General features: G+C 68.4%; 51 protein-coding genes (1 of these 51 cut by a window edge). 20 read left to right on the forward strand and 31 right to left on the reverse strand.

Going from position 1 to position 56,608, the window contains the following annotated elements; genetic code table 11:
- A partial coding sequence (locus SY26_RS05535) for a winged helix-turn-helix domain-containing protein (protein ID WP_045999717.1) occupies positions 1-312 on the forward strand: 312 nt, incomplete at its 5' end.
- A 9-nt stretch (positions 313-321) separates the two neighbouring features.
- Here the strand turns inward: SY26_RS05535 and SY26_RS05540 are convergent.
- The 5 genes from SY26_RS05540 to SY26_RS05560 are packed head-to-tail and all read right to left on the reverse strand — an operon-like array spanning position 322 to position 7,726.
- The gene (locus SY26_RS05540) at positions 322-2,022 is read right to left on the reverse strand and encodes an ABC transporter ATP-binding protein (protein WP_045999718.1); all 1,701 of its coding nucleotides are present in this window, start codon (positions 2,020-2,022) and stop codon (positions 322-324) included.
- A gap of 8 nt (positions 2,023-2,030) precedes the next feature.
- Positions 2,031-2,798, reverse strand: coding sequence for an ABC transporter ATP-binding protein (locus SY26_RS05545; protein WP_045999719.1), 768 nt, complete (start codon positions 2,796-2,798; stop codon positions 2,031-2,033).
- Positions 2,795-4,750 (reverse strand): Fe(3+)-hydroxamate ABC transporter permease FhuB, encoded by a 1,956-nt coding sequence (fhuB, locus tag SY26_RS05550; RefSeq protein WP_045999720.1) that lies wholly within the window; start codon positions 4,748-4,750, stop codon positions 2,795-2,797. Before fhuB ends, SY26_RS05545 begins: the two co-directional genes overlap by 4 nt.
- A 4-nt stretch (positions 4,751-4,754) precedes the next feature.
- The gene (locus SY26_RS05555) at positions 4,755-5,642 is read right to left on the reverse strand and encodes an ABC transporter substrate-binding protein (protein WP_045999721.1); all 888 of its coding nucleotides are present in this window, start codon (positions 5,640-5,642) and stop codon (positions 4,755-4,757) included.
- The gene (locus SY26_RS05560) at positions 5,636-7,726 is read right to left on the reverse strand and encodes a TonB-dependent siderophore receptor (RefSeq protein ID WP_046000253.1); all 2,091 of its coding nucleotides are present in this window, start codon (positions 7,724-7,726) and stop codon (positions 5,636-5,638) included. Before SY26_RS05560 ends, SY26_RS05555 begins: the two co-directional genes overlap by 7 nt.
- A 124-nt stretch (positions 7,727-7,850) precedes the next feature.
- On the opposite strand from SY26_RS05560, the gene SY26_RS05565 reads away from it, so the two are divergent.
- From SY26_RS05565 to SY26_RS05590, 6 genes are all read left to right on the forward strand, one after another.
- Positions 7,851-8,834 carry a siderophore-interacting protein gene (locus SY26_RS05565; protein WP_045999722.1) on the forward strand — a complete coding sequence of 328 codons (984 nt, stop codon included), beginning with the start codon at positions 7,851-7,853 and terminating at the stop codon, positions 8,832-8,834.
- A 198-nt stretch (positions 8,835-9,032) separates the two neighbouring features.
- The gene (locus tag SY26_RS05570; RefSeq protein WP_045999723.1) at positions 9,033-10,094 is read left to right on the forward strand and encodes a sulfate/molybdate ABC transporter ATP-binding protein; all 1,062 of its coding nucleotides are present in this window, start codon (positions 9,033-9,035) and stop codon (positions 10,092-10,094) included.
- A complete protein-coding gene (locus SY26_RS05575) occupies positions 10,094-11,086 on the forward strand; it encodes a sulfate ABC transporter substrate-binding protein (protein WP_045999724.1) in 993 nt (330 codons plus the stop codon). Before SY26_RS05570 ends, SY26_RS05575 begins: the two co-directional genes overlap by 1 nt.
- Positions 11,083-11,931 (forward strand): sulfate ABC transporter permease subunit CysT, encoded by an 849-nt coding sequence (gene cysT, locus SY26_RS05580; protein WP_045999725.1) that lies wholly within the window; start codon positions 11,083-11,085, stop codon positions 11,929-11,931. Before SY26_RS05575 ends, cysT begins: the two co-directional genes overlap by 4 nt.
- Positions 11,928-12,734 (forward strand): sulfate ABC transporter permease subunit CysW, encoded by an 807-nt coding sequence (gene cysW, locus SY26_RS05585; protein WP_045999726.1) that lies wholly within the window; start codon positions 11,928-11,930, stop codon positions 12,732-12,734. The genes cysT and cysW overlap by 4 nt, the downstream gene beginning before the upstream one ends.
- 66 nt (positions 12,735-12,800) lie before the next feature.
- Positions 12,801-13,925, forward strand: a complete 1,125-nt coding sequence (locus SY26_RS05590; protein WP_045999727.1) for a zinc-binding dehydrogenase — start codon at positions 12,801-12,803, stop codon at positions 13,923-13,925.
- Here the strand turns inward: SY26_RS05590 and SY26_RS05595 are convergent.
- Genes SY26_RS05595 through coxB form a run of 3 tightly spaced genes read right to left on the reverse strand, consistent with a single transcriptional unit; the run spans position 13,922 to position 17,444 of the window.
- On the reverse strand, positions 13,922-14,230 hold the full coding sequence (locus SY26_RS05595) for a hypothetical protein (protein WP_045999728.1): 309 nt from the start codon (positions 14,228-14,230) through the stop codon (positions 13,922-13,924). The genes SY26_RS05590 and SY26_RS05595 overlap by 4 nt on opposite strands.
- Positions 14,227-16,740 carry a cytochrome c oxidase subunit I gene (locus tag SY26_RS22105; RefSeq protein ID WP_046000254.1) on the reverse strand — a complete coding sequence of 838 codons (2,514 nt, stop codon included), beginning with the start codon at positions 16,738-16,740 and terminating at the stop codon, positions 14,227-14,229. Before SY26_RS22105 ends, SY26_RS05595 begins: the two co-directional genes overlap by 4 nt.
- Before the next feature lie 47 nt (positions 16,741-16,787).
- Positions 16,788-17,444 carry a cytochrome c oxidase subunit II gene (gene coxB, locus SY26_RS05605; RefSeq protein WP_232303274.1) on the reverse strand — a complete coding sequence of 219 codons (657 nt, stop codon included), beginning with the start codon at positions 17,442-17,444 and terminating at the stop codon, positions 16,788-16,790.
- A 51-nt stretch (positions 17,445-17,495) separates the two neighbouring features.
- Here coxB and SY26_RS05610 point away from each other — a divergent pair, with 51 nt between their 5' ends.
- A complete protein-coding gene (locus tag SY26_RS05610) occupies positions 17,496-18,020 on the forward strand; it encodes a DUF2231 domain-containing protein (protein WP_046000256.1) in 525 nt (174 codons plus the stop codon).
- Positions 18,021-18,028: 8 nt separating this feature from the next.
- Here SY26_RS05610 and SY26_RS05615 read toward each other — a convergent pair whose 3' ends face one another.
- On the reverse strand, positions 18,029-18,541 hold the full coding sequence (locus SY26_RS05615) for a CopD family protein (RefSeq protein WP_198143092.1): 513 nt from the start codon (positions 18,539-18,541) through the stop codon (positions 18,029-18,031).
- Positions 18,538-19,266 carry a cytochrome c oxidase assembly protein gene (locus tag SY26_RS05620; protein WP_045999729.1) on the reverse strand — a complete coding sequence of 243 codons (729 nt, stop codon included), beginning with the start codon at positions 19,264-19,266 and terminating at the stop codon, positions 18,538-18,540. The genes SY26_RS05615 and SY26_RS05620 overlap by 4 nt, the downstream gene beginning before the upstream one ends.
- Positions 19,267-19,387: 121 nt before the next feature.
- On the opposite strand from SY26_RS05620, the gene SY26_RS05625 reads away from it, so the two are divergent.
- On the forward strand, positions 19,388-20,779 hold the full coding sequence (locus tag SY26_RS05625) for a ferric reductase-like transmembrane domain-containing protein (protein WP_052715147.1): 1,392 nt from the start codon (positions 19,388-19,390) through the stop codon (positions 20,777-20,779).
- 87 nt (positions 20,780-20,866) lie between these two features.
- Here the strand turns inward: SY26_RS05625 and SY26_RS05630 are convergent, their stop codons facing one another.
- The gene (locus SY26_RS05630) at positions 20,867-22,156 is read right to left on the reverse strand and encodes a sorbosone dehydrogenase family protein (RefSeq protein ID WP_046000259.1); all 1,290 of its coding nucleotides are present in this window, start codon (positions 22,154-22,156) and stop codon (positions 20,867-20,869) included.
- Positions 22,157-22,245: 89 nt separating this feature from the next.
- Positions 22,246-24,060, reverse strand: a complete 1,815-nt coding sequence (locus SY26_RS05635; protein ID WP_045999730.1) for a methyl-accepting chemotaxis protein — start codon at positions 24,058-24,060, stop codon at positions 22,246-22,248.
- Positions 24,061-24,192: 132 nt separating this feature from the next.
- Between SY26_RS05635 and SY26_RS05640 the strand changes: the two genes are divergently transcribed.
- Positions 24,193-25,152, forward strand: a complete 960-nt coding sequence (locus tag SY26_RS05640) for an acetamidase/formamidase family protein (protein WP_046000260.1) — start codon at positions 24,193-24,195, stop codon at positions 25,150-25,152.
- A complete protein-coding gene (locus tag SY26_RS05645; RefSeq protein WP_045999731.1) occupies positions 25,149-25,715 on the forward strand; it encodes a pyridoxamine 5'-phosphate oxidase family protein in 567 nt (188 codons plus the stop codon). The genes SY26_RS05640 and SY26_RS05645 overlap by 4 nt, the downstream gene beginning before the upstream one ends.
- On the opposite strand, the gene SY26_RS05650 is transcribed toward SY26_RS05645, so the two are convergent.
- The 12 genes from SY26_RS05650 to SY26_RS05705 all read right to left on the reverse strand — a co-directional run bounded on the left by SY26_RS05650 (position 25,712) and on the right by SY26_RS05705 (position 38,014).
- Complete coding sequence (locus SY26_RS05650) at positions 25,712-27,514, reverse strand: ABC transporter ATP-binding protein (RefSeq protein ID WP_045999732.1); 1,803 nt, start codon at positions 27,512-27,514, stop codon at positions 25,712-25,714. The genes SY26_RS05645 and SY26_RS05650 overlap by 4 nt on opposite strands.
- A 1-nt stretch (position 27,515) precedes the next feature.
- Positions 27,516-29,297, reverse strand: a complete 1,782-nt coding sequence (locus SY26_RS05655; protein ID WP_045999733.1) for a gamma-glutamyltransferase family protein — start codon at positions 29,295-29,297, stop codon at positions 27,516-27,518.
- 16 nt (positions 29,298-29,313) lie between these two features.
- The gene (locus SY26_RS05660) at positions 29,314-30,174 is read right to left on the reverse strand and encodes an ABC transporter permease (protein WP_045999734.1); all 861 of its coding nucleotides are present in this window, start codon (positions 30,172-30,174) and stop codon (positions 29,314-29,316) included.
- Positions 30,171-31,118: an ABC transporter permease gene (locus SY26_RS05665; protein WP_045999735.1), complete on the reverse strand. Its 948-nt coding sequence runs from the start codon at positions 31,116-31,118 to the stop codon at positions 30,171-30,173. The genes SY26_RS05660 and SY26_RS05665 overlap by 4 nt, the downstream gene beginning before the upstream one ends.
- 54 nt (positions 31,119-31,172) lie before the next feature.
- Entirely contained in the window at positions 31,173-32,681 is a 1,509-nt protein-coding gene (locus SY26_RS05670) for an ABC transporter substrate-binding protein (protein ID WP_045999736.1), read from the reverse strand.
- A gap of 22 nt (positions 32,682-32,703) precedes the next feature.
- Complete coding sequence (locus SY26_RS05675) at positions 32,704-33,405, reverse strand: FadR/GntR family transcriptional regulator (protein WP_198143093.1); 702 nt, start codon at positions 33,403-33,405, stop codon at positions 32,704-32,706.
- A gap of 1,060 nt (positions 33,406-34,465) precedes the next feature.
- Positions 34,466-35,110 (reverse strand): NrsF family protein, encoded by a 645-nt coding sequence (locus tag SY26_RS05680; protein WP_045999737.1) that lies wholly within the window; start codon positions 35,108-35,110, stop codon positions 34,466-34,468.
- On the reverse strand, positions 35,107-35,652 hold the full coding sequence (locus SY26_RS05685) for a sigma-70 family RNA polymerase sigma factor (protein ID WP_045999738.1): 546 nt from the start codon (positions 35,650-35,652) through the stop codon (positions 35,107-35,109). The genes SY26_RS05680 and SY26_RS05685 overlap by 4 nt, the downstream gene beginning before the upstream one ends.
- 77 nt (positions 35,653-35,729) lie before the next feature.
- Positions 35,730-36,134 carry a DoxX family protein gene (locus SY26_RS05690; RefSeq protein ID WP_045999739.1) on the reverse strand — a complete coding sequence of 135 codons (405 nt, stop codon included), beginning with the start codon at positions 36,132-36,134 and terminating at the stop codon, positions 35,730-35,732.
- Positions 36,131-36,877: a DNA-binding domain-containing protein gene (locus tag SY26_RS05695; RefSeq protein WP_046000261.1), complete on the reverse strand. Its 747-nt coding sequence runs from the start codon at positions 36,875-36,877 to the stop codon at positions 36,131-36,133. The genes SY26_RS05690 and SY26_RS05695 overlap by 4 nt, the downstream gene beginning before the upstream one ends.
- A complete protein-coding gene (locus SY26_RS05700) occupies positions 36,867-37,712 on the reverse strand; it encodes a DUF692 domain-containing protein (protein WP_045999740.1) in 846 nt (281 codons plus the stop codon). The genes SY26_RS05695 and SY26_RS05700 overlap by 11 nt, the downstream gene beginning before the upstream one ends.
- 56 nt (positions 37,713-37,768) lie before the next feature.
- Positions 37,769-38,014: a DUF2282 domain-containing protein gene (locus tag SY26_RS05705; RefSeq protein ID WP_369799420.1), complete on the reverse strand. Its 246-nt coding sequence runs from the start codon at positions 38,012-38,014 to the stop codon at positions 37,769-37,771.
- A gap of 58 nt (positions 38,015-38,072) precedes the next feature.
- Here SY26_RS05705 and SY26_RS21810 point away from each other — a divergent pair, with 58 nt between their 5' ends.
- The 5 genes from SY26_RS21810 (at position 38,073) to SY26_RS05730 (ending at position 43,634) form a co-directional block, all read left to right on the forward strand.
- A complete protein-coding gene (locus SY26_RS21810) occupies positions 38,073-38,255 on the forward strand; it encodes a hypothetical protein (RefSeq protein WP_045999741.1) in 183 nt (60 codons plus the stop codon).
- A 79-nt stretch (positions 38,256-38,334) separates the two neighbouring features.
- Positions 38,335-40,353 carry an HAD-IIB family hydrolase gene (locus SY26_RS05715; protein ID WP_045999742.1) on the forward strand — a complete coding sequence of 673 codons (2,019 nt, stop codon included), beginning with the start codon at positions 38,335-38,337 and terminating at the stop codon, positions 40,351-40,353.
- Positions 40,346-41,506 carry a glycosyltransferase gene (locus SY26_RS05720; RefSeq protein WP_045999743.1) on the forward strand — a complete coding sequence of 387 codons (1,161 nt, stop codon included), beginning with the start codon at positions 40,346-40,348 and terminating at the stop codon, positions 41,504-41,506. Before SY26_RS05715 ends, SY26_RS05720 begins: the two co-directional genes overlap by 8 nt.
- Complete coding sequence (locus SY26_RS05725) at positions 41,503-42,471, forward strand: glycosyltransferase family 2 protein (protein WP_045999744.1); 969 nt, start codon at positions 41,503-41,505, stop codon at positions 42,469-42,471. The genes SY26_RS05720 and SY26_RS05725 overlap by 4 nt, the downstream gene beginning before the upstream one ends.
- A 26-nt stretch (positions 42,472-42,497) precedes the next feature.
- On the forward strand, positions 42,498-43,634 hold the full coding sequence (locus SY26_RS05730; RefSeq protein ID WP_232303275.1) for a glycosyltransferase: 1,137 nt from the start codon (positions 42,498-42,500) through the stop codon (positions 43,632-43,634).
- On the opposite strand, the gene SY26_RS05735 is transcribed toward SY26_RS05730, so the two are convergent.
- The gene (locus SY26_RS05735; protein ID WP_052715149.1) at positions 43,616-46,024 is read right to left on the reverse strand and encodes an AI-2E family transporter; all 2,409 of its coding nucleotides are present in this window, start codon (positions 46,022-46,024) and stop codon (positions 43,616-43,618) included. The genes SY26_RS05730 and SY26_RS05735 overlap by 19 nt on opposite strands.
- A 206-nt stretch (positions 46,025-46,230) precedes the next feature.
- Here SY26_RS05735 and SY26_RS05740 point away from each other — a divergent pair, with 206 nt between their 5' ends.
- Entirely contained in the window at positions 46,231-46,821 is a 591-nt protein-coding gene (locus SY26_RS05740) for a phosphatase PAP2 family protein (protein WP_045999746.1), read from the forward strand.
- Between the two features lie 88 nt (positions 46,822-46,909).
- A complete protein-coding gene (locus tag SY26_RS05745; protein ID WP_084693712.1) occupies positions 46,910-47,575 on the forward strand; it encodes a ferritin-like domain-containing protein in 666 nt (221 codons plus the stop codon).
- Positions 47,576-47,614: 39 nt separating this feature from the next.
- Here the strand turns inward: SY26_RS05745 and SY26_RS05750 are convergent, their stop codons facing one another.
- The 5 genes from SY26_RS05750 to SY26_RS05770 form a co-directional block, all read right to left on the reverse strand.
- Entirely contained in the window at positions 47,615-48,661 is a 1,047-nt protein-coding gene (locus SY26_RS05750) for a PHB depolymerase family esterase (protein ID WP_084693713.1), read from the reverse strand.
- Positions 48,658-49,083, reverse strand: a complete 426-nt coding sequence (locus tag SY26_RS05755) for a CopG family transcriptional regulator (protein WP_045999747.1) — start codon at positions 49,081-49,083, stop codon at positions 48,658-48,660. Before SY26_RS05755 ends, SY26_RS05750 begins: the two co-directional genes overlap by 4 nt.
- A gap of 76 nt (positions 49,084-49,159) precedes the next feature.
- Complete coding sequence (locus SY26_RS05760) at positions 49,160-50,746, reverse strand: FAD-NAD(P)-binding protein (protein ID WP_052715212.1); 1,587 nt, start codon at positions 50,744-50,746, stop codon at positions 49,160-49,162.
- Between the two features lie 49 nt (positions 50,747-50,795).
- The gene (locus SY26_RS05765) at positions 50,796-51,869 is read right to left on the reverse strand and encodes a sensor histidine kinase (RefSeq protein WP_139598071.1); all 1,074 of its coding nucleotides are present in this window, start codon (positions 51,867-51,869) and stop codon (positions 50,796-50,798) included.
- A 755-nt stretch (positions 51,870-52,624) separates the two neighbouring features.
- A complete protein-coding gene (locus SY26_RS05770) occupies positions 52,625-53,302 on the reverse strand; it encodes a 4'-phosphopantetheinyl transferase (protein ID WP_232303276.1) in 678 nt (225 codons plus the stop codon).
- A gap of 130 nt (positions 53,303-53,432) precedes the next feature.
- On the opposite strand from SY26_RS05770, the gene SY26_RS05775 reads away from it, so the two are divergent.
- Positions 53,433-54,272 carry a glycosyltransferase family 2 protein gene (locus tag SY26_RS05775; protein WP_045999749.1) on the forward strand — a complete coding sequence of 280 codons (840 nt, stop codon included), beginning with the start codon at positions 53,433-53,435 and terminating at the stop codon, positions 54,270-54,272.
- 409 nt (positions 54,273-54,681) lie between these two features.
- On the forward strand, positions 54,682-55,362 hold the full coding sequence (locus tag SY26_RS05780) for a sugar transferase (protein WP_045999750.1): 681 nt from the start codon (positions 54,682-54,684) through the stop codon (positions 55,360-55,362).
- A gap of 57 nt (positions 55,363-55,419) precedes the next feature.
- Here the strand turns inward: SY26_RS05780 and SY26_RS05785 are convergent, their stop codons facing one another.
- A protein-coding gene (locus SY26_RS05785; RefSeq protein WP_198143096.1) for a glycosyltransferase family 4 protein crosses the window boundary here: on the reverse strand, positions 55,420-56,608 show its 3' portion. The gene runs 80 nt beyond the window's last position; the window shows 1,189 of its 1,269 coding nt (coding positions 81-1,269); its start codon lies beyond the right edge, outside the window; it ends in the stop codon at positions 55,420-55,422.

The raw sequence follows: 56,608 nt of genomic DNA on the forward strand, positions 1-56,608 counted from the left end.
CGCCCCGCCACGATGGGCGAGCGGCTGACCTTTGCGGACATCATCCTGGACTCCGCCGAACACCGGGTCTTCCGCGCCGGCCAGACGCTGCACCTGGGGCCCACCGAATTCCGGCTGCTGTCCACGATGATGGAAAAGCCCGGCCGCGTCTGGACGCGCGAACAGCTGCTGGACCGGGTCTGGGGCCGCGACATCTATGTCGACACGCGCACCATTGACGTGCATGTGGGCCGCCTRCGCAAGGCGCTGATGAAGAACGGCGGCGACGACCCGCTGCGCACCGTGCGCGGCGTGGGCTATGCCCTGGGCTGAGGCCCGGACCTAGGCCGCCAGCCCCGCATAGATGCCGCCCTGCGACAGCAGGTCGGCATGGCTGCCCATCTCGACCACGCGGCCCCGGTCCATGACCACGATGCGGTCGGCGTTCCGGATCGTGCCCAGCCTGTGGGCGATCACCAGCGTGGTGCGGCCCACCGACAGGGCATCCAGCGCCGACTGGATCTCGCGTTCGGTCTGGCTGTCCAGGGCGCTGGTCGCCTCGTCCAGGATCAGGATTGGCGGGTTCTTCAGGAAGGCCCGCGCGATGGCCACGCGCTGCTTCTGCCCGCCCGACAGCATCACCCCGCGTTCGCCCACGACCGTGTCCAGGCCCTGCGGCAGGCCTTCGATCATCTGCGCCAGTTGCGCCTTGGCGGCGGCCTGCGCGATCTCCATGTCCGAGGCGTCCAGGCGGCCATAGGCGATGTTCTCGCGCAGCGTGCCGCCGAACAGGAACACGTCCTGGCTGACCAGACCGATCTGGCGGCGCAGGCTGTGCAGGCGCATCGCGGGCAGGTCCATCCCGTCGACGACGATGCGCCCCTGGCTGGGTTCGTAGAACCGCGGCAGCAGCGCCAGCAGCGTGGTCTTGCCCGCACCCGAGGGGCCGACGAAGGCCACCGTCTCTCCGGCGCGGATGTCCAGGTCGATCCCCGACAGGATCGGGCGGTCGGGGTCATAGGCAAAGCCCACCCCCTCGAACCGGATGTCGCCGCGCAGGGCGGGGGCGTCGATCGCGTTGGGGGCGTCGGCGATCTCGGGGTCGGTGGCCAGCAGCTCCTGATAGCGGCGGAATCCGGCGATGCCGCGGGGATAGGTCTCGATCACCGCGGCGATCTTCTCCAGCGGGCGATAGAAGACGCCCACCAGCAGCAGGAAGCCCACGAAGCCGCCTGTGGTCAGTTCGCCCGACAGCACGAAGCCCGCGCCCATGACCATGACGATGACCTGCACCAGCCGCAGGCCCATGTACTGCAGCGCGCTGGACGCCGCCATCACACGGTATGCGTCCAGCTTGGCCTGGCGATAGCGGGCATTGTCGGCGGCGAAGAGATGGCTTTCATGCGCCTCGTTGCCGAAGGCCTGCACCACGCGGACGCCGCCCAGGGTCTCCTCCAGGCGCACGTTGAAATCGCCGACGCGGGAATAGATCGCACGCCAGGTCGCCGTCATCCGCCCGCCATAGACGATCACCAGGGCCAGCATGGCCGGCACGATCAGCGCCACGATGACCGCCAGCTGCGGGTTGATCCAGAACATCAGCAGGAACGCGCCGACAAAGGTCATAAGCGCGATGAAGGCGTCCTCGGGGCCGTGATGGGCGACCTCTCCGATCTCTTCCAGGTCGCGTGTGACGCGGGCGACCAGCTTGCCGGTGCGTGCGCGGTCGTACCAGCGCCAGGACAGCCGCGTCAGGTGGTCGAAGGCGCGGGCCCGCATCGCGGTCTCGATATTGATGCCCAGCTTGTGCCCCCAGTAGATCACTACCGTCAGCAGCCCGGCATTAATCGCATAAAGCGCCAGCAGCCCCCCCGCCGCGGCCAGGGTCAGCGTCCAGTCGCCCTGCGGCAGCAGGTGGTCGATGAAGGCGGTGACGGCCAGCGGAAAGGCCAGCTCCAGCAGACCCGAGACGACCGCGCAGCCGAAATCCAGCCAGAACAGGCCCAGATGCGGACGGTAGTAGGAAAAGAACTGTTTCAACATGCGGCCTCTCAGGCGGGGATGGCGACGGGGCGTCCGTCGGGGCGGGTCAGGACCTGCATCGGCAGGCCATAGACGTCGTGCAGCGTGTCGGGGCGCATCAGGGCGTCCGGGCCGCCCTGCCAGACCAGCCGCCCGGCCTTCAGCGCCACGACATGGTCGCAGAACCGCGCGGCCATGTTGACGTCGTGCAGCACGATGACGGCGCTGCGCCCCTGGTCGTGGCACATCGCGGCGACCAGGGCCAGCACCTCGACCTGATGGGCGATGTCCAGCGCGCTGATCGGTTCGTCAAGCAGCAGCGTGCCCGCCTGCTGCGCGACCATCATGGCCAGCCAGGCGCGCTGTCGTTCGCCGCCCGACAGGGTGTCGACCAGCCGATCGGCAAAGCCCGCGACCCCGCATTCGTCCAGGGCGCGTGCGACGGCGGCATGATCGGCGGGGCCGAAGCGGCCCAGGGCGCCGTGCCAGGGATAGCGGCCAAGGGCCACCAGTTCGCGCACCAGCATGCCATCGGCCGGGGGCGTGGTCTGAGGCAGGAAGGCCATGCGGCGGGCCAGGTCGCGGGCGGGCCAGTCGGCCAGGGCGCGCCCCTCGAACCGGGCGGTGCCGCCTGCCGGGACCTGTCGGGCCAGCGCGCGCAGCAGCGTGGATTTGCCCGACCCGTTATGGCCGATCAGCGCGGCCGTCCGGCCCGCGGGCAGGTCCAGCGTGATGTCGTCCAGCAGCCGGCGACCGGGGACGTCGACCGACAGGCCGGACAGGTGAAAGAGCGTCATCGATGCCTCGTCATCAGCCAGATCAGCCAGGGTGCCCCGATCAGCGAGGCGAACAGCCCAAGCGGCAGTTCATAGGGAAAGCCGGCCATGCGCGCGCCGAAATCGGCGGCCAGCATCAGCCCCGCCCCGATCAGCGCCGATCCCGTCAGGTGGTCGGCCGGGCGGGCCAGGCCGATGCGGCGGGCCAGATGCGGGGCCATCAGCCCGACGAAGGACAAAGGTCCCGTGACCATCGTCGCGGCCCCCGTGGCCAGCCCCGCCAGCACGATCAGCGCCAGTCGCGCGGGCGGCAGGCCCAGCCCCAGGCCGCGCGCGACCCCCGCCCCAAGCGGCAGCAGCGCCAGCCAGCGGCGCAGGGCCAGCGCGGCCAGCCAGACGGCCACGGCCAAGGCCGCCAGCGCGACGGCGCCCACCATCGGCACGGCGGCCGCAGATCCCGACAGCCAGGACAGGATCGCCCAGGCCCGTGCGTCGCCCACGGCCATCATCGCCGACAGCACGGCCGAGGCCAGCGCCGACACCGCGATGCCCGCCAGCAGCACGCGTTCCGCCGGCATGTCGCGACGCGCGGTAAAGGCCACCAGCACCGCCAGCGCCAGCGCGCCCCCCGCCATCGTCCCAAGCGCCAGCGCCAGCGCGCCGGGGGCGGCCAGGCCAAAGACCGCCGCCGCATAGCCAAGCGAGGCGCCGCCCGACACGCCAAGCACCTCGGGCGAGGCCAGGGGGTTCGCGGTCAGCCGCTGCAGGATCGCCCCGGCCAGCGCCAGCGCCGCCCCCGACGCCGCCGCCGCCAGCAGGCGGGGCAGGCGCATGGGCAGAAACGCCGCCAGGTTCGCGCGGTCCAGCACCGCCCAGCCCCCCGGCACCCGCCCGATCCACAACAGGACCAGCCCCGCCAGGATCAGGGCCACCGCCATCGCCGCCAGCAGCGGCCGCGGACGGGCCAGCCGCGGGGCAGGGCCGTCGCCCGATTCCGCGCCGGGCGGGGACGTGCCCCGCAGCCGCGGCAGCAGCCAGATCAACAGCGGCCCGCCGACCAGCCCGGTCAGTGCTCCGGTGGGAAACATCTCGGCCCCCAGGCCCGCCAAGGCCAGCACCAGCCCGTCGCAGATCGACAGGATCAGCGCGCCCAGGACCGGCGACCAGGCCAGCAGGCCGGGGATGGTCCGCACCCCCAGGCTGCGCGCCAGGGCAGGCGCCGCCAGCCCGACAAAGCCGATCAGCCCCAGTTCCGCCGACACGGCCGCGGCCAGCACGACCGCGACGGCCACCGCCGCCAGCCGCATCGCGGCGACGTTCAGCCCCAGGCCCTGCGCGCCCTCGGCCCCCAAGGAAAGCAGGCGCAGCGGACGGGCCAGCACTGCTGCGGCCAAGCCACCCAAGGCCAGCACCCCGGCCAGCGCGGCGACCCCCGACCAGTCCTGCTGGACCAGCGAGCCGCCGTTCCAGATGACCAGCGACAGCAGGTACTGTCCCTGCGCCAGCGTGACCGCCCCCGCAACCGCACTGGCGGTCAGCCCGACCAGCATGCCCGCGATGACCATCGTCACCGGCTGAAAGCCGCGCCGCGCGCCGATGGCCAGCACCAGCGCCGCCGCCGCGCCCGCGCCCGCCATGGCGACGGGCCAGCGCCCGCCCTCCAGCAGGGTCGGGGACAGGATCGTGGCCAGGACCAGTGCCAGCTGCGCGCCCGCGCTGATGCCAAGCGTCGTGGGATCGGCCACCGGGTTGCGCAGCACCACCTGCAGGATCGCCCCCGACAGGCCCAGCATCGCCCCCGCCAGCAGCGCGATGACCCCGCGCGGCATCAGGCCATAGGCCATGCGGATCTGATCCAGGCTCATCGCCTGCGGATCCCAGGGCAGGGCGGGCAGGGGCAGCGTGCGCGCGGCCATCAGCCACAGCGCAAGGGCGATCAGCGCCGCGCAGGGCGCAAGGGTCCGGGTCCTCATCGCCTCAGGCCTCCAGCGCGCGGGCCAGCAGGTCGCCAAAGCGCAGCGCGGCGGGCACCCCGCCAAAGGCGTTCATCCGCGGCAGGTGGTGCACGCGGCCCTGCGCCACCTGCGGCAGGGCCTGCCACAGCCGGCTGCGGGACAGCGCGCCTTGCGCCTGCGGCGGGATGGGGCCGGCGATGATCAGCCGCGCGTCGGGCATGTCGGCCAGGCGTTCAAGGGGAACCGGGGCCAGGAAGCTGAAGGCCGTCGCCTCGGACCAGGCGTTGCGCAGGCCGATGCGGGTCAGGGTGCTGCCGAAGAGGCTGTCAAAGCCGAAGGCGCGCAGGTGGCGCGCATCGCCGATATCGACCAGCGCCAACGGCCGGTCGGCATGGCGCGCGACCCGCGAGGCCAGCAGGTCCAGATGCGCGTTGGCCCGCGCCCGCGCCCGGCCGCCCGCGGCGGGATCGCCGATCTGCCGCGCCAGCGCGTCCAGCGCGTCCATCGCCTTGGGCAGCGGCGCCGCGCCCGGCTGATAGAAGGGCAGGGACAGGACCGGGGCGATCGCCTCCATCCGCGCCTGATAGCGGGTGTAATAGGGAGAGCTGAGGATCAGCGTGGGGCGGACCAGCTGCAGCAGTTCGAAATTCGGCGCGCCGCGCAGGCCCAGGTCGGTGACCGTGTCGGGGATGGCGGGGACGCCCACATCGGCGCGAAAGCGGATCAGCTCGGCCGCGGCGACCGGCATGTGGCCCAGGGCGGTCGCGGTCTCCAGCATCGCCCAGTCAATCGCGGCCAGGCGCGGGCCCGCCTCTGCGCGCAAAGGCAGGCCCGCCGCCAGCAGGATGCCGGCGGCGGTCAGAAAGGCGCGGCGGTCGGGCCGGGGCGATATGGCCCCGCGCCCTACCACGTGTAGGCGACCTTGGCGGCGACGCTGCGCCCTTCGCCGTAGTAGCAACCGAAGGAGCCGCAATTGGCGAGATAGACCTCGTCGGTGACGTTGTTCAGGTTCACGCTGGCCTCGATGTTGCCGCGGGTATAGGTCGCGGCCAGATCGACCAGGGTTACGCTGTCCAGGTCGAACGTGTTCCCGAAATCGCCCTTGCGTTCGCCGATATGGCGGATGCCGCCCCCGGCGCGCAGCCCGTTCCCGAAATCGCGGTCCAGCCACAGGCTGGCCAGATGGCGCGGCGCGTTGGGCATTTCCAGCCCGTCCTCTGGGCCGCCCTTCTGCTCGGTCTCGTTGAAGGCATAGCTGGCGCGCAGGTCCCATGCGGCGCTCAGCGCGGCGGTGGCCTCCAGTTCCAACCCCTTGGAGCGAACCTCGCCCACCTGGCGGCGGCGCCCCTGGCCAAGGTTGCGCACCAGGTTCTGTTGGGTCAGGTCATAGACGGCGGCGCTGAACAGCCCGTCAAAGCCCGCGGGCTGATACTTGACCCCAACTTCCCACTGCTTGCCCTCGGTCGGGTCCAGCGTCTCTCCGGTGGTGTCGTCGATGCCAATGGTCGGGTCGAACGAGGTCGAATAGCTGGCATAGGGCATCACGCCGTTCGCCAGGACATAGCCCAGGCCAACCCGGCCCGTGGTCGCGCTGTCGGACTGGTCGATGGGGGTGTCGCCGTCAAAGTTCGTGAACTTCGTCCCCGTCTGTTCGGTCCAATCCTGACGGATGGCCAGGCTGCCGCGCCAGTTGCCGACGGTGATCTCGTCCTGGGCATAGAGGCCGACCTGCTTCTGGCTGATGTCGGAGATGCTGGTGTACCAGGCCGGCGTCGCAGGCAGCCCGCCATAGACCGGGTCGGAAGCGTCGATGGGCTGGCCGAAGAAGAACTGCGTTGTCGTGTCGGCATCGTACTGCCGGATGTCCAACCCCAAGAGCAGGTCGTGGGTCACGCTGCCGGTGGTGATGCTGTTCGACAGGCGGGTGTCCAGATTCAGGCCTGTCGTGGATTCGTCCTGAAAGTTCGCGCCGCGCGCGACCGACAGGCCGTCGTCGGTCAGGCCGCTGACATAATGTCCGGTGTAGGTCCAGTCGAACCGTTCGGCCCGGAAGCCCTGCGACAGGGTCCAGCCGTTGTCCATCTGGTGGCTGATCTCGATGCCCAGGTTCGCCATATCGCGGTCGCTGTCGTCGAAGCCCGGTTCTCCGAAATAGGTGTCGCGCAGGGCCTTGCCGTCGCCGGTCTGCGTCAGCGCAAAGGGTACGCCGGGGGGCGAGATGGGCGCGTCCTTGGTATAGGACGCGATCACGTCCACGGTCGTCGCGTCGTCGGGCGCATAGCGCAGCGCCGCGCCCAGATATCCGCGTTCGTTGGTCAGTTCGCGGATCTGCGTCTTGCTGTCGCGCAGGATGCCGGTCAGGCGCCAGGACAGGGTCGGGCTTGCCACGCGGTTCAGGTCGAAGAAGGTCTGCGCGCTGTCATTGCTGTCATAGCCCAGACCGGCTTCCGAAAAATCGAAATCCTGTGCGCGCTTCTGAACCTGGTTGATGATCCCGGCGGGCGACCCGGCCCCGTAAAGGGACGAATTCGGGCCCTTGAGAACCTCGACCTGCTGCAGGCCATAGACCTCGAAGGCAGGCGATCCGAAATCGCGCAACTGGCGCAGGCCGTTCACGTATTGCGAACCGCGCGCCTCGAAGCCGCGCACGGTGGGGCTGTCAAAACGCGGGTCCGCGCCGAAGGGCTGGCCTACGACGCCCGCGGTGTAGTTCAGCGCCTGGCCCAGGGTCTGCGCGCCCTGATCCTCGATCTGCTGGCTGGTCACGACCGAGATCGACTGCTGCGTCTCGGCCACGGGGGTGTTCGATTTCGTGGCGACCTGTGCCTGTCCGCCGACATAGCCATCTGCCTGGACGGACGCGTCCGAGGACGCTGTCAGCACGATCTCGTCCAGCAGGATCGGCTCCGCGGCCTGCTGGGACCAGGCCACGCCGGACGACAGGGCAAGAAGGCTGGCACCGGCCAGAAGGAGGATACGGGGCTCTACGGACATGATTGCCTGCTGGATTGACACGTTTGGGCGTATCTGATCTTTTCTGTCAGATTCGTCAATCTGCCAATCCGGTTGTCGAATTCATATTTCCGACTTTTTGACTTTCCAGCCACGGACCCTGCCCATGTCGCATCTGCGCAGTCATCACGGAACCGGCCTGATCCCCCGTGCCAGCGGGGCCGCGGTCGCGGCGCTGAAGGCGCGGGCCGCGATGTGGGAGGCGCCGCTGGTCGAGGACGAGGCGGGTCTCAGCCTGCTGATCTGGGGGTCCGAGCTGCGCCTGACGCGCCAAGCCGACGCGCTGCGCATCGACCTTCTGGCGCCCGAGGACCGGCTGGTCGGCATCCTGCGCGACAGCGCGACCGAGATCCTGGCCGAGGCGGGGGTAGAGGTCGCGTGGGACGATGTCGATGCGGGCGCGCTGGCACCGGGGCTTGCGCTGCTGCGGGTGGCGGGGGTGTCGCGCCCCGTGCCGGGGTTCCTGCGCGTGCGGCTGGCGGGACCGCAGGCCGGGCAGTTCGCGCAGGGCGGCTATCACTTTCGCCTGCTGCTGCCGCCGGCGGGGCGGGCGGCCGTCTGGCCGCGCGTGGCCGCGAGCGGACGCACCGTCTGGCCCGACGGGGCGGACGCGTTGCACCGGCCGGTCTATACCGTCGTGGATCACGGGCCGGGCTGGCTGGATTTCGACATCTTCTGTCATCCGGGCAGCCCGACCTGTGACTGGGCGCAGGGCGCGCCCCTGGGCCATCAGGTCGGCGCCATCGGCCCCGGCGGCGGCAGCTGTCCTGACACCGATCAGCTGTGGCTGTTCGGCGACCAGACCGCGATGCCCGCCATCACCCGCATGCTGGCCGAGACGTGCGGCACGGCCAGCGCCGTCCTGTGCTGTGACGCGGCCGACCTGGGCGCGCTGGCGGATGATCCGCGGGTGACGCGCTGCGACGACCTGATGGCCGCGCTTGTGGCGATGCCGGACCCCGTGGGCGGGCATGTCTGGTTCGCGGCCGACGCGGCGCGCGCCCGCGCCGCGCGCAGCCACCTGCTGGCCCGCGGCCTGACCAAGACCCAGTTCACCGCCGCCGCCTATTGGTCGCGCGCAGAGGCCTGAAAAAGAACGCAGGTCTGGCTGGACGGGCGCGGCGCGGAACGCTGTCGCGTCGTCCGGCACGACCCGCGACCGGGCGTTTCGCAGGTCGCGCACCGGACGGAACGGCGACCCGCATCGGTGCCCCGCGGGAGGGGCCGCGGGCCCTTGCCCGGTGCCCCGCCGCGGCCTAGCTGGCAGGGACAGCCAGGGGGTGCGCCGATGTCGATCGAGATTGCAGGACTGACCAAGCGGTTCGACCGGACCGATGTCCTGCGCGGCATCGATCTGTCGGTCGAACCCGGAGAGCTTCTGGCGCTGCTGGGCCCGTCCGGATCGGGCAAGACCACGCTTCTGAAGATCATCGCCGGGCTGGAATGGCCCGATGCCGGGCAGTTGCGGGTCGAGGGGCAGGACTGGCTGGCGCTGGCCGCGCGCGACCGGCGCATCGGCTTTGTCTTTCAGCATTACGCCCTGTTCCCCCACATGACGGTGCGCGACAATATCGGCTTCGGCCTGTCCGTCCTGCCGCGCGGTCAGCGCCCGACCCGCGCCCAGATCGCCGCCCGCGAAGAAGAGCTGATGGCGTTTCTGCAGATCGACCACCTGGCCGACCGCTTTCCGGGGCAGCTGTCGGGCGGTCAGCGTCAGCGGGTGGCGCTTGGCCGCGCGCTGGCGATCAAGCCGCGGGTGCTGCTTCTGGACGAACCCTTCGGCGCGCTGGATGCCGCGATCCGTCGCGACCTGCGCCGCTGGCTGCGCGGCGTGCACGAGGCGACCGGATCGACGACCATCTTCGTGACCCACGACCAGGAGGAGGCCTTCGAGCTGGCCGACCGCGTGGTGGTTATGGGCGAGGGCCGGATCGAGCAGATCGGCCATGCCGACGCCATCCACGACGCCCCGGCCACCCCCTTCGTCGCGCGCTTCATGGGGGCCACGGTGCAGCTGCCCGTCACCGTCACGGGGGGCCGCGCGAAGGGGCCGGGGCTGGATCTGTCCGCATTGCCGCAGGTCGCGCTGCGCGACGGCGCGGCGCAGCTGTTCGCGCGCCCGGCAGATCTGCGCGTCGCGCCGGACGCCGACGGGCCGTGGCGCGTCCAGACCCTGGCCAGCACCGGCGCCGACCTGCGCCTGACCGTCGCCCATGCGGACGGGACCGAGGCCGAAATCCAGATGCCCCGCCGCGGCGCCCCGACGCTGAGCCGCGGCGCCCCCGTCACGCTGGCCGTCCAAGCCGCCACGATCTTTGCCGATGCCCCGATGCAGAAGGAAACCGCCTGATGAGACTGCCCCTGATCGCCACCGCCCTGGCCCTGACCCTGTCCGGCCCCGCCCTTGCGCAGGACAAGCTGCTGAACGTCAGCTATGACATCGCGCGCGAACTGTTCGAGGCGCTGAACCCCGTCTTTGCCGAGAAGTGGCAGGCCGAGACCGGGCGCAGCCTGACCATCGACATGTCGCATGGCGGATCGTCGCGCCAGGCCCGCGCCATCCTGGAGGGGCTGCCGGCCGATGTCGTGACCTTCAACCAGGAGACCGACGTGGACGTGCTGGCCGAGGGCGGCCTCCTGCCCGAGGACTGGCGCGACGCGCTGCCGAACGGGGCGTCGCCCTATTACTCGCTGCCCGCCTTCCTGGTGCGAGAGGGCAACCCCAAGGGGATCGAGGATTGGGACGACCTGGCCCGCGACGACGTGGCGCCCGTCTTCCCCAACCCCAAGACCAGCGGCAATGCGCGCTATACCTATCTGGCGGCCTATGCCTATGCGCTGGCTCAGAACAGCGGCGACCAGGCGGCGGCGCAGGAATTCGTGCGGGCCATCTTCGACAACGTGCCGGTCTTTGACACGGGCGGGCGCGCGGCCACCCAGACCTTCGCCGAACGGGGCATCGGCGACGTGCTGGTGACCTTCGAGGCCGAGACCGGCCAGATTGCCGCACAGTACGAGGCGCAGGGCTTCGAACGCGTGACCCCGTCGATCAGCCTGTTCGCGGCCTTCCCCGTGGCCGTTGTGGCCGAGAATGCCGAGGACAACGGCACGACCGAGCTAGCCGCCGCCTATCTGGACTGGTTGTACACCCCCGAGGCGCAGCGCATCCTGGCCCAGAACTACTATCGCGTCACCGATGAGACGGTCGCCGCGGAAGTCGCCGACACCCAGGCCCCGGTGGAACTGGTCACCGTGGACGACGTCTTTGGCGGATGGGACCGCGTGCGCGAGGAGCATCTGGCCGACGGTGCGATCCTGGACCAGGTCTTCGTGAACCGATGACCACGGCCACGGCCCCGATCCGCGCCAAGCGCGTCCTGCCCGGCTTCACGCTCAGCCTGGGCACGACGCTGCTGTATCTGGTACTGATCGTCCTGATCCCCATCGCGGCGCTGATCCTGAAGGGCGCGCAGATCGGGCCCGCGGGTTTCTGGGCCATCGTCAGCAGCGACCGGGCGCTGGCCGCGTTCCGCGTCACGCTGACGGCGGCGACCATCGCCACGGTCTTCAACGCGGTCTATGGCCTCTTGATGGCCTGGGTGCTGGTGCGCCACGACTTTCCGGGCAAGCGCATCCTGGACGCGCTGATGGACGTGCCCTTCGCGCTGCCCACCGCGGTGGCGGGGCTGTCGCTGACGGCGCTGTTTTCTGCCAACGGCTGGTTCGGGCAGGTGCTGCACCCCCTGGGCGTGCCGGTGGTCTATACGGTGCTGGGCATCGCGCTGGCGATGGCCTTCACCTCGATCCCCTTCGTGGTGCGCACGGTCCAGCCGGTGCTGGAGGACCTGGACCCCGCGCTGGAACAGGCGGCCGAGACCCTGGGCGCGACGCCCTGGCAATCCTTCGCCCGCGTGGTCTTTCCCGCCATCCTGCCCGCCTGGCTGGCCGGCTGCACGACCGCCTTCGCCCGGTCCCTGGGCGAGTTCGGCGCGATCGTCTTCATCGCCGGCAACCTGCCCGGACAGACCGAGATCGCGGCGCTTCTGGCCTTCATCCGGCTGGAGGAGTTCGACTATAACGGCGCGGCGGCCATCGCGCTGGTCCTCTTGGGCTTTGCGCTGGTGCTGCTGGTCCTGTCGAACATCCTGCAATCCTGGGCCGCCCGCCACCGCGAGGCCACCCGATGACGCCGCGTCGTCCCGCCCGGTCGGGCCGCCTGCTGGTGGCCACGGCCGTGGTGCTGACTCTGCTGATCGTGGTGGCGCCGCTGGTCTTCATCTTTGCCCGCGCCTTTTCCGAAGGCTGGCGGGTCTATGCCGACACCATCCTGCATCCCGATACGCTGCACGCCATCTGGCTGACCAGCCTGGTCGCGCTGATCGTGGTGCCGATCAACATCGCCTTCGGCATCGCCGCCGCATGGGCGGTGGCCAAGCACCGCTTCTGGGGGCGCGGCATCCTGGTCACCATGATCGAGATCCCGTTCTCTATCTCTCCGATCATCGCGGGGATCTGCTATCTGCTGCTCTATGGCCGCCAGGGGCTGCTGGGGCCGTGGCTGCGCGAGGTCGACCTGCAGGTCATGTTCGCGCTGCCGGGCATCGTGCTGGTGACGCTGTTCGTGACCGCACCCTTTGTCGCGCGCGAGGTGCTGCCCCTGATGCAGGCGCAGGGGACCGATCAGGAACAGGCGGCGGTGACGCTTGGCGCGTCGGGCTGGCAGGTGTTCCGCCGCGTGACCCTGCCCAACATCAGGTGGGCGCTGCTGTACGGTGCGGTCCTGTGCACGGCGCGCGCGGTGGGCGAATTCGGGGGCGTGTCCGTGGTGTCGGGCAACATTCGCGGCCAGACCAACACGCTGCCCCTGCATATCGAGCTGCTGTTCAACGATCTGAACGCGGTGGGCGCCTTTGCGGCGGCCTCGACCCTGACCCTGCTGGCGCTGGTCGCGCTGGTCCTAAAGGCGGTGCTGGAGGGGCGGCGCGGCTGAGGGCCCCGCTTGCCCCCGCGGGGCGCCGGGCATAGCGTGGGGTCCAACGCATCAGCCGAGGACATCATGACCCATCACGGCCAGGAACTGAGATCGACGATCACGCCCGACGGAACGCTGCGGGTGCATCTGGAGCCCGTCACCCATCCCGACCCCGGTCCCGGCCAGCTGCTGGTGCGGATCGAGGCGGCGCCGATCAACCCGTCGGACCTGGGGCTGCTGTTCGGGCCCGCCGACATGGACAGCCTCGCCGCAGGGGGCACCCCCGACGCCCCGGTCCTGACCGCCACGGTTCCCCCCGCCGCGATGCCCGCGATGAAGGCCCGCATCGGCCAGTCGCTGCCCGTGGGCAACGAAGGCGCGGGCACCGTCATCGCCGCCGGCCCCGACCTGTCCCATCTGGTGGGCAAGCGCGTGGCGATGATCGGGGGGGCGATGTATGCGGACCTGCGCCTGATCGGGCTGGAGGCCTGCATCGTGCTGCCCGACGGCGCGACCGCGGAGCAGGGCGCGTCGCTGTTCGTGAACCCGCTGACCGCGCTCGGCTTTGTCGAGACGATGCGGGCCGAGGGGCACAGCGCCATCGTCCACGCGCCTGCCGCGTCGAACCTGGGCCAGATGCTGGTGCGCATCTGCAAGGATGACGGGATCGGCCTGGTCAACATCGTGCGCAGCCAGGACCAGGTCCGGCTGCTGCGCGATCTGGGTGCGGTCCATGTCGTTGACAGCAGCAGCGACAGCTTTCGCGCCGATCTGGAAGAGGCGATCGAGGCCACCGGCGCGACGCTGGCCTTCGACGCCATCGGCGGCGGAGAGATGACCAGCATCATCCTGAACGCGATGGAGGCCGTGGCCGCGCGCAAGATGGACAGCTATGACCGGTACGGGTCGGACGTGATGAAGCAGGTCTATGTCTATGGCGCGCTGGACACGGGGCCGACGGTGCTGCGCCGCGGATTCGGGTTCAGCTGGCGCATCGGCGGCTGGCTGCTGTTCCACATGCTGCGCCGTACCGAAAAGGCGATCACCCAGAGGATGCGCGAACGGGTCGCGGCGGAAATGACCACGACCTTTGCCAGCCATTATTCCGAACGCCTGACCCTGCGCGAGGCGCTGTCGCCCGATGCGGCCCGCGCCTATGTCCGCAAGGCCACGGGGGCCAAGTACCTGATCACCGGCCCGCGCCTCTAGGCGCAGGTCGAGGTCGCGATCACCGGGAACAGTGTCACCAGGGTCGAGACGAACCCGATCCAGGCCCCCATGGTGATCAACTGCCGCGGGCGTCCCCGGCCCGCGGGCATGACCCGGATCAGCACCAGGTGCAGGATCAACCCCGCGCCCCATGCCAGCCACATCGCCATGTGGTGCCAGTCGGCGATGGGGGCGGGGCGGTCGGTCCAGCCCAGGTTGCAGCCCGCGCCGTGCAGCGCATAGACCAGCAGGAACATCGCTGCCCACAGGATCGGCCCGGCCAGTGCGCGCCACAGCCAGCTCATGACAGCACCTCCTGCGCGGCGACCAGGGTCAGCGACACGGCCGAGGTGCCCAGCCAGAAGGACTGGAACAGCTGCCAGATCGGGGCGGCGCCGCGGCGGGCCCAACTGGTGCGGCCACCGCGGGCATCGGCCAGGCTGCGCAGGGCCAGCATCGCCGTGACGACGCCGTGGAACACCGCAAAGCCCAGGATCACCGCACGCAGCGCGTCGCGCGCGTGACGGCGCGGGTCATCCAGCCCCAGGGCCAGCCCCGCCAATGCCACCAGCGCGACCAGGCAGGCGGCCAGTCCGATCCCGGCCCAAGTGCTGCCCGCCGCCCGGTCGCGCAGCGCCTCGGCCCGGTGGGCGGCGATCAGGCCGACCGCCATCGCCGCCAGGGCCAGCGCCGCCGTGACCGCCATCGGCAGGGTCGACAGGCCGCTGGCCGGGGCCGGCCATGCGGGGGCCACGACCGACAGGAAGCCCACCCCGAACAGCAGCGATGCGTACAGCGTCCCGTCCGCCAGAAGCAGCGCCACCGTCCCCGTGCGGGCCAGCGTGTTGCGGGTCTGCCAATGCAGCGGCAACGTCAGGCCCGGTGCCACCCGAACGTCGGGGTGATCGGTCGTCGATCCCATGATGTCGCCCCATTTCCATGCCGCGATCAGGGTCAGCACGATGCCCACGGGCGCCAGCCAGTAGAGCCCGGCCAGCACAGCCCCGAAGAAGCTGCCGATGGCGGCAGAGGTGAACAGCGGCAGCATGGTGCTTTTGGCCAGGACGGCGACGTGGTCGGGCCGACCGCTGCCGGCGTCCAGGGCCAGTGTCTCTCGCAGGTCACGCGGCGCGCCGGGCAGCAACCCCTCGCCCCGCGCCAGGGGCAGCAGGGCCGCGGAATCGGGCTGGCGCGGGCCGGGCAGCGAGGCGAAGTTGTAGGACGGGGCGGGCACGGGCATCGCCCAGTCCAGCGTGGGCGCGCCCCAGGGGTTGCGCCAGCTGCGCCGCCCGAACAGCCACTGCATCACCACGTCGAAGGCGAACAGCGCAAAGCCCGCAGACATGATCATGCCGAAGATCGACGAGATCAGGTTCAGCCATTCCCATTCCGGGTTGTTGGGATAGACCGCGACGCGGCGCGGCATGCCCAGAAGGCCTGTCAGGTGCATCAGGAAGAACGTGCCGTGAAATCCGATGAGGATCAGCCAGAACGCCGATTCCCCCAGGCCCCGCACCCGCCAGCGCCCGCAGATCAGCGGCATCCAGTAGCTGACCGCGGCCAGCATCGGAAAGACGAAGCCGCCGACCAGCACGTAATGAAGGTGCGCGGTGACGAAGGCGGTGTCATGCGCCTGCCAGTTGAACGGCACCATGGCCAGCATCACGCCGGTCAGCCCGCCCAAGACGAAGGTCAAGAAGAACCCCATGACGTACAGCATGGGCAGGCGGAAGCTGACCTTGCCGTCCCACAGCGTGCCGATCCAGGCAAAGACCTGGATTGCCGTGGGGACCGCCACCAGAGCCGATGCCGCGCTGAAGAAGGCCAGCGCCATGTGCGGAATGCCCACCGTGAACATATGGTGGACCCACAGGCCGAAGGACAGGAACACCAGCCCCGCGATGGCCGCGACGATCGCGCCGTATCCCAGGATCGTGGTGCGCGACATGATCGGGATGATCGTGGACAGCGCGCCCGCGGCGGGCAGGAAGATGATATAGACCTCGGGGTGGCCGAACAGCCAGAACAGGTGCTGCCACAGCAGCGGGTCGCCGCCCCGCGCGATGTCGAAGAACGGCCAGTCGAAGGCGCGCTGCACCTCCAGCAGGATCGACCCCAGGATCAGCGGCGGAAAGCCCACCAGCATCATCACCGCCGTGCCCAGCAGGTACCAGCCCATCAGCGGCATCCGGGTCAGCGGCATATGCGCCGCGCGGCAGCGCAGGATGGTCACGGTGATCTCGACCGCGGCGGCCATGGCGCTGATCTCGACGAAGGTCACGCCCAACAGCCAGACATCGGCGTTGATGCCCGGGGTGTGGGTGCTGTCGGCCAGCGGCACGTACATGAACCACCCGCCATCGGGGGCCACGCCCGCCACCAGCGACAGCACGATCACCGTGCCCCCGAACAGATAGCACCAGTAGCCCAGGGCCGACAGGCGCGGGAACGCCATGTCCCGCGCGCCCAGGATCTTGGGCAGCAGCCACAGGGCCAGCCCCTCCAGCATGGGGATGGCGAACAGGAACATCATGATGCTGCCGTGCATCGTGAAGATCTGGTTGTACAGCTCGACATCCAGGAAGGCGCCGTCGCGGGTCGCCAGCTGCGCGCGGATCAGCATCGCCAGAACGCCGCCGATGGCGAAGAACACGAAGGACGTCGCCATGAAGCGCAGGCCGATCGTGCCGTGGTTGACCGAGGTGAGGAACCCCCGCCATCCCGGCTCGTCCGACCAGGTACGGTCCAGCTGACGGTGCAGGGCCAGCGCGCGCTGCGGCGCGTTGGGGGCCACGTCGCTGGCGGGGTCGAACATCGGGTCCATCGGGGCGATGGTCCGGCCGCCCTGCGGCTGCGGATCGGTCATGGGCGGGTCTCCGGGATCAGGGCGCCCGACATGTCGGGCATCGGGCCGTTCGGGTCATAGGCCACGACGGTGAAACGCATGAAGCTGTGCCCGGTGCCGCAGAATTCGGCGCACAGGCCCTCGTAGGTGCCGGGCTGGTCGGCGCGCAGGCGGTGGATGTTCTGGTGGCCCGGGATGGCGTCCATCTTGCCGCCCAGTTGCGGCACCCAGAAGCTGTGGATGACGTCCTGGGCGGTGATGACCACGTCGAAATCCTGTCCCGCCGGCACATAGAGCGTATCGCGGGTCTGCACGATGGCGCCGTCAGGGCCGGGCTGGTCGAACCGCCATTCCCATTGCGCGGCATGGGCCTGGACGCGGGGGACGTCGTCGGCGCGCGCCAGCATCCCCTCTCCCAGCCACAGCGAAAACCCCAGGAGGACGACCAGCACCGACATCGAGAACCCAAGGCCCCAGCCCCAGATCCACGTCCGTTCCGACCGCCGCGCGCCGTTGTTGCGCACCGCCAGGACCAGCAGCCCGAAGACCAGGACGCAGATCAGCGCCGAGCCCGCCAGCATGATCCACCACAACAGCGCGATGTCGCGCGCCGCGGGGCCCGCGGGGCTCAGCGTGCTGTGCCCGCCGCCGCATGCGGCCAGCAGCGGAACCACGGCCCCCGCCAATGCCTTGTGCCAGAAGCCCCTGACCCAACGAGAGTGCCCATGCGCCAGAGACGCACCTGGAAACAGCGACGCCGCCTTGCAGACCCGATCGAGGAACATGTCGCCTTCAACGACACCGAGACCAAGATCGCCCTGTCCGGCCATCCGCTGCACGCGATGATGGTGGCCTTTCCCATCGCGCTGGCTTTCTCCACCTTCGGGGCCGACGCGATGTACTGGCTGACCGCCGACGCATTTTGGCCGCGCGTCGCGCTGTGGGCGACCGGCGCGGCTTTTGGTTTGGGGGTCCTGGCCGGGATCACCGGCACGATCGAGTTGCTGATGGTGCCCGGCATCCGCATCCGGGCGGCAAGCTGGACGCATTTCATCCTCGCGGTGATGCTGTTGTCCCTGCTGGGACTGAACTGGGGGTTCCGCCTGCCCGATCCGCAGGCCGTGGTGCTGCCCTGGGGCATCCTGCTGTCGGCGCTGACGGCGGCCATGACCGGGATCACCGGCTGGCATGGGGGCAAGCTGGTCTTCGATTATCAGATCGGCACGAAAAGCGACGGGGCGGGCGGCTAGGCGAGCCGTCATGGCTGGTCCACCGACTGACCGCGGGGGGCCAGCATGAAATCGGGCATCCAGTCCGCGACCCAGGCCAGGTCCGGCTTGGCCAGCACCAGCCACAGCACGCCCATCATCAGGGGCAGCCCCAACACCAGCGCCCAAAGGGCCGACGGCATGTTCTGCAGCCCGCGATGTTCCCCCGATGTCAGGATCAGGTGACCGATCCAGGCATGGACCAGCGCCATGCCCGCGACCAGCGTCAGCTTGGCCACGAACCACAGGTCGAACACCTGATCGGCAAAGATCAGGCCGGTCCCGGCCGCGATGGCGATGACCGCCGCCGGCGTCGCAAAGCCGACATAGCCGAAATGCGTGATCAGCCGGAATTCGGCATAGCGGGCCTGGGTCTGGCTGCTGTCGGCCTTGCCGCGCCAGATCTGGCCATAGAAATGCAGAAGCAGCGGCAGCGCCACCAGCGATGCGCACCAGCACAGCATGGCCGCCAAGTGCAGGTACTTCAGCCCCGCGACCATCATGCGGCGAACCCCCGCCGCCAGGCATGCCAGACCATGCGTCCCGCGATGGCCGCCACGGGGACAAAGCCCGGCACCCACATGATCAGGCCTGCCAACTGCTGGTCCGACAGGGGCGACATGCCCCAGGCCATCGCGCCGCCCACATGCGGGAAATACAGAATGTCGGGGGCAAAGGTCAGGATCGCGCCCAGAAAGCCCATGATGCCGGCCAGCCCGCCGATCAGCACGGCGCGGCGCATCGCCTCCTCGGCTCCGAAACCGGGGGCCAGGACCGCCGACCAGAACGCCCAGGCCGGAAGCAGCATTGCCGCCTGCATCACCCAATACAGCGTGTCCGACGCCCAGATGGCGTCATAGACCCCGGGCAGGTGCCACGCGATCATCGCCGCGCTGACCGCGGCCAGCGACAGCCCGGCCGGCAGTCGCGGCAGCAGCGGCAGCGCCGCGGCCAGCGCCGGCGCGGCCAGCGTGATCAGCACCAGATGATGCGCCGCCCGCGCCGAGAACAGCGCCACAGTCAGCGCACAAAGGGGCGACACGAACGCCACGACCAGCGCCCCCACCGCCAGGGCCGCGGGGCCGCGACGGTCGGGCACCGCCTTGCGCGCCAGGACCAGCGCCAGCGCCGCGATGCCGATCAGCACCCAAGGATCGAGGTTCCAGCTGGACCACAGCTGGTCCGGCGCCGGTGCCGGGCCGCAATAGGGCATCAGCGCCTGTGTCATCGTCTCTCCTTGGTTGCGGATCGCGGGCGGGCGCGCGCAATGTCGTTCCCCAACAATGGCCTGCGCCCCGGGTTCCATGCAAGCATTCGGAACTGCGTGCAAGCGGTGGCGTTGGCCCCCCATGACCGTCGCCCCAAGCCAGAATCCCGACGCGCATATCCGCCCCGGCGACCGCACAGGGGCCGTGCGGTTGCAGGCCGCAGTCTGGATCATGCTGGCGCTGGCGGCCCTGATCCTGCCCTTTGCGGTGATCCTGGCCGGCGATCCACCACGGGATGCGGCCTTCACGCAGACGATGGCCTTTGGGCTTGGCTTCGGGGCGCTGGCGCTGGTCGGGCTGCAATTCGCGTTGACCGGACGGCTGAAGCCGTTGCTGCGTCCGTTCGGTGCCGACATCATCCCGGTCTTTCACCGGTTCCTCAGCTGGGGGGCGGTGGCGCTGATGCTGGGGCATTTCGCGATGATGTACATCTGGCACAAGGACGACATGGGTGTCCTGAACCCGCTGAAGGCCGATCCCTACATGACGGCGGGTCGGGTTGCGCTGGTCTGCTTCGGGGCGATGGTGATCACGTCGGAATTCCGCAAGCGACTGCGGCTGGACTATCTGTGGTGGCGGTACCTGCATGTCGGCCTGGCGCTGACCGGCTTTGCGGCGGCGATCTGGCATGTGCTGGGGGCGGGGCATTTCACCGGGGCCGACGGGACGCAGGGGCTGTGGCTGGCGATCACGCTGGCTTGGGTCGGGCTGATCGCCTACACCCGCCTGCTGCGCCCCTGGCGACAGTCGCGCAACCCGTGGCGCGTGATCGAGAACCGCGACGAGGGCGACGGCATACGCACCCTGATCCTGCGCCCCGAGGGGCGTGCGCTGCGCAACTGGCGGCCGGGACAGTTCGCATGGCTGGCCGTGGGCGGCACGCCCTATTCGCTGCGCGAACATCCGTTCTCGATCTCGACCGCGCCCGACAAGGGGCCGGACATCAGCTTTTCCATCAAGCCCCTGGGGGACGACAGCCGCCGCCTGTCGCGGACGCCGGTGGGCAGCGTGGCCTGGATCGACGGGCCCTATGGCGTCTTCACCATCGACCGCGAGGCCCATGCCCAAGGGTTCGTGATGATCGCGGGCGGCGTGGGCATCACGCCCATCCTGGCCAACCTTCACGCGCTGCAGGCCCGCCGCGATCCGCGCACCATCCACCTGCTTTATGCGAACAAGGACTGGGACGACGTGCCGTTCCGAGATCAGCTGGCCCGCATCGCCCAGGACATCGACCTGCGCGTGACCCATGTGATCGAGGAGCCGCCCGAACCCTGGGACACGGGCGGCCACGTGGCGGTCAAGGGGCGGATCGACGCCGCGATGCTGGACCAGGTGCTGCCCGACCGGACGCGTCACTGGCCGCACATGATGTGCGGGCCTGCGCCGATGCTTGCGGCAATTCGTGCGGGGCTGGCGGGCAGAGGCACGCCCCTGTCCGCGATCCACGCCGAAATCTTCGAGATGGTGTGACCGATGCGCCCGCGTCTTGCCTTGGCCTTGGCCATCCTGCTGATCGCCGTGACGGTGGCTTGCGCCATCGTCATGGCCAGCCTGACATCAGGCGGCGGTGACGCGCCAGATGATGTCGCCCACATCGTCGGCCAACAGAAGCGACTTTCCGTCGGCGCCGATGGCGACGCCCACGGGACGGCCAAAGGCGGTCTTTTCGTCATCCGACAGGAAGCCTGACAGGATGTCGCGCGGCGGGCCCGATGGCTTGCCGCCTGCGAACGGCACGAAGATCACCCGGTACCCGCTGAGGGTCGAGCGGTTCCAAGACCCATGCTGGCCGATGACCATTCCGTCGGGAAAGCCTGGCAGGGTGCCCGCGGGCATCCAGCACAGACCCAGGGAGGCGGTATGCCCGCCCAAGGCATAGTCCGGCGTGATGGCGCGGGCGACCAGCGCCGGATCCTGCGGCACGCGGTCGTCGACGGTCTGGCCCCAATAGCAGTAGGGCCAGCCATAGAACCCGCCCTCGCGCACGGATGTCAGGTAATCGGGCGGCGTCTCGTCGCCCAGGCCGTCGCGTTCGTTGACCACCGTCCACAGGGTGCCGGTCGACGGCTCCCACGCCATGCCGACCGCGTTTCGCAACCCCGAGGCGAAGATGCCGGCCTGTTCGGTCTCAAGGTCCAGACGCCAGATGGCGGCGCGGCCCTCCTCGGCTTCCATGCCCTGATCGCCGATGTTGCTCAGCGATCCGACGCCGGCATAGAGGCTGGTACCGTCGGGCGACACGATCAGGCTGCGCGTCCAGTGGCCGTTCGGTTTGAACGTGACCAGCCTGCGTCCCGCCGCGGTGATCGTCGTCTGCCCCTCCTGATAGGGAAAGGCCACGATCCCGTCCGTGTTGCCGACATAGAAGGTGTCGCCCACCAGCGCCATGCCAAAGGGCTGGTTCTGCCGCTCCAGGAAAACCTCGCGTATCTCGGCCACGCCGTCGCCGTCGGTGTCGCGCCATAGGGTGATGCGGTTCGCGCTGGTGCCGATGGCGCGGGCGCGGCGCATGGTGGCCTGGGCTGCGTGGTCCATCAGCGTCTTGGGCGGATTGGGCTGCTCCTTGGATTCGGCCACCAGCACGTCGCCGTTCGGCAGCACCTCGATCCAGCGGGGATGCTCCAGCCCCGAGGCGAAGGCGTTGACCGCCAGACCCGGCGCCGTGTCGGGGACATGGCCCGGCGCCCAGCCCTTGGCGGTGGGCATCTTCAGCGTCATGATTCCCTGGCGCTTGGCGTCGGGAATGGTCGGTGCGGTGCCGACCGCCTGAACCTTGGGCGCGCCGAACCGCCTGATTGCCACCATCGTGCCGCCCACGACCGCCGTCGCCCGTGCCAGAAAATCCATCATCCGCCCCCTTGCTGTCGAAGCCGCACCTTAGCGACCCCTGCCGGGGCGTCAAACGCTGATGGTGTCGCAACCCCGGCGGCGATGCCCTACCAGCCCGCGGCGCGCCGGGGTTCGACGGCTGCGGGACGCAGGGCCTGCTGAGGCGTGGTGCGGAACTGGCGCGCCTTGCTTGCCAGCTGATCGGTCTGTTCCTCCAGCGCGCGGGCGGCGGCGGTCGTCTCCTCGACCATGGCGGCGTTCTGCTGGGTGACCTTGTCCATCTGGTCGGCCCCCGCCGACAGCGCGCGCAGGCTTTGCGACTGTTCGCGCGCGCTGGAGGCGATCATGGTGATGATCGTGCGCACCGCCGACACCTCTTCGACGATCGTGACCAGCGATGCGCCCGAGCTGCGCACCAGGCCCGCCCCCTCGCGGACATGGACGGTCGAGGCGCCGATCAGGTCCTTGATCTGATGCGCGGCCTCGGCGGTCTTGTGGGCCAGGGCGCGGACCTCGTGGGCGACGACGGCAAAGCCACGCCCTGCCTCTCCGGCGCGCGCGGCCTCGATGCCCGCGTTCAACGCCAGCAGGTTGGTCTGGAACGCGATCTCGTCGATGACGGTGATGATGGTGCCGATCTGGCGGGTCGATTCCTCGATCTCGCCCACGGCACCCACGGCCTTCTGGACGATCTCTCCGCCGCCTTGGGCATTGCGCTGCGCGGTTTCGGCGCTGGTCTGGGCGGTGGACACGCCCTCGGCGGCCTGATCGACGCCGCGCGACACCTCGTTCAGGGCGGCCACGGTCTCCTCCAGGTTGGCGGCCTGCTGTTCGGTGCGGTGCGCCAGGTCATGGGCGGCGGCGCTGATCTCGGCCAGGCCGCCGCGGATGACGGCCACGCCGTCGACCACCAGCCCCAGGGCCTCGTCCAGCTGACCGAGCGAGGTGTTGAACTGATCCTTGACCGCATCGAACTCGGGCGCGACCGGGTCGGTGATGCGCACCGTCAGATCGCCCCGGCTGAGCCGGTCGAAGCCGATGCTGATCGCCCCCACGAAATGCTGCAGCTGGGCGGCGCGCAGGTTGGTCTGTTCGACCATCTCGGCCTGCCGCGCGTTCACGGCATCTGCGTCGCGCGCCAGGCGGTCGCGGTCGATGGTGGCGGCGCGGAACGTCTCGACCGCGCGGGCCATGGCGCCGATCTCGTCCCTGCGGGCGGCGCCGGGGACGGTGTCGTCGGTCTGGCCCTGGGCCAGGCGCCCCATCATCGCGGTCAGCGCCTTGATGGGCTTGCTGATGCTGCGCGACAGCGGGATGGCGCAGGCGATCAGCGCCAGAAGCAGCAGCCCCGACCACAGTCCGCTGCGTCGCATCTCGGCCATGAAATCGGCGGTGATGTCGTCCACGTAAAGACCCGCGCCGACCGTCCAGCCCCAGGGCGCGAACAGCGTGGAATAGGACAGCTTGGGCAGCGGATCGCCCCCCGACAGGCGCGCGACGAAATACTCGGTAAAGCCGCCCCCCTCGCGCGCGGTCACGATCATCTCGCGGATGTGCAGCTTGCCGTTGGCATCGGTGGCCTCCCAGGCATTCGTGCCCTCGCGTTCGGTATCGGGGTGCATGACCCGCAGACCCTGGGGGTCGTAGATGAAGACATAGTCGTCGTCGCCATAGCGGATGGCGCGGGCGGCCTCCTTGGCGCGGTGCTGGGCCTCGTCCAGGGTCATCGCGCCGGACTGGGCCTGGGCTGCGAAATGGGTCAGCATGCTGACCGTGCTTTCGACCTGGGTCGCGATCAGCTCCTTGCGGTCCTTCCACAGAAGGTGGTGCAGCGAGGACAGCTGCAGCGACATCGCAAGGATGCTGAGCGCGACCGCAACCCCGGTCAGCAGGGTCAGTTTACGTGAGATTCCAAAGGTCATGCAGTGGCCTTCCCGGTGTGATCCGACAAGACATAGCGGCGACACATGAACGGATCGTTGACGCCGGCAGGGAATTGCACGTCGTGCGAATTGCGCCGACAGTGGCGGCAGACCGACACGGGGGACCAGACGATGTGCAGACAGTGCAACTATACCATCCATGCGGCGCAGCATCATCTGGGCTGGGACAACGCGATCGCCCCGGTCCAGACCGTGGCGCCGGGATCGACGATCCGCTTTGCCTGCATGGATGCGTCGGGCGGGCAGCTGAACCTGTCCAGCACCGCGGACGACATCGCCACGCTGGATTTCGGGCGCATCAACCCGGTCAACGGGCCGATCCATGTCGACGGGGCCGAACCCGGCGACGCGCTGAAGATCACGCTGGTCGATTTCGCCCCGCAGGCGCAGGACGGGCAGGGCTGGGGCTGGACTGCGAACATTCCGGGGTTCGGTCTGCTGGCGGACCAGTTCCCCGACCCCGCCCTGACGCTTTGGCGCTATGATGCGGCGACGCTGGCGCCGGCGCTGTGGGGCAGTCACGGCCGGGTCGGGCTGAAGCCCTTTGCCGGGACCATCGGCGTAGCCCTGGCAGAGCCGGGTGCCCATTCCATCGTCCCTCCGCGGCGCACGGGCGGCAATCTGGACATCCGCGACCTGTCGCGCGGGGCCGAACTGTATCTGCCGGTCGAGGTGGCGGGCGCGCTGTTCTCGGTGGGCGACACCCATGCCGCGCAGGGCGACGGAGAGGTCTGCGGCACCGCCATCGAAAGCCCGATGGACGTCACGCTGACGCTGGACCTGGTCAAGGACGCGAACCTGGCGATGCCGCGGTTCACCACGCCAGGACCGGTGACGCCGCACCTGGACGCCAAGGGGTACGAGGTCACGACCGGCATCGGCCCCGACCTGATGACCGGCGCGCGGCAGGCGGTCGAACAGATGGTCGATCTGCTGTGCGCGCGCCACGGCATGCCCGCGGTCGAGGCCTACATGCTGGTGTCCACCTGCGGCGATCTGCGGATCTCGGAGATCGTCGACATGCCGAACTGGGTCGTGTCGTTCTATTTCCCGCGCTCGGTCTTCGAATGACCGACCTGCATCCCTGGGCCGCGGGGCTGGACAGCCTGTACGACCAGGTCTGGCTGCGGTTGCAACGCGGCGTGGCCGACCGCCATGCGCCCGCCCGCCACCCGGTGCTGGCCACCGTCACGCCGGGCGGCATGCCGCAGGCGCGCACGGTCGTGCTGCGCGGGGCCGACCCCGACGAAGCCGTGCTGGAGGTTCACACCGACCTTCTGTCCGCGAAGGTGGGCGATCTGCGCGTCAACCCGATGGCCGCACTGCATGTCTGGGACGCTGGCGCGCATCTGCAGACCCGGATCGAGGCGCGTGCCGCCATCCTGACGGGCGCGGCGGTCGCGCAGGACTGGGCGCGCGTGCCCGACCCGTCGCGACAGAGCTATGGCTCTCAGCCGCCGCCCGGCACGCCCATCGACGATGCGCTGGCCTATGCGAAACGCCCGGACGTCGCCTGTTTCGCGGTGCTGCGCCTGACGGTGATGGCCATCGACGCGGTGCATCTGGGCCCGCAGCACCGCCGCGCGCGATACATGCGCGAGACGGGCTGGCGCGGACAGTGGCTGGCGCCCTAGACCATCACGAAATGGCGATCCGCCACCTGACGCCAGTCGCGCTTGGGCGGTTCGAACCCCATCGGGCGGACGGGGCTTTGCAGCTCATCGACCTGCATGGCGCGGCGCAGGCCCCGGCGCGCGGGGTCCGGGACTGGCACGGCCGCGATCAGCTTCTTCGTGTAGGGATGCTGCGGGTCGGCAAAGATCGCCTCTCGCGGGCCGATCTCGACGATCTCGCCCAGATACATCACCGCGACGCGGTGGCTGACGCGTTCGACCACCGCCATGTCGTGGCTGATGAACAGATAGGCGATGCTCAGACGCTCCTGCAGGTCCATCAGCAGGTTGCAGACCTGCGCCTTGATCGACACGTCCAGCGCGGACACGCTTTCATCGGCCACGATCACCTTTGGGTTCAGGCCCAGCACGCGCGCAATCGCCACGCGCTGACGCTGCCCGCCGCTGAATTCATGCGGATAGCGGTCCAGCATGGACCCGTCCAGACCAACCTGGGCCAGCAGTTCGGCGGCGCGGTCGCGCGCCTCGGCCCGGCCGGCCAGCTTGTGCGCCAGGATCGGTTCGGCCACGGTCTGGCCCACCGTCATGCGCGGGTTCAGGCTGGAGAACGGATCCTGAAAGATCATCTGCCCCGACCGACGCATCCGGCGCAGATCGGCCGGGCCGGCCTTCAGCACATCGAACCCGTCCAGCGTCACCTGACCTGATTCCGGCTGGACCAGCCGCAGGATCGACCGCCCCGTCGTCGATTTCCCGCAGCCGGATTCGCCGACCAGCGACAGCGTCTCTCCCTGCCACAGATCAAAGCTCAGATCCTCGACCGCGTGGACCTTGCCCGTCGGGCGGCCCAGAAGGTCCGACCCCGCGGCAAAGCGCGTCACCAGGTTCCTGACCGACAGGACCGGGGTCGCGCTGCGGTCCACGGTGTCGACCACCGCGGGCTGCGCCGCGATCGCGCCGCTGGCCATGTCGACCTTGGGAAAGCGCAGCGGCCAGCGCTGGCCCGCCATCTGCCCAAGCCGCGGCACCGCAGCCAGCAGCGCGCGGGTATAGGGGTGGCCCGCATCCTGGAACAGGCCCGCGGTGGTGCCGGTCTCGACGTGATCGCCGCGGAACATGACCACGGTGCGGTCGGCGATCTCGGCGACCACGCCCATGTCATGGGTGATGAACAGGACGGCCATGCCCTGCTCCTCCTGGATCTCCTTGATCAGGTCCAGGATCTGGCCCTGGATGGTCACGTCCAGCGCCGTCGTCGGCTCATCGGCGATCAGCAGGCGCGGGCGCGCGGCCAGGGCCATCGCGATCATCACCCGCTGGCGCATGCCGCCGGAAAACTGATGCGGATAGTCCCTGATGCGCGCCGCCGCATTGGGGATGCGCACGCGGTCCATCAGGCGCAGCACCTCGGCCCCGACCTGGTCGCGGGGCACTTGGCCATGGCGGATCAGCAGTTCCGCGATCTGGTCGCCCACCGGAAAGACCGGGTTCAGCGAGGACATCGGTTCCTGAAAGATCATCGCGATGTCGTTGCCGCGGACCCGGCGCATCTCCGGCTCGGACAGGCGTGTCAGGTCGCGCCCGCCCAGGAGGACCTGTCCCGTGACGCGGGCGCGCTTGTCCAGAAGGCCCATGATCGCCAGCGATGTGACGCTCTTGCCCGATCCGCTTTCGCCGACGATGGCCACGGTCTCTCCGGGGGCCACGTCGAAGCTGATGTTGCGCACGACCTCCTTCATCCCGTCGTCGGTGGGGAAGGAGACGGACAGGCCGCGCAGGCTGAGGATGGGATCCGTCATCCTACCGCCCCGCCGCATAGGCCTGCATCAGCCGCGGCGTCGCGGCCGCGCGCAAAAGGCCCTGCGCATCGCGGCTGGCGGCGGTCAGGCGGCCGATGTCCCAGGGGCCGGTGACGGTCACGTCATGACCGCGACGGCGCAGCTCGTCGATGGTGGCCTGGCCCACGCGATCCTCAATCAGCATGCCGCCCGGTGCCGCGGTGCGCGGGTGGAATGAGGCCGGGAAATGCGTCGAATGGAACAGCGGCGCGTCGATGGCCGCCTGCAGGTTCGGCTCGAAATGGACATGGCGCAGGAAGAAGACCAGTTGCCACTGGTCCTGCTGATCGCCGCCGGGCGTGCCGAAGGACAGATGCGGCACCCCGTCGCGCAGCGCAAGCGACGGCGTCAGCGTGGTGCGCGGCCGCCGCCCCGGCGCCAGCGACGTGGGCAGGCCGGGCTGCAGCCAGAACATCTGCGCCCGGCTGTTCAGGCAGAAGCCCAGATCGGGGATGATCGGCGAGGATTGCAGCCAGCCGCCCGACGGCGTGGTCGAGACCATGTTCCCCCACCGGTCGATCACGTCGATATGCACGGTATCGCCGCGCTTTTCTGACAGATGCGCCATGGTCGGCTCATAGACCGCGCCCTTGCCCAGCCCGTCCAGCAGGGACAGGGTGCGGGCGCGCTGATCCTCATAGCCCGGCACGGTGCCGGGGCGCAGATCCAGCGACGCACGGTCCCCGATCAGGGCGCGGCGGTCGGCGGCATAGGCGTCCGACAGCAGCGCCTCCATCGGCACGTCGTGCATCGAGGGGTCGCCGTAATAGACCTCGCGGTCGGCATAGGACAGCTTCATCGTCTCGATGACGGTATGGACGAAATCGGGGCCGTTCGGGTCCATCGCGGCGATGTCGATGCCCTCCAGGATCTTCAGCCCCTGCAGCAGTACCGGCCCCTGACCCCAGGGCCCGGTCTTGGCGATGGACCAGCCGTGATAGTCGGCCCAGGTGGGCTCCTCCGTCGTGGCGGCATAGCCCGCCATGTCGCCGGCGCTGAGCACGCCGCGATGTTTCGCGCCGCTGCCGTCCATCACCTCGGTCGTGCGGCAGAAACGGTCGATCGCCTCGGCCACGAAGCCGCGATAGAAGGCGTCGCGAGCGGCCTGCACGCCCGCCTCGCGCGTGGGGGCGCCCTCGGAGGCTTCGACGATGCGGCTGTAAGTGTCTGCCAGCGCTTCGTTCTTGAACAGCGCGCCCGCCTGCGGAGCCTGCCCGCCGGGCAGCCAGGTCGCGTGCGACGTGGGCCATTCGGCGGCGAAGAAATCGGCCAGACCGGCGATGCTGTCGGCCACGCGGGGCAGCATCGGATGGCCGTGACGGGCATAGTGGATGGCGGGGGCCAGAACTTCGGCCACGCTCATCGTGCCATGCTCCTGCAGCATCAGCATCCAGCCGTCGAAGGCCCCGGGGATGACGGTGGACAGCAGCCCGTTGCCGGGGATCAGGTCGATCCCCTCGGCGCGGTAATGCTCGATGGTGGCACCGGCCGGGGCGGGGCCCTGGGCGCAGATCACCTGGGTCTTGCCGGTCTTGGCCGAATGGATGATCGCGGGCAGATCACCCGCAGGGCCGTTCAGATGCGGCTCGACGATCTGGAGGACAAAGCCCGTCGCCACGGCGGCGTCGAAGGCATTGCCGCCCTTTTCCAGGATTGCCATGCCCACGGCGGTCGCGATCCAATGGGTCGAGGTGACGACGCCGAAGGTGCCGGTGATCTCGGGGCGGGTGGTGAATTGGGTCATTGCGACTCCTTGAAAATCAGTGTTCGCGCGGGTCCAGCGCATCGCGCAGCCCGTCGCCGATCAGGTTGAAGCCGATGACGACCAGAAAGATCGCGGCCCCCGGCCACCAGGCCATCCAGGGCGCCTGCGTCAGGAAGTTCTTGGCCACGTTCAGCATCGACCCCCAGCTGGGCGCGGGGGCCTGCTGGCCCAGGCCGAGGAAGGACAGCGACGCCTCGGCGATGATGGCGGTGGCGATGGTCAGCGTGGCCTGCACGATGATCGGCGGCACGATGTTCGGCAGGATGTAGCGGCCCATGATCGCCATGTGACCCAGGCCGATGGCGCGGGCGCCCTCGACATAATCCTCGGTCTTGACGGACATGACCTGCGCGCGCGTCAGGCGAATGAAGATCGGCATGGCCGACAGGCCGATGGCGATCATGGCATTGGTCAGGCTGGGCCCCAGGAAGGCGGCCAGCGCGATCGCCATGATCAGGAAGGGCATCGCCAACAGCGCATCGGTGAAGCGAGAGATGATCGTGTCGGTCCAGCCGCCGAAATAGCCCGCGATCAGCCCGATGGGCACGCCGGTAACGACGGCGATCGCCACAGAGATCACCCCCGCCATCAGAGAGGCCTGCGCGCCCCAGATCATCCGGGACAGGATGTCGCGGCCGATCTCGTCCGAGCCCAGCCAGTATTCGGCCGAGGGCGGCAGCCGGATCGCGGTCCAGCTGGTGGCCAGCGGGTCGGCGATGGGCAGGATCGGCGCGGCCAAGGCCAGAAGGACGAAGAAGGCCACGATGATGCCGCCGACCAGGGCCGCGCGGTTGCGCCGGAACTTGCGCCAGAAGCGGCTTTTGGCGCGGGGGGCAGGCATGTCGATGGCGGTCATAGGGCGGCCCTCATCCGGGGGTTCAGCATCACGGACAGCACGTCCGCGACCAGGTTCATCAGCAGGAAACCGACGGCGGTGCACAGGACGACCCCCTGCACCACGGCATAGTCGCGGTTGAACACCGCATCGACGATCAGCTTGCCGAAACCGGGAATGGTAAAGATCTGTTCGGTCAGCACCGCGCCCGCCAGCAATTCGCCGAACAGCAGCGCGGTCAGCGTGATGACCGGCAAAAGCGCGTTCCTGAAGCTGTGCTTCAGCACCACCTGGCGACCGGTCAGGCCCTTGGCCCGCGCCGTGCGGATATAGTCCGCCGACAGCACGCCCAGCATGGATGACCGGGTGTGGCGCATCAGCGTCGCGGCCAGCCCCGTACCCAGCACGAAAGCCGGCATGATCATCGTCTGCAGCGAGCGGACCGGATCGACGAAGATCGATTCATATCCCGATGCCGGCAGCCAGCCCAGGTTCACCGATACCAGCAGGATCAGCATGATCCCCAGCCAGAAGTTCGGGATGGACAGACCCGACAACGCCACGAAATTGGCCAGCCAGTCGGTCACGCTGCCCTTGCGCACCGCCGCGATGATGCCTGCGGGAATGCCGATCAGCATCGCGAAGATCATCGACATGACCGCCAGCTGGATGGTCACCGGCAGCTTCTGCACGATCAGCTGCGACACGGGTTCCCCGGTCCGCAGCGAGGTGCCCAGATCGCCCGTCACCACGCCCCCCAGCCAGCGCAGGTACTGGACCGGCACGGGGTCGTCCAGGTGCAGCTGTTCGCGGATGCGGGCCAGGGTCTCGGGGTCGCGCTCCTCTCCGGCCATGGCCAGGACGGGATCGCCGGGCAGCAGCATCTGCAGCCCGAAGACCAGCATCGACACGATCAGCAGCGTCGGCAGGGCGACCATCAGCCGCTTGGCGATATAGATCAGCATGGGGGTCCTTTCACCATCGGTGCGGGGGCGCGGCGGGCGCGCCCCCGGTCATGGTCACTCGGCCAGGGTGACGTCCTGCAGGCGGATCATCCCGTCGGGCAGCGCCTTGAAGCCTTGGACCTTGTCGTCCAGCGCAAAGATGTAGGTCTGGTGGCCCAGATAGATCACCGGCAGGTCCTGGTTCAGGATCACGCCGGCCTCGTCGTACAGCGCCTTGCGGGCGGCGGGGTCGGTGACGGCGCGCGCCTCGTTCAGCAGGCGATCGACCTCGGGGTTGCAGTATTTTGGGTCGTTGATCCCGCCCTCGCAGGTGACGAACTGGTGCAGGTTGCCGTCCGGGTCGGGACGCCCCGACCAGTCCGACCGCGACAGCTGGAAGTTGCCCGCCGTCTGTTCCGACAGCAGCGTCGCGAATTCGGTCGCGCGCAGGGTGACGTCAAAGCCCGCCTCGGCCACCATCGCCTGGACGACCTGCATCATCTGGGTGACGACGGGGTTGTTGGCATGCTGGATCTCGACCGCGACGCGCTCCTGTCCGGCCTCGGCCAGCAGGGCCTTGGCGGCCTCGACGTCGCGGGCGGGAACGGGCAGATCCTGGTTGTACCATTGCGAGGTCGGCGGGAAGGGCTGGTTGCCCGCGCGCGCCGTGCCGTCGAACACGACCTGGTTCAGCGCCTCGCGGTCGATGGCCAGCGAGAAGGCCTGGCGGACGCGCGCGTCCTCTCCCATCGGGGTCAGGGCGCGGTCGCCGTTGCCGATGTTGGCATAGATCGCCATGTAGCCCAGGCCCACGACCTCCTGCAGGCTCAGCCCGTCGGTCTGGTTGACGGTGCCCACGTCGGTGGCGGCGATCCGTTCGACCATGTCCAGCTCTCCGGACTGCAGGTTGGCCAGGCGCACGGTGGTGTCGGGAATCGGGCGATAGGTGACGCGTTCGATCTTGATGCGGTCCGCGTCATAGTAATCCGCGAACTTCTCCAGCACGATGCGGTCCTGCTGGATGCGTTCGACGAACTTGAACGGACCCGAACAGACCGGGTTCTGGCCGAAATCGGCGCCTGCCGCCTCGGCCGCGGTCGGAGAGATCATCATCCCCGCCCGGTCCGACAGCTGCGCGATCAGCGACGCGTCCGGCGCGGTCAGCGTGAAGGTCACCTGCAGCGGTCCCGTCGCCTCGACCGAGGCGACCGAGGACAGCTCGGACTTGCGCCGCGATTCCGGCAGGGTCATCGACCGGGTGATGTTGGCCACCACCGCATCGGCATCGAAGGCGGTGCCGTCGTGGAACACCACGTCGTCGCGCAGGTTCATGACCAGCTGCAGCCCGTCGTCGGAATAGGTCCAGTCCGTCGCCAGCATCGGGATGATCTGCGCGTCGGCGTCCAAGTCGACCAGCTTGTCGCACAGGCCCGCATAGACGATGCGGCCGACGAAGGTGCGCGACTGGTCGGGGTCCAGGATGTCCGCGTCGTCGCCCAGGCCGATGCGCATCTCCTGTGCGGCGGCGGGCAGGGCGGTCAGCAGCGCGGCAAGCGCGGTGGCGGTCAGCAGATGGCGGGTCATGGGATGTCCTTCCTGAAGGGGATCAAGCATGGGCCGGTTGGTCCGGCCTTCCGGTATCGGTTGCGGGCAGGTCGGCCGATCCAAGGCGGATCAGCTTTTCCTGAAGCATCAACAGATGCAGGCGCATCTGTTCGGCGGCCGCCTGCGGGTCGCGGGCGGCGATGGCGTCGACGATGGCGCGGTGCTGGGCCACGGGCAGCGCGTGACCGGCCAGGCCACCCCGCGCGCGTTCGCGCACCGCCTGCCAAGCGGGGTCCTGGCGGATTCGGTTGACCACGTCGAACAGCGAGAGGAACAGCGCGTTGCCGGCGGCCTCGGCGATCTGGCGGTGCAGGGTGCCGTCCCACAGCTCTCCCTCGTCGGCGTCGACGCATTGCGCGATGCGGTCCGACAATTCGTGCATGCGGGCGATCTGGACCGGCTTGGCGCGCAGGGCGGCAAGGGCCGCCAGCTGCGGCTCCAGGCGCAGGCGCACCTCCATGATCTCGAAAAAATCGGTTGCGGGGGCGGCGCTGTCGATCTGACCACCGACGAAGGTTCCTGCGCCCTGGCGGCGGGTGATGCGGCCCTCGGCCTCCAGCACCTCCAGCGCGCGGCGGATCGCGCGGCGGCCGATGCCCATCTGCTCGGACAGCTGCCGTTCGGTCGGCAGGCGGGTGCCGTTCGGATGACCCGGATCGTCCACCCAAGCGCGCAGCTGTTCCAGCGCATAGGCAGAGGTCATGTTTCCCTGACCCCTAGCGGGACCGTCATCGGCAAAGGGAAGATCAGGCATGTCCATGAAGCGAACCAATCCGTTATTGGTTCATGCTGTCACAAATCTGCCGTCACGCAAGCGCGATGACGCGTGATCGACTGTGATTCAGCGGTTGCGCAGCGGATACTGGTTCTCGCGCCCTTGTTCGGTGGGTCAGAAATGCGAACCATTACAGTGCAATGGTTTGCCCGTGCCCCAACAATGACGTCGACTGCCCGAAGTTTAAGCGTTCCGTTAAAATGCAACTTTATGACAAGGCGAATCCGCCGACCTGCCTGTCTGGAAGGTCTGACGTCCGGGAATCAGGTGCTATGGGCCTCTCCCCATGGATAGAGCGTGGCGTCGTTACGACTTGTCCCCGCGCGGTCACGTTAACCAAGACGTTGACCCTGAATATTCGGCATGCAGACGTCATGTGCTGGACGATCCCGCGCGTTCGCGTGGATGAATATGCCCTACTGGCATCGTCCGACCGACCCGTCGCGTCGATCTCCGGCGGCCAAGCGATTTATTTGCGTCAGAGGTCGCGCAGGAGGCGTGCGAAAAGCGCCAGCCTGCCGAGTGACAATCGCAGCGCGATGCGAATTATGGAGGAACGCGGTGTTACGTCATCAGCAGGCCGGGGACGGTGCCTGGCCGCCGCATTCGGTTCGCCAAGCGGTTCAAACATGCATCTCGACGGCCCGCGGCGAAGCCGTGCAGTCCACTAGGCAACCATCGGATGCTTGGTGTCACCGATCTCACCCCCTCAAAGACGATGGTCATGCAAACCCGCGGCGCCACCGTTATTGGCCATCCTGCTGCGGCACTCTCACCTTCGGACTTGCCACCATGAACGCGGGGATTGGTGAGCAGCATCGGCGCGTAGCGTTGGATGCGAACGGAGATTCCTCAGGGCACCGGCGTAGGTTGGTGCCACTGTGCCGCTACTTGGTGGCGTAACAGGTGCAGCGGTCAAGGTCCTGCCATAACAAGATTTTCTACGGTTACCCCCGGAACTGTCCCCGGAAATTGTGGATAACCTGGATCACCAGCGCAGCAGCTTGTGACCCGCCACGGCCCCGGCCACGGATGCCAGCACGATCGCCGCGCCGTACCAGAAGACATAGAACAGGGGCGAATCCTCGGTACAGGACAGGGCATAGCCGGTCGCCGCACCGGCGCCTGCCGCAAGTCCGATCAGCGCGCCGGCCAGGACGGGATGCGTGCTGGCGCCGCGACGCATCAGCCGCACGCCTGCAAACAGGGGTGCCGCCGACAGGGCCAGCACCGCGGGCACGCAGGTATCGGCCGAATGGCCCAGCCAGTCATGGGCCAGCCGATCGACGGGCGTCGCGACCAGTGCCCAGATCGCCAGGGCCAGCGCCAAGGCGGCGGGCACCGCCAGGGGCCACAGCCCGATACGCGCGCCGGGCCGTGCCAGCCGCACCGCCATGGGCCAGGCCAGCATCAGCACCATCAGCGGCAGCAGCGGCTTGGCCAGGGTTACCGGCGCGGCCAGCGATGCGGCCAGATCGGGGCGCGGCCCGGACAGCGCCATCTGCAGCGCAAGGCCCAGCAGTGCCGTCCCGGCCATCGTGGCGATCATCCGCGCCGGAGAGAACCGGGTCGAGGGCAGGGGTTCGGCCGCCAGTCGCGCAATCAGCGCCTCGGTCGAGGAGGGTTGTGTCATTCGCGTGTTCCCAGTCCGATGGCGGACAGCTTCTTCATGGCGCGGTGCAGGGCGACCCGGACCGCGCTGTCGGTCATGCCAAGGCGGGCAGCGACGTCGTCGGCGCTGTCCCCCTCGATGCCCATGGCGCGGACGATGCCCGCGGACCGCGCGTCAATGCGCGCCAGCAGCACCCCCAGGTCGCGGGCGGCGGTGGGGTCGTCGGTGCGGCTGTCGGCCATGATCTCGGCAAAGTCGTGGATGGGCAGGTGGACGCGGCTGCCACGCCTGCGGAACGCATCGATCACCTTGTAGCGGGTGACCGCGTATAGCCAGGGACGCAGGGGCGTGTCCGGCTGCCAGCTGTCGCGTTTCAGGTGAATGGCCAGCAGCACCTCCTGGACGACATCCTCGTGCAGGTCGCGGGGCAGGCTGCGCCCGCGGGCTCGCACCACGGCGCGGATCAGCGGCGTGACCTGGGTCAGGAACCGGGCCATGGCGCGGCTGTCGCCGGCCTGCGCCGCCGCCAGAAGTGCCGCCCATTCGGTGCCGTCCTGCTGCATGCCCCGCCTCCGCGCGCCTGTCCTCAGGCTAGCCGCAGGGATGCCCACCCCGCAAGGCACGATGGCGGGAACGGCGATCACGCCGGCACCCGGCGGGTCTGCAGGACGTGGTCCAGCGACCACCGCCCCGGCCCATGCGCGATCAGCGCCAGGAAGGCGGCGGCCCACAGCCCATGCGTCATCCACGCCGAGGGATAGACGAAGATCTGGATCGTCGCCGTCATCGCCAGAAGCGCCAGCGCCGACAGCCGCGTCATCAGCCCCAGGATCAGCAGCACCGGCAGCAGGTGTTCGGCCAGGGACGCGGCCACCGCTGCCCAGTCCGACGGGATCACGGGCAGGGCGTATTCGTGTTCGAACAGGAACCAGGTGCTGTCCTTGATGGACAGGCCGTCGACCTTGGTGCGGCCCGACTGCCAGAAGACCGCCGCCGGAAACACGCGCAGGGCCAGCCCGGCAAGGTTGGTCAGGATGGGGGTCATGGCGCTGTCTCCTGGTCGGTCAGGCTGCCGGACCGCATCAGGTGCAGCAGCAGCGGTTGAGGGTCGTGGTCGGCCTGCACCGCCCGGGCGGCCCGGGCGGCCTCTGTCAGCGTTCCCGCAGGCAGGGCCGCGATCATCGCGGCGTCGGCTGCGCTGATCGCGGTGACCGGAACGCCCCAGGACGGATCGCGCAGGATCAGCGCGATCTGGGGTCCCGCGGGGACAGGGCCGGGGGTGGCGCCGGGCTGGTTCATCGCCCAGACCGCGACGCCCGCATGGTGCAGCGGCAGCACGATGACCGCCGGGTGCAGGTCCAGCCTCAGCAAGGCCGGGTCTGCGCGGGTCAGGCGGTCTGGGCGGACCGGGACGGCGTCGGCTGCGTGAAAGGCCAGCCCACGGGCATGTTCGATCCGCGCGACGTCGGCCATCCAGGGCCAGGCGGCCAGCGGCGGGAAACCGGCCAGAAAGGCCGCGAACCCCGCGCCCCATTCGGCCATCACCGGCGACCGGGGGCGGTCGGTCGCGACGAAGCTTGCGGCCAGCGCGGCGAAATAGTCGGCCCCGACCAGCCGGCGGATGACGGGAAAACGCTGTGCCAGCGCGGCGGACAGGCCCACCGCCACATTGTTGCGATAGACGGCGAAACGGCGCTCTGCCTCGGGGCCGGTCACGCCGGGGGGCATCGGCCCTCCGCGCAGCGCGGCGTCGAAGGCCGTGATGAAATGGGCGTGCTCAGACGGCATGGGCCAGCCCCGCATGGCGCAGGATGGCGTCGGCCCGCGCGGCCTCGGCCGCGAGGATGGGCCAGTCGGGCAGGTCGTTGTCCCATTCGACCAGCGTCGGCAGCGGGCCATGGCGCGCGATCGCCTCTGCATAGAGCGCCCAGACCGGGTCGGCGACGGCACTGCCGTGATCGTCGATCAGCAGCGGGCCCGAGGGCAGGTCCTCGGTCGCGTGGCCGCCCAGGTGGATCTCCTGCACCAGGTCCAGTGGAAACGCGTCCAGCCATGCCCATGGATCGCGCCGATGGTTCACCGCCGAGACATAGAGGTTGTTGACGTCCAGCAGCAGCCCGCAGCCGGTGGCTTGGGCGATGGCCTGCAGGAACTGGGTTTCGGGGATCTCGGACTGCTGGAACAGCAGGTAGGTGGCGGGGTTCTCCAGCAGGATGGGACGCGCCAGCGCGGTCTGGACCTGGTCGACATGATCGATGATCAGCGCCAGGGTCTGGGGCGTGTAGGGCAGGGGCAGCAGGTCGTTCAGGTATTCGGCCCCGTGGCTGGACCATGCCAGGTGTTCGGAAAAGCTGTCCGGCTGATACCGGTCGCACAGCGCGCGCAGCCGCGCCAAGTGATCCCGGTCCAGCCCATGCGGGCTGCCGATCGACAGGCCCACACCGTGCAGCGACAGCGGGAAATCGGCACGCAGCGCGGTCAGCTGCGTGTGGGGCAGGCCGCCCGCGCCCAGATAATTCTCGGCATGGACCTCGAAGAAGCCGACGGGGCGGGCGTCCTGGCGGATCGCCGCGAAATGCTGGGGCTTGAAACCGACGCCGGGGGTGGCGGGAAGGCGGGACATGGCATCACCCTTTGGGAATGGCCGCGCGGGACGATCCCCGCGCGGTCCGTGTCGGATCAGGCGGGCAGGTCGCGCATCTGTTCCTCCAGCATGCCCATGCGGGCGGTGCCGTCGGCCTGCGCGGGCAGCTCCATCGTGGTGCAGGTGCCGGCGGGGACCAGCGTCCAGGCGTTCCCCTGATAGTCGACGGTCGAGGTGCCGGCGCAGGTCGTGCCCGGCCCCGCGGCGCAGTCGTTCTGCCCGGCCAGGGCGACGCCGAAGCATTTCTCCATCTCCTGCGCCATGACGGGGGTGGCGGCCATCGCACCAAGCGCACAGGCCAGCGAGGCGCCAAGCGAAAGGCGGGTCGTGAATGCGGTCATGATCATCTCCGTTCTGATGTCGAAGGCGCGTCAGCCCGCCTTCATGCAGATCAGATCGCGGCGGGTGGGGCGCGCGTTACAGCGCCACTGTGCTTTTTTTCGCACCGACGTACTGCCCATCGGCAAGGCACCGCCGGGAAGGGGAGAGTTCATCTTTCTTTACTTGGTCGCTTTCCGGTGAACCCGCGGCGGCGTGGCGTTGTTCGCTGTGCAATGGCCGCATTGCACGGTCTGCAGTCAGTTTGCCGAAAGGCGCAATCATGCACATTCTTCACCTTGCCTTGGGCGGCTGCCTGAAGGCTGCCCCCGTGCGCTATGGCGTGACCGAGGATACCGGCGGCCACATCGCCTATGTCCTGGGTGCTGCCATGGCACAGGCGGCGCTGCCGCAGGTGGCGTCGGTCGACATCGTCACCCGTGCGTTCGACGGCATGGATCCCATCCACGCGCAGGCGGTGGAGGAGGTCGCGCCCGGCTGCCGAATCCTGCGCCTGTCGACCGCCAATCGCGCCTATCTGGCCAAGGAGGCCCTGGAGGCGGAACTGCCCGCCCTGGCCGAGGCGTTCTGCGCGATGCTGGCAGGGATGACGCGAAAGCCCGACGTGATCCACGCGCATTTCGCCGACGCCGCGCGCCTGGCCCGGACGGCGCAGAAGCGGTTCGGCATTCCCTGGATCTATACCCCCCATTCGCTGGCCCTGCAAAAGGACCCTGCCGCCGCCCGCCGTCCCGATCTGCGCGACCGGATCGCGGCCGAGCGGTCGGCCGTCGAAGGCGCCGCCGCGATCATCGTGTCCTCGCGCGACGAGGCCGAGCGCCAGCTGCGCCCCTATGGCAAGGCGGCCGAGGGGCGCAGCCATTGCGTGTCCCCCGGCGTGACGCTGCTGCCCGATGCGGGCACCGCGGCGGCCGATGCGCTGCTGGCGCCGTTCCTGCGCAGGCCGGATCGTCCCATCGTTCTGGCGGTGGCCCGTCCCGTGGCCAAGAAGAACCTGGCCGGGCTGGTCGATGCCTATGCCGCGTCGCCCGAGCTGCAGGACCGCGCCAACCTGGTGATCCTGGCCGGGCTGCGCGACGGCATAGATGGCGGGCCCGCCGAACAGGCGCAGGTGCTGCGCGGACTGTTCGACCGGATCGACCGCCATGGCCTGTGGGGCAGGGTCGCCCTGCCGCCGCGCCATGATGCGGGTCAGCTGCGGGCGCTGTACGCGCGGGCAGCGCAGGGGGGCGTCTTCGTGAACCCGGCGCTGCACGAACCCTTCGGGTTGACCCTGGTCGAGGCGGCGCAGGCCGGCGTTCCCGTGGTTGCGACCCGGAACGGCGGCCCCGTGGACATCGTGGCACAGCTGGGCCACGGCGCGCTGGTCGATCCCGGCGACGCGGCGCAGGTCGCCGCGGCTTGCCTGCGCATGATGGACGACCCGCAGGGCGCGATCCGGGCGCAGGCCCGCGCGCTGGAGGCCTTTGACTGGCGGGACTGGGCACGACGGTCGGTGGCGATCTGCGGGAACCTGCAGCGCGCCGCCCCCCTGCCGCGTCGCGCAGTGCGCCGCATTCTGGCCAGTGACATCGACGGCACGCTGACCGGCTGCCCTGTGGCCGCCGCACGGTTCGTCGATTGGCACGCGCAGCGCGACGATGGGTTGCTGTTCGCCGTCGCCACCGGGCGGTCTGTGTCGCAGGCGCGTCGGGTGCTGGCCGATTGGGCCCTGCCGCGGCCCGACCTGTTCATCACCTCTGTCGGGTCAGAGATCTGGCGGTGGGGCGCGGGCGACCGGCTGCACCCCTGCGCCGACTATGCCGCGTTGCTGGACGCGGACTGGGACCGCGATGCGGTGCAAGCTGTGCTGCAGGCCCGCACCCCCGTCTGGCAGGCAGGCTATGAGCAGCGGCGGTGGAAACTGTCGCTGCTGGGTACCGCCGCGCAGGCCGCGGGAATCGAACGCGATCTGGCGCGCGCCGGGTTGGCGGCGCGCGTCATCGCCTCGCACGGAGAGTTCATCGACGTGCTGCCGCAGGCGGCAGGCAAGGCCGCCGCCCTGCGGTTCGAGGCCACACGCCGCGGTCTTGACCTGCGCCACTGCATCGCCGCGGGCGACAGCGGCAACGATGCCGACATGCTGGCGGCCAGCGGGGCGTCGATCCTGCCGTCGAACGCCTATGCCGAACTGGCCCATCTGCGCGGCCGAGGCATCTATCAAAGCCGCTATCACCATGCCGCGGGGGTCATCGACGGTCTGGCGCAGCTTGGGCTGGCACGGCAGGCGCAGCATGCGTGACCTGGTCCCCGACGACATGGCAAAGCGGCCCTTCGGCTATTTCGTCCACCACCAGGGGCGGGGCCACGCGGAACGCTGCGCGGCCATCGTCAATGCGCTTCCCACTGATCGGCCGGTCACGATCTTCTGCGCCCGGGACGACATCTTTCCGCCGCTGACGGCACGGGCGCGCATCGTCACCATCCCGTCGCTGTTCGAACGGACGGGCGGCGAATGCGACATGGACCACGTGCCCACGCCCGACACGCTGCACTGCGCGCCTCTGGGCTGGCCGGGCATCCGTCAGGCGATGGGCCGGATCGCGGGCTGGTTCGCCAGCGATGATCCCGCGCTGATGATCTGCGATGTCAGCGCCGAGATCGCACAGCTGTCGCGCATCTGTTCGGTCCCCCATGTGAAGATCCTGCAGCATGGCGACCGCGGCGATCAGGGACACCAAGCCGCCTATGCAGGGGCCGTGGGCCTTCTGGCGCCGTTCTCTGCCGCCTTGGCACAGCCGGATTGGCAGCCCTTTTCGGACCGCATCCATTATGCCCCAGGCTTGGGCATTCCCGCGATCACGCCTCCGGATCGGGCGGCGGCGCGGCGGGCCCTGGGGCTGGACCCTGATCGCCCCGTGGCGCTGTTGGTGTCGGGTGCGGGCGGCACCGGTTTCGCGCAGGCGCCGATGGGTGTGGCCGCGCGGGCCTTTCCCGACTGGCACTGGATAACCATCGGCGCGACCCAGCCCGACTGGCACGCGACGCAGGGCGGCAACCTGACCCACCGGGGCTGGGTCGACGACCCGGCGACCCACGTGGCCGCGGCCGATCTGGTGATCTCCTCGACGGGCAATACAACCTGCGCGCAGGTTCTGGCTGCCGGGCGGCCGTGGATCGTGGTGCCGGAATGGCGCTATTTCGACGAACAGCGCCTGAAGGCCGAGGCCCTGGCCCGCGCGGGCGTCGCGCTGCACCTGCCGCATCTGCCGTCCAGCGCACACGCCTGGCGCGCGGCGGTCACGCGGGCGATGGAGGGTCACGACCCCGCGGCACAGGCGCGCCTGGTCACCGCCGATCCCGCGGCCGACACGGCCCGATGGCTGGAAACCCTGGCGCGCGACCTGTGGTCCGCCGCCCCCCCGACACCTATCCCCGAAGGAGCCCCTGCATGATCCACGTTTCCGCCCTGACCATCGCTGCGGGCCGCGAGGCCCATTTGCGCAATGTCGTCGCAGGCTTTCAGGCCCAGCATCACAAACCGTCGGAACTGATCATCGGCGTGATGCAGGACGCCGACTATACCGACCTGCCCCGGACCGACTTTCCCATCCGCCAGATCCGCGTGACGGCACCCGAACTGCCGCTGTCGGCGGCGCGCAATGCGGTGGCCGATGCGGCGACGGGCGACATGCTGGTCTTTGTCGATGTCGACTGCATCCCGGCGCCCGATTTCATCAGCGGCTATCTGGACCGCATGGCGGACCGTCGCGGCCTGTTCATGGGCGAGGTGATGTACCTGCCCCAGGGCGCCACCGACGGGGGGCTGGATTTCGACCGCTTCGCAGACATCGCCGTCAAGCATTCCGACCGCCAGGGCCCCCCTGCCTCCGGGGTGGTGGCCTGTGCCGACTACCGATGCTTCTGGTCGCTGAACTTTGCGATGTGGCGCCAGGATTGGCTGGACGGCCCGCGGTTCGACGAGAGCTTTACTGGATATGGCGGCGAGGATACTGATTTTGGCCGCGCCTGGTCGGACGGCGGCGCCCCGATCTGGTGGATCGCGGGGGGCCGCGTCTATCATCAGTACCATCCGCATTGCATGCCCCCGGTGCATCACCTGCACTCTGTCCTGCGCAACACCGAGATCTTTGCCCGCAAATGGGGTCACCGCACGATGGAACATTGGCTGTATGCGTTCCAGCTGATGGGCCTGATCCGCAACGCGCCCGAGGGGTTGCAGCTGCTGCGCGAACCCGGCCCGACGGAATTCGCCCTGTGCGAACAGCAGGGGCACATGCCTTATGCCAATTCCCGCCGTGTCATCGACCACCTGCACCGGCTGGCCGAAGACGACCGCATGACGACCGAACGGGTCGCCCGCGAACAAAGCGCCCTGTTGATGCCCGCCGCCGAATGACCGGCCGCCCGTTGCGGATCGCGGTGATGGCACATTGCCGTCACCCCATCGCGGCCCCGTTCATGGGCGGGATGGAGGGTCATGCCCACCACCTTGTCCACGCCCTGCGGGCGCGGGGGCATGACGTGACCCTGGTCGCGGCGGGCGATAGCCGGGTGGACGTGCCGCTGCTGCCCCTGATGGCGCAGCATTACGACCGTGATTATCCGTGGCACCAATATCACGGCACCGAACCGCTGAACGCCCATCTGGACAGTCACCATGCAGCCAGTCTGGCGACGCTGGCGGACATGGATTTCGACGTCATCCACAATAACACGCTTCATCGGTTTCCGCCGCGCTTTGCGCGGGCGGTGCGCGTGCCGATGGTCAGTTCGCTGCACGTGCCGCCCTTTGACGCGCTGTGCCGGGCCGTGCGCGACAGCGTGGCCCCGTGGCATGTGACGACAGGATGTTCGCGCAGGCATCTGGCGGCCTATTTCCCCGAAGGCCCGCCCGCATCGGCGCGGGTGGTGCCGAACGGCATCGATCTGGCGCAATGGCCCTATTCGCCGCGGGGTAACGGGCAGGCGGTCTGGGCGGGACGCATCACGCAGAACAAGGCACCCCATTTGGCGATCGCCGCCGCGCGTTGCGCTGGCGTCGCCCTGACGATCTTTGGCAGCATCGAGGATGGCGATTACTTCGACGCGCAGGTCCGGCCGCAACTGTCGGGGGACATCCGCTTTGGCGGGCACCTGGCGGGACCGGATCTGGCCGCGGAATACGGTCGTGCATCGGCCCTGCTGTTCACGCCGCAATGGGACGAGCCCTTCGGCCTGACCGCGATCGAGGCAATGGCCTGCGGAACGCCCGTGGCCGCCGTCGCGATGGGCGCGGTCCATGAGGTGCTGGGCCCGGCCGGGCGGTTCGCCGCCCCCGATGGAGCCGGGCTGGACCGCGCGCTGACCAAGGCGATGGAGATCCCCCGCGACGTGCCGCGCCGCCATGTGGCCGGCCAATTTGGGTTGGACCGCATGATCGACACGCTGCAGGCGCTGTATGTCGAGGCGATCGACCGGCGGCACGATCCCGCGCCACCGGTCGATTTTCTGCCTATCGAACTGCCGCCGTCGCTGGCGGCGCGCGGGGTCGAACCGGCGCTTCAGTCCGGGATGCGCTGACCCAGGACGCCGCGGGGCGCGGGCGGTTCCTCGCGCCGCGGCTCGGTCGGAACGGCATCCTGATCAGTCATCACCGCCACGACATCGGCGGCGATCTTGTCCAGCAGGTCCAGTTCCGCATCCTCGATCTGGCGCGGTTCGCGGTCCATCAGGCACAGGGCGCCCAGCACATGGCCGTCAGCCGTGCGCAGCGGCGTTCCGACATAGAACCGTCCCTGCCACTGGCGCACCGCCGGGTTGTCCGAAAACCGCACGTCGCGGTCGGTGTCAGGCACGACCAGCGTGTCGTCGGCGGCGATGACATGATTGCACATCGCCTCGGCCCGCGGCATCCAGTTCATGCGCGGCTCGGTCTCCGTGCGGCGGCCGGGCAGGTCCGCGCTTTGCCCGACGATGTATTCCGCATCGGCATCGATCGCGGAGATGAAGGCCAGGCTGACATCGAACACATCCGCCGCACGTTTCGCCAGATCGTCCAGATCCTCGCGCGCGCGGCCGTCCAGGACCGCGGTCTGGGCAAGGGCGTCCAGGCGCGCGGCCTCGTCCGCGGGGGGCGGGGGGGCCTGCATCGCGGCGCGGTCTGCGTGGGCCGGGGTCAGCCACTGGACGGCCTCGTCCATGGACAGCACGATCTTATCGACGCCAAGCGCCTCGGCCCGGTCGGGGCCCGCCTGATCCTCGGGGGCGTTCCACAGGGCCAGGACGATCCGAAGGTCGGGCCAGCGACGGCGCAGACGCCGGACGAAACCGCGCACGGCCGCGTCCGGATCGCGGCTGAAATAGCCGATGCAGACGGTGTCGATCCCCTCCAGGTCCAACCCGTCGACATAACGCGCGGTGACCGTGCCGGTCGCGCGCTGGATCGCGGGAATGTCGGCCAGCGCCAGGGCGTGGACCAGCATCTCGGCCGAAATGGCATCGACCTGCCACTTGCCGCCGATGCAGGCGACGCGCGGGGTGCCGGCGGGGGTGGCCGGGTGATCCTCGCGCAGGTCTTCCAGCAGCTGGTCCATGCCGTCGACCACGCGCAGCCGATGCTCGACCCGTGCATTGGCGTGGTAATCATCGCTGGCCTGGCGCAGGACCTCCATCCCCGTCGTGTTGTAGAACGCGGCGATCCCGGTCGTGCGGATGGCGTCGGACGCGATCTCGTAGGCCTCGTCGGGATCGTTGGCGATCAGGCGCTGATAGATGCGCGTGGGCAGGTCCAGCGCCGGGGTCGATCCCAGCAGCGTGTCGAAGAAGGCCAGCTGTGGCAGGTTGCGGCCCACGACCAGCAGGCAGACCGTCAGGGGCGTCGACAGGATCAGGCCAAGCGGCCCCCACAGCGCCGTCCAGAAGGTCGCGGCCGCGATCAGCGACAGCGCCGACAGGCCGGTCGAGGTGCCGTACAGCATCGGCTCGACGATGTTGTTGCTGACCAGTTCCAGGAACACGATCAGCGCCAGCGCCATGAGCACCATCTGCCATCCGGGATCGACGGCGAAGGCCAGGGCCAGCGGAAAGATCGCCGACAGCATCGGCCCGACATAGGGAATGAACCGCATGATCGCAGCCAGCGTGCCCCACAGGATCCAGCCCGGGACCCCGATGGCCCACAGGCCAAGCGCCATCGGAATGCCATAGGTGACATTCACCACCAGTTGCATCAGCAGGTACTTGGAGATCCGCTTGCCCGCCTCCTCCAGCGCGTCGGTCGAGCGGTGCAGGTTGCCGCCCAGCAGGCGGATCAGACGGTCGCGCAGATCGCCCCGGTCCAGAAGGACAAGGAACACGAAGACGACCACGATGCCCAGGGTCGCCAGCGGCGCCAGGGCGGGGGCCAGCCAGGCGCTGGCGGTGGCAAAGGGGGACGGACCGTCGCCCACGACCGTCACGGCCAGCGGGTCGGCCACGGCGCCGGGGGCATCCTGCAAGGCGGTGGCCAGCTGTTCCTGAACGGTGGCGATGGTCTGGAACACGCCGTCGAACAGGCCCGGCCCCTCCATCTGCTGGCCCAGCCCCTGGATCTTGGCGCGGATCGTGGACTGATAGGCGGGCAGTTCGGCGCTGAGCACACTGACCTGCGACGTGATCAGCAGGCCCAATCCCAGCAGCATCGCGATGACCGTCAGCATGACCACCGACACCGCCGCCACCTGCGGAATGCCGCGACGGACCAGAACCTTGACCAGCGGCCCCAGGGCAAAGCTGATCAGGAAGGCGATCGCCAACGGGATCAGCACCTCCTGTCCGTAATACAGCAGGCCGATGATGACCGTGCCCACGACCAGCCACGCAGCCATGCGCACGATGTCGACCCGACCCTCGGGGGCGGCGACCGCGGCATCGGCATCCGGCCCCAGCAGGTCGTGCGGGGCCTGACGCGGCCCCGAAGTGTTCAGTGTCATGATGGTCCCCCGACATGCCCCCTGCACGGGGGCGCTGGTCAACACGGCACGAAGGCCCCGGTTCCGTCGCTGCGGGCGGATGCCCGCCGACGGCCATCCGTCCTGCCGCACGCATCATATGATACCGGAACCGGGTGCGTCACGCGCCGTTGCGCTGCCGACCGGCCCAAGGGTGGGCCGGTCCCGAACAGACGAGAGTTTTCCCGATGAACACCACGATCCGCACCCCCGGCGCCGATGATGCGGGCCCGCTGGAGCAGGCCGACAAGGAGGCCGCTGCCCAAGCCGCGCGCCACCGCCACCATCCGGTCGTCAAGGCCGTCGGCACGCTGAGCGAGGTGGCCGACCAGGTGCCCTTGTCCCTGGTTTGCGGCAGCGTGATCCTGGGCGGGGCGTTGTCGGGGCAGGATCATGTCGCGCGCACAGGCCTGCGGATGATGGCGGCGCATGTCCTGGCCAATTCGGTCAAGCGGGTGATCAAGAACCGCTTTCGCCGCACCCGCCCGGTCGAGATGATCAAGCGGCAGGACTATCGCTGCGAGCCCGGCGAAAGCCGGGGCGGCCACGAGACGTCCTTTCCTTCGGGGCACACGGCGGGTGCGGTGGCGGTGGCCGTCGTCGTCGCGCGCGATCTGCCGCACATGGCCGTGCCCGCCCTGGGGGTCGCGGCGATGATCGCGGGAATCCAGGTGCCGCGGGGCAAGCACTATCCGGGCGATGTCGCGGCCGGTGCGGTTCTGGGTCTGGTCTCGGCGCTGGTCGTGCGCCGGCTGTGGGACAGGGCCGCGCGCGACTGAACTTATGTCAACGGAACGTGGCGTCACGACCGCCCGTTTCATCGACAGGATACGGCCCTGCGATCCTGCCGGGCCAGGGAGAGACATCATGGCGACCGCCTCCGACGACACCAAGACCAAGACCGTGACCAGGAAATCCGCCCGCGCGGCAGGGCAGAAGACCGCGAAACCCACCGCCGAGGCCCGCACCAAGCGGTCGCGGGCTGTGGCTGCGAAATCCAAGGCCAAGGCCGCCGAGGCCGCGGCGACGGACAAGGGCCTTGCGGATCTGTTCGAACACGCCCTGGCGGACATGTATTACGCCGAGAAGAAAATCTACAAGACGCTGCCCAAGATGATCAAGGCGGCCGACCATCCCGACTTGATCGCCGCCCTGACCGCGCATCGCGAGGAGACCGCAGGCCAGATCGAGACCTTGGAGGCGATTTTCGAGCTGTTGGGCAAGCATGCCAAGGCCGTGAAATGCGACGCCATCGACGGCATCCTGGAAGAGGGCGAAAGCCTTTTGGAGGATTTCGGTGACTGCGTTGCCGCCGACGCCGCGATCATCTTCAGCTGTCAGGCGGTCGAGCATTACGAGATCACGCGTTACGGCTCGATGCGCGCCTTTGCCGAGGCCTTGGGGATGGATGAGGCGAAGACCCACCTGGAGGGGATCCTGGCCCAGGAAAGCGCGGCCGACACCAAGCTGACCGAACTGGCCGAGGATTCGGTGAACGACGCGGCCGCCGAATACGACGACCACGACGCTTGAGCGCATAGGACGGCCCCCGCAATCCGGGGGCCGTTTTCGTCATGCCAGGAAGAACGCCATCATCGCATCAGTGGCCAAGGGTCCCGGAGCGGTGTGGCTGCCGGTTGGCTGACCACCGGACCACGCGTGACCCAGTCCTTGAACCCGCCACGCCTCGATCCGCAGCGTGCCCGCGTCATTGCGGTATCGGCCGATATGCACGGCACGGTCATTCAGCCGTGCATCCGCAGCGCGTCGGATCAGGCCGGGTTGCCGCCGCAGCGCCTGCGCCACTACGGCATCGGCGTTGCGCGGCGACACGGTCTTGTCGGTCGCGCCATGCACGACGAACAGCCGGCAGCCCACGCCCTCACCTCGATCGGACCCGCCCTGCGACATCGCCTGGAACGCGCCCGCCATGTCCGTAGCCGCGCCGTTGGGAAGGCCCGAATGACAGGCCACGGCACCGAAATCGTCCGCAAAGACCGCGCCCAGGATCACCGCCATCGCCCCGCCGGCCGACAGCCCTGCGGCAAAGCGCCGGTCGGGGGCCACGGCGTGGTCGTGGGCGACGCTGCGGGTCAGGTCGACCAGAAAGGCGGCCTCTCCGCCGTCGCGGGCGGCATGACGGGCCTCGAACCAGTTCCAGCAGCGGTTCATGTTGGCCTGTGACGTCTGTGCGGGGGCCACGACGATCATCCGATGGCGCTCTGCCGCCGCCATGATGCCGGTGCCGCGGGCGAAATCGTCCGGGTCCTGCGTGCAGCCGTGCAGCAGCAGCAACAGCCCTGCAGCCGGGCGCCCCTCCAGCGACGCGGGCAGATACAGGCGATAGTCGCGCGACTGCCCTGCCGCCTGATGCTGGTGGGTGGTCCAGCTGGCACCCTGGGGGATGTCCATCGGCGTGCTGTCGCGCATGGCCGCACCTGCAGGAAAGCCCGCCGGCATCCGGGGCATCTGCGGCATCGACAGGCCGCCAGCCGGCATGCGCGGCATCGCGCCCCCGCCCAATCCCGACTGGATCATCTGCGTGGCTTGCGCCAGATCGCCCGACCGCATCAATTCGGTGATGCGGGCCATGTTCATCGGCATCTGTTCGGTCATCATCGTGTTCCCTTGTTCGTTCGGCAGGCGTCCAGCGCCGCCTTGACCCCGGCATCCGCCTGGATGGTGCCCAGAACCTCGATCGAGCGGATCGTGGCGGTGATCAGGTCCGGGGGAATGTCGCGGGCAAAGCGGGCAAGCCCGATCACCCGCAGGTCCAGCATCTGGTTCGCGGCCTGCAGGGCCTCCAGTTCGGCCCGGGACAGATCGCGCAGACCCATCACGAAATCGTCGCGCACGATGGCCGGGGCCACCGAGGCATCGTGTCGGTCCAGTTGCGCCCGGATCGCGGTGCGGATCAGGTCGCTGCGACTGGCATAGAAGCCTTCGCGCACTAGCAGGTCGATCCGTCCCAAATCGACGAAGCCCAGATTGATGGTGATCTTTTCGGTATCGGCCGTCCGGGCCGGAGAGGCGGTCGCCATGATTGTTATCCCTTCCTTATACCATCCATATGGATGTATAAGAAAAGAATTGCGACCTGATCTTTGTCAGTCTGTCCTACGACACCAGCCTGCGACGGCGTCCGGTCGCCATGCCCCGCGCGATGGCCTCTGCGATGTCGGCACAGGCTGTGATCCCCTGAACGAACGGGCGGTCGTGCATCAGGTAGGGGATCGCCGCCAAACACAGCCTGCCGCTGAACGGACCCGCGCCCAGCAGGCTGTAATCCCGCGCCACGTCGGGAATTTCGTGATCCGCCTCCAGCAGCGCGCGCCGCAACGTCGGGAAGGGCAGGTCTTCGGTGCTGAGGGGTTTTTGCCCCCGTGCATCGATGAACACGGCAAAGCGTTCGATGCGGTCGTCATGGACGATGACGGTCTCTGCGCCATCGCGGGTCATGTCGTAATCCTCGCCCAGGGGCATGATCGACAAGATGCCGGCATCGCGCAGCGCCAGGACGCGCCGGATCGATTCCGACGGGACTGCGGCATAGTTGTCGACAAACACCTTCTTCAGACCCCTGTCGAACCGGTCGCGGTCGTCGTCGGACAGGTCCGGCACGATCTCCTCGACCTGCTCATGCATGCGCAGCAGGGCATAGCGCCAGGCGACGGTGATCTTGTGCGCCTTGTTGTGTTCGACCTCGTCCAGATTGGCGCGGGCCCATTTGAACGGATCGGCGGCCTCGCGCGCGGCGAAATAGGCATCTGCAAAGCTGTCCGCGTCCAACCCGCCCAACCCGATCCTCAGCGCGAAGGCCGGGTCGGCCTGCATGATCTCGGCCCGGACCAGACCGAAGGCCGCGTCCAAGGGCGCCGGGGTCGACAGGCAGGCGGCCAGCGCCGGGGCGGTGGCGATGGTCAGGGGTTCATAGGGGATGGGGCAATAGAAGTCGGCCTCGGGCAGGACGCCCGACCGCGACATCATCACGATCCGCAGATCCGCCGATGCCGGGTCCAGATCAAAGCGCAGGTCATCACCCTTGCGGCGGAAACGACCGTGCTGGTTCACCACCGCCATCGCCGCGTCGATCGAACTGAGAGAGGTGCCCATGATGCCGACCCGCACGGCGGGAATGTCGGCCTCGATCAGTCCGGACCAGGGACTGGGGAAATAGCTGCGGGTGGCCTCGTCCTCATCGGGGAAGGCGTGGCCTGTGGCGACGATCACGCGGTCGAAGGGACCGTCGCACCCATCCGCCGTCATCACGCTCAGGCCTGTATCGTCGGACTGGATGTCCAGAACCTCGGTCGCCTCGCGGATGTCGATCCGGTAGCCCCGTGACCGCGCCCGATCGACCAGCGCCATCAGCTGATCGCGGAAATATTCACCCAGCAGCAGGCGCGGCGTGAACTGACGCTCGTCCAGGTCCTGGGGGTCCAGGCCGTAGGATCTCAGCCGCGCATCCGGCTGATCCTGCAGCCAGTCCAGATAGGTGGTCGCAATGGGCGGTATCTCGATGCTGGCGATGTTGGCCAGCATCGCGCGGTTCGACATTTCGGGTGAATAGGGCATGCCGATCCCGGCACGCGGTCCCTTTTCGTACAGCGTGACCGCCAGGGGCAGGCCAGTGTCCAGAAGGTGCAGCAGCGTATAGATGCCGGTCGGGCCGATGCCGACGATCGCGATGGTCCTGGCGGTCATATGTGTGTCCATGGGTTTGAAACGCCGCCCGTGGGCGTCCGTTCCGGCATCAAATGCTGGTCGGGTCGATCAGAAAGTCCAGCCGCGCCACCGTGCCGCCGTCCTTGCCTTTCGCCAGCGTCAGTTGGCCGTTCAGCGCCGTCGCGAACTGGCGTGCGACGATCAGTCCCAGGCTGTCCGACGTCTCCAGATCGAAGCCTTCGGGCAGGCCAGGGCCCTGGTCCACGATGCGCAGCGTCGCGGGGATGCGTCCGTCAGGGCTGGCCGCGTCGACGGTCAGCCTGACGGTGATCTCCGTGTCGCGGCCTTCGGGGGCGCCGTGTTCGATGGCGTTCATCACCAGTTCGCTGGCAATCAGACCCAAAGGGACGGCCGTGTCATGCGGCAGCGGCAGGCTGTCGGCGCTGAAGTCCAGATCGACGTCGCCTGCGCCCGTGACCTCCACCACGTCATGCAGCACCTCGCGCAGGTATTCGGCCGCGTCCAGCGTTTGCAGGTCCGGTGAATGCAGCCGCCGCTGCAGCAGCGATATCGACCGGATGCGGGTCTGCGACGCGACCAGCGCCTGGCGCGCGGTCTCGTCCGCGACCAGCTGGGACTGCAGGCGCAGCAGCGCCGCGACTGTGGACAGGTTGTTCGAGATCCGGTGCTGCAGTTCAGAGAACATCAGGCTGCGTGATGTCGCCAACGCGTTGGCGCGTTGTTCGGCGGCCATGCGCTGTTCCAGGGCCCGACCGGCGGCGGTGATGAACACCACGTCCGTGGCAATGATCAGCGCATAGAGCAGCAGCGCGACGATGGCTCCCGGCGTGATGGCCAGGCTGCGCACCGGTTCGATGAAGAAATACCACGCGATGACCCCGCAGGCCACGCCCACGGCCAATCCGGACCGCAGCGACGAGAAGACCAGCGTCAGCATGACGGCAGGAAAGAAGGTCAGGAACGGAAATCCAGGCGGTAGCGCATCGTTCAACGCAAAGCGCAGCGCAGTCGACAGCACGATCGCCGACAGGGCGAACACCACCTGATGGCGCAGAGACCTGCGGGCCAGAAGCGCCGCGCCCAGCCCCTGCATCAGCTTGTCGGACAGCGTCCGGCGGTCAGGCGCTGCAGCGTTCGTCACGTCATGTCCCGTCTTGTCCCCGCGGCCGGCCAATGCCGGACCATCCGCACCTTAGCAAGAATAATGCGGTGGAAAATGGCAGAAATGACTGATGTTTGACGGAGCTTTTGGATTGTCGGTACGGCAGCCGTCGGAAGGGCGGTCAGCGCGGCGAGGCCGCGGTTCAACGGCATGGGGTGAAGGTGTCGATCAAATCCGCCATAGGGTAGCGGTTGGTGGCGTTTTTCATGAGCAGAGCGGTTTCTTCGACATCGTTTAAGATAAAGTATTCAAACGGTTATACGTCGTATCATCTCGACGCTGCAGGGATTGAGGAGCGCCAGCCGCCACGGCTTCGTCAACACGTAAGGCCAGCCTTCGCAGACGTGCCAGACCTTACGGCCCGACTGAGCGGCCAGACCCGATCATCACAAATCAACAGCATCGACGAGACCAACAGGCGATTTTTTGGTTGGCCGCGATGTCATTGGACGTAACGGTATCCAGGTGCCCAAGCGCCGTAAAACAAATTAGTCCTTAGCGCGATACAATAGCGGTTTGAAATTGCGTGGCGTGGCTTTCTCGATGAAGTGAACAGCATGCAAAGAGTTTTTGCCAATTTAGAAACTTCAATTCTAATAATCGGAAGATGTGTTTTCATCAATTGTCAACAAAAATGCGATAAAATTGCAAATATTGTTTATTAGCAGATCGCCCTGCTGGATCACTGTCTCCCCTCAATGTCATAGAACAATATTGGAGTTTCAGACTGCGCGTCAGACACTCCAAATGCCTTCGCCTAGCCTCAATGCGTCGGCATGCTCCCTCCCTATCAGGACCGTTGTTGCGAACAGTTCGCCTGCACGTCGCCAGTGGCCGCTCAGAGGGACGCCTTGCACGCTGAGGGTGAAACCGTCGGCCGTAATGGTCAGCGGTACTTGGCTATAGTCGATCCACAACCCGGTCAGTGGAAACTGGGCCTTGAACGCAGCTTCCTTGGCACTGAACAGTAGTGTCGCTGCCAGTGGTTCGGAGAGCACCGGATCGACATGGTCCAGCGGGTGGCGGATCAGTTCCGCCATGTCGTCCGACATCGGCTCCGCCCGCTCCAGATCCAGACCGATGGCCGGCCAATCCGCTTGCCGTGACACGACGGCCGCGGCGATCCGCGCTGTGTGGGTGATGCTGCCCGACAGGCCCGGCGGCCAGACCGGTGCCCGCGCTGCGGTCGTGGTGACGGCGGCAGGCATCAGGCCCACATCGGTCATGGCCAGCCGTGCGGCCGCGCGGCCTGCGGTGAATTCGCGGATGCGCGAGGGGACCGCGCGCCGTACCGCCGCCTCCTCCTCCGGCCAGAGAGGCGGCTGCGGGACGTCGATATCGCACACGGCCAGTCCGACGCCCTGCGGCAGCATCGCCCGAATCGCCTGCGCGACACTGGTCTGTTCCTCCATCTTCATGGTCCGATCTAAGCCCGCGGCGGGGTTCGCGGCAATGGGATACGGCCGCATCGTCACGGCATTGCCAGAGCGCAACCCACGGGCGATAAGGCGAAGGCACGGGGCATGGGTAGGGATCACTGCGATGGATATTGATGGTATCAGCGTCATCCTGCCAGCCCATCAGGAGGAAGCCGGCATCGGCGCCTGTCTGCGCGGGCTGTGTGCGCAACGTCTTGTGCCCGGCGTGTCGCATCAGATCGTCGTGATCGCGAATGGCTGTACAGATGCCACTGCACAACTGGCCCGCGATGCCGCGCCCGCCCTGACGACGGCGGGCTGGCAGGTCTCGGTGCTGGAAACCGCCATCGGGAACAAGATCGCCGCACTGAACATGGGCGACGCTGCGGCGACCGGTGGAACGCGCATCTATCTGGATGCCGATGTGGTGATCGGACCGGGCATGATCGAGGCGCTGCATACCGCCCTGTCGGGGCCGGGTGCGCGCTATGCAGGGGCCAAGCTGACCGTGCCGCCGGCCCGGAACCTGCTGTCGCGGGCCTATGCGCGGTTTTGGCAAAAGCTTCCTTTCGTGGACACCGGCGTGACGGGGGCCGGCCTGTTCGCAATGAACGCAGAAGGGCGCGCGCGGTGGGACCAGTTTCCGCCCGTGATCGCTGACGACGGGTTCGCACGGCTGAACTTTTCCCCGGTCGAACGGACGCGGGTCGAGGTTCCGTACGCCTGGCCCATCACGGAAGGGTTTCGCCGCCTGATCCGCGTTCGCCGACGCCAGGATGCGGGGACCGCGCAGCTGGCGGAGCGCTATCCCGACTTGCAGCAGAACGCATCGGGCGACCGCCCGTCCATGGGTCGTATGCTGCGGCTCGGCCTGACCGATCCGGTCGGGTTCGCAGTTTACGCGACGGTCACCGTCGCGGTCCGTCTTGGCCGCCCATCGCAGGGTTGGGATCGCGGCCGCTAACGCGGCCTTGCGCATCTTCCGGTTGCAGGAATGCGATGGCCGCCTGAGCACACCCGCAGGGAGTGTGCCCCAAGGCCGATCTTATATGTTGGTTAATAGATCAAATTGAATTGATCCAGGATTTGACTTTCCGGACAATATTCGGGCCGTTTTAACGGAACCCGTGAAAACTTGGGCGTCAAATGCTGTCATGCGGGTGAAAACACCCGTGATTCACAACCGTAGCGTGCAAAATCGCATTAGCCCTTAAATCAAAAGGTGAAACCGCAGCGGCGGACCATCTTTTTGTACAACTTGTATCTATATTGGTGCGTTGGATAGAAGCGGCCCATGGGCCTTCGCGACGGTTCGCCGGGACCTTTAGTTAAAAGTTTATTGATTTCTTTGTCACGAGTGCGGAGATACGCAGATGCTACAGTCGAATGACGGCCACGAGCTCGGCTCCTCGCAGGCCACCAACCCGGTCGCCGGGATCGAACTTCCCAAAGTGTATGATAACGGTGGCAAGCGTCTGCTTGACCTGTCCTTGATCCTGCTTGCGCTGCCGTTCCTGATCCCGGTCATGGTCCTGGTCGCGCTGGCGGTCATGCTGGACGGCGGGTCGCCGATCTACACGCAGAACCGTCTTGGCCGCGGGTGGAAATCGTTCCGCCTGTACAAGTTCCGCACCATGAAGCCCCAGGCGGATCAACTGCTGGAGGCCCATCTGGCGGCCAACCCCGCCGCCCGCGCAGAGTGGGATGCCGATCAGAAGCTGCGCAACGATCCGCGCGTCACCAAGATCGGTGCGTTCCTGCGCAAGAGCTCGCTCGACGAGCTGCCGCAGCTGATCAACGTGATCCTGGGCCACATGAGCCTGGTCGGTCCCCGTCCGATGATGCCCGAACAGCGCGTCCTGTACCCGGGCGTCTACTACGCGGCGCACCGCCCCGGCCTGACCGGCCTGTGGCAGGTCTCGGTCCGCAACGGATCGACCTTTGCGACCCGTGCGGTGTTCGACGAACGCTACTCTCGGGAAATCAGCCTGGCGCTGGACGTGTCCACGATCATCCGCACCTTCCAGGTCGTTGCCCGCTGCACCGGGTGCTGATCTCCGCCTCGTCGTGACAAGAAGGTCCACCATCCTTCCGGATGGTGGGCGCTTTCGTCAGGGTTTCAGCACATCCCGGTACATCGCGATGATCTGTGCGGCCTTGGCATCCCAAGTATAGTGATCCTGCACCATCCGCCGGGCGGCCGTGGCCATCGTGGTCAGTCGCGTCGGGTCGCGCAACACGTCCGCTAGCGCCTGTTCCATCCGCGCCGCGATCTGCTGGCGGGTCCCGAGGGGGATGGCGAAACCCGTCTCGGCGGTCACCAGCTCTCCGGGTCCGGCATAGTCGACGACCATCGGGACGACGCCCAGGGCCATCGCCTCCAGCACGACCCCGCCACCGAATTCGCGGATGGAGGGGAAAGTCAGCAGGTTTGCGGCGGCCAGGATCTGCTGCACTTGCTGGTGGGGAAGGTGGCCGTGGAACTTCACCGTATCGGCAATGCCGAGGCTGTCGGCCTGCGCCGTCAGTTCGGGCAGCATCGGGCCCTCTCCGATGATATCCAGAACCATCTGACCTGACCGCGCAAAGGGTGCGATCGCGTCCAGCAGGATGTGCGGCCCCTTGTAGGGCACAAGCCGACCGACAAAGCAGGCGCGCAGGGGCAACGTCGTGTCCTGTGGCGCGACCAGGTTGAAGCGCGTCGGATCAATGGCATTTTCGGGCAGCCATACGACCTTGTCCTGAAAGCGCTTGGGAATCTCGCTGGCGGTGTGGCGCGATCCGGCAATGATCAGTGCCGCGGCCGCATGGGTGCGGCGCAGCTGCGGGTTCAGCTTGTAGATGCCGCGGACATAGGAAAGCCATTCGCGTTCGCGCCGCCGTTCCGCATCGAAGCCCCTGGGCCAAGGCACGCCGCCGTTCAGCGGCCCCAGCACGAAGGGCACACCTGCCGCCGCCACCTTGGGCGCCAGGGTCGAGGCCGTCGTTGGCGACAGCGGCGTGACGCGATGCACGATGTCGAACCGCTTGGCACGGATGTCATCGCCGAAACGCTTCCAGACAAGGCGTTCGAAATAGGGATAGCTCAGGGCGGCGATGGCGGTGACGGTAGTCCAGCCGCGGCCCTTGCCCATGCGCAGAACCTCGGCGGCGCGGTACATGGGGGCAGCGACGGCCTCGCTGTCGATGGCGGTAAAGTCGCGACCCTCGACCATGCCGGCACGCAGGAAAGCGTCGCGATTGCGGATCTGGGTGACGATATGCACGTCGGTCTGGCGATGCAGCGCCGCGGCCAGCGAC

Source organism: Paracoccus sp. 228, assembly GCF_000967825.1.
Classification (GTDB): Bacteria; Pseudomonadota; Alphaproteobacteria; order Rhodobacterales; family Rhodobacteraceae; genus Paracoccus; species Paracoccus marcusii.

Bases quoted from the DNA above. Each gene is read 5' to 3' on its own strand.
- SY26_RS05755 (WP_045999747.1), bottom strand. From the start codon at position 49,083: ATGGCGACCGCCTCTCCGGCCCGGACGGCCGATACCGAAAAGATCACC.
- SY26_RS05740 (WP_045999746.1), top strand. From the start codon at position 46,231: ATGAACACCACGATCCGCACCCCCGGCGCCGATGATGCGGGCCCGCTG.
- SY26_RS05730 (WP_232303275.1), top strand. From the start codon at position 42,498: ATGGCACATTGCCGTCACCCCATCGCGGCCCCGTTCATGGGCGGGATG.
- SY26_RS05665 (WP_045999735.1), bottom strand. From the start codon at position 31,118: ATGCTGATCTATATCGCCAAGCGGCTGATGGTCGCCCTGCCGACGCTG.
- SY26_RS05725 (WP_045999744.1), top strand. From the start codon at position 41,503: ATGATCCACGTTTCCGCCCTGACCATCGCTGCGGGCCGCGAGGCCCAT.
- SY26_RS05670 (WP_045999736.1), bottom strand. From the start codon at position 32,681: ATGACCCGCCATCTGCTGACCGCCACCGCGCTTGCCGCGCTGCTGACC.
- SY26_RS05655 (WP_045999733.1), bottom strand. From the start codon at position 29,297: ATGACCCAATTCACCACCCGCCCCGAGATCACCGGCACCTTCGGCGTC.
- SY26_RS05780 (WP_045999750.1), top strand. From the start codon at position 54,682: ATGCTACAGTCGAATGACGGCCACGAGCTCGGCTCCTCGCAGGCCACC.
- SY26_RS05570 (WP_045999723.1), top strand. From the start codon at position 9,033: ATGTCGATCGAGATTGCAGGACTGACCAAGCGGTTCGACCGGACCGAT.
- SY26_RS05630 (WP_046000259.1), bottom strand. From the start codon at position 22,156: ATGGATTTTCTGGCACGGGCGACGGCGGTCGTGGGCGGCACGATGGTG.
- SY26_RS05565 (WP_045999722.1), top strand. From the start codon at position 7,851: ATGTCGCATCTGCGCAGTCATCACGGAACCGGCCTGATCCCCCGTGCC.
- SY26_RS05610 (WP_046000256.1), top strand. From the start codon at position 17,496: ATGCGCCAGAGACGCACCTGGAAACAGCGACGCCGCCTTGCAGACCCG.
- SY26_RS21810 (WP_045999741.1), top strand. From the start codon at position 38,073: ATGATCATCTCCGTTCTGATGTCGAAGGCGCGTCAGCCCGCCTTCATG.
- SY26_RS05685 (WP_045999738.1), bottom strand. From the start codon at position 35,652: ATGCAGCAGGACGGCACCGAATGGGCGGCACTTCTGGCGGCGGCGCAG.
- SY26_RS05735 (WP_052715149.1), bottom strand. From the start codon at position 46,024: ATGACACTGAACACTTCGGGGCCGCGTCAGGCCCCGCACGACCTGCTG.
- SY26_RS05690 (WP_045999739.1), bottom strand. From the start codon at position 36,134: ATGACCCCCATCCTGACCAACCTTGCCGGGCTGGCCCTGCGCGTGTTT.
- SY26_RS05545 (WP_045999719.1), bottom strand. From the start codon at position 2,798: ATGACGCTCTTTCACCTGTCCGGCCTGTCGGTCGACGTCCCCGGTCGC.
- SY26_RS05625 (WP_052715147.1), top strand. From the start codon at position 19,388: ATGACCGTCGCCCCAAGCCAGAATCCCGACGCGCATATCCGCCCCGGC.
- SY26_RS05595 (WP_045999728.1), bottom strand. From the start codon at position 14,230: ATGAGCTGGCTGTGGCGCGCACTGGCCGGGCCGATCCTGTGGGCAGCG.
- SY26_RS05575 (WP_045999724.1), top strand. From the start codon at position 10,094: ATGAGACTGCCCCTGATCGCCACCGCCCTGGCCCTGACCCTGTCCGGC.
- SY26_RS05745 (WP_084693712.1), top strand. From the start codon at position 46,910: ATGGCGACCGCCTCCGACGACACCAAGACCAAGACCGTGACCAGGAAA.
- SY26_RS05700 (WP_045999740.1), bottom strand. From the start codon at position 37,712: ATGTCCCGCCTTCCCGCCACCCCCGGCGTCGGTTTCAAGCCCCAGCAT.
- SY26_RS05770 (WP_232303276.1), bottom strand. From the start codon at position 53,302: ATGGAGGAACAGACCAGTGTCGCGCAGGCGATTCGGGCGATGCTGCCG.
- fhuB (WP_045999720.1), bottom strand. From the start codon at position 4,750: ATGAGGACCCGGACCCTTGCGCCCTGCGCGGCGCTGATCGCCCTTGCG.
- SY26_RS05560 (WP_046000253.1), bottom strand. From the start codon at position 7,726: ATGTCCGTAGAGCCCCGTATCCTCCTTCTGGCCGGTGCCAGCCTTCTT.
- SY26_RS05615 (WP_198143092.1), bottom strand. From the start codon at position 18,541: ATGATGGTCGCGGGGCTGAAGTACCTGCACTTGGCGGCCATGCTGTGC.
- SY26_RS05680 (WP_045999737.1), bottom strand. From the start codon at position 35,110: ATGACACAACCCTCCTCGACCGAGGCGCTGATTGCGCGACTGGCGGCC.
- SY26_RS05705 (WP_369799420.1), bottom strand. From the start codon at position 38,014: ATGGCCGCCACCCCCGTCATGGCGCAGGAGATGGAGAAATGCTTCGGC.
- SY26_RS05715 (WP_045999742.1), top strand. From the start codon at position 38,335: ATGCACATTCTTCACCTTGCCTTGGGCGGCTGCCTGAAGGCTGCCCCC.
- cysT (WP_045999725.1), top strand. From the start codon at position 11,083: ATGACCACGGCCACGGCCCCGATCCGCGCCAAGCGCGTCCTGCCCGGC.
- SY26_RS05650 (WP_045999732.1), bottom strand. From the start codon at position 27,514: ATGACGGATCCCATCCTCAGCCTGCGCGGCCTGTCCGTCTCCTTCCCC.
- SY26_RS05760 (WP_052715212.1), bottom strand. From the start codon at position 50,746: ATGACCGCCAGGACCATCGCGATCGTCGGCATCGGCCCGACCGGCATC.
- SY26_RS05775 (WP_045999749.1), top strand. From the start codon at position 53,433: ATGGATATTGATGGTATCAGCGTCATCCTGCCAGCCCATCAGGAGGAA.
- SY26_RS05640 (WP_046000260.1), top strand. From the start codon at position 24,193: ATGTGCAGACAGTGCAACTATACCATCCATGCGGCGCAGCATCATCTG.
- SY26_RS05620 (WP_045999729.1), bottom strand. From the start codon at position 19,266: ATGACACAGGCGCTGATGCCCTATTGCGGCCCGGCACCGGCGCCGGAC.
- SY26_RS05695 (WP_046000261.1), bottom strand. From the start codon at position 36,877: ATGCCGTCTGAGCACGCCCATTTCATCACGGCCTTCGACGCCGCGCTG.
- SY26_RS05660 (WP_045999734.1), bottom strand. From the start codon at position 30,174: ATGACCGCCATCGACATGCCTGCCCCCCGCGCCAAAAGCCGCTTCTGG.
- SY26_RS05750 (WP_084693713.1), bottom strand. From the start codon at position 48,661: ATGATGACCGAACAGATGCCGATGAACATGGCCCGCATCACCGAATTG.
- SY26_RS05590 (WP_045999727.1), top strand. From the start codon at position 12,801: ATGACCCATCACGGCCAGGAACTGAGATCGACGATCACGCCCGACGGA.
- cysW (WP_045999726.1), top strand. From the start codon at position 11,928: ATGACGCCGCGTCGTCCCGCCCGGTCGGGCCGCCTGCTGGTGGCCACG.
- SY26_RS05635 (WP_045999730.1), bottom strand. From the start codon at position 24,060: ATGACCTTTGGAATCTCACGTAAACTGACCCTGCTGACCGGGGTTGCG.
- SY26_RS05675 (WP_198143093.1), bottom strand. From the start codon at position 33,405: ATGACCTCTGCCTATGCGCTGGAACAGCTGCGCGCTTGGGTGGACGAT.
- SY26_RS05540 (WP_045999718.1), bottom strand. From the start codon at position 2,022: ATGTTGAAACAGTTCTTTTCCTACTACCGTCCGCATCTGGGCCTGTTC.
- SY26_RS05645 (WP_045999731.1), top strand. From the start codon at position 25,149: ATGACCGACCTGCATCCCTGGGCCGCGGGGCTGGACAGCCTGTACGAC.
- SY26_RS05720 (WP_045999743.1), top strand. From the start codon at position 40,346: ATGCGTGACCTGGTCCCCGACGACATGGCAAAGCGGCCCTTCGGCTAT.
- SY26_RS22105 (WP_046000254.1), bottom strand. From the start codon at position 16,740: ATGTTCGACCCCGCCAGCGACGTGGCCCCCAACGCGCCGCAGCGCGCG.